Annotated in this window: 48 protein-coding genes and 6 pseudogenes (1 of these 54 cut by a window edge); 18 read left to right on the top strand and 36 right to left on the bottom strand. The window is 60.9% G+C overall.

All coding sequences use genetic code 11. The features are described 5' to 3' along the window. The first annotated feature begins 156 nt into the window (after nucleotides 1-156). The 3 genes from NKJ20_RS21775 (at nucleotide 157) to NKJ20_RS21785 (ending at nucleotide 4060) form a co-directional block, all read left to right on the top strand. Nucleotides 157-1239 (top strand): sensor histidine kinase, encoded by a 1083-nt coding sequence (locus NKJ20_RS21775; RefSeq protein WP_352746819.1) that lies wholly within the window; start codon nucleotides 157-159, stop codon nucleotides 1237-1239. Between the two features lie 449 nt (nucleotides 1240-1688). Beyond that, on the top strand, nucleotides 1689-2798 hold the full coding sequence (locus NKJ20_RS21780; protein WP_352746822.1) for an OmpA family protein: 1110 nt from the start codon (nucleotides 1689-1691) through the stop codon (nucleotides 2796-2798). Between the two features lie 11 nt (nucleotides 2799-2809). Continuing rightward, a complete protein-coding gene (locus NKJ20_RS21785) occupies nucleotides 2810-4060 on the top strand; it encodes a caspase family protein (protein ID WP_352746824.1) in 1251 nt (416 codons plus the stop codon). A gap of 74 nt (nucleotides 4061-4134) precedes the next feature. Here NKJ20_RS21785 and NKJ20_RS21790 read toward each other — a convergent pair whose 3' ends face one another. Further along, nucleotides 4135-4659 (bottom strand): DUF6931 family protein, encoded by a 525-nt coding sequence (locus NKJ20_RS21790; RefSeq protein WP_352746827.1) that lies wholly within the window; start codon nucleotides 4657-4659, stop codon nucleotides 4135-4137. Nucleotides 4660-4915: 256 nt separating this feature from the next. Between NKJ20_RS21790 and NKJ20_RS21795 the strand changes: the two genes are divergently transcribed. Further along, entirely contained in the window at nucleotides 4916-5446 is a 531-nt protein-coding gene (locus tag NKJ20_RS21795; RefSeq protein WP_352453871.1) for an OmpA family protein, read from the top strand. A gap of 215 nt (nucleotides 5447-5661) precedes the next feature. On the opposite strand, the gene NKJ20_RS21800 is transcribed toward NKJ20_RS21795, so the two are convergent. From NKJ20_RS21800 to tssL, 7 genes are all read right to left on the bottom strand, one after another. Next, nucleotides 5662-6027 (bottom strand): peptidoglycan-binding domain-containing protein, encoded by a 366-nt coding sequence (locus NKJ20_RS21800; protein WP_352746830.1) that lies wholly within the window; start codon nucleotides 6025-6027, stop codon nucleotides 5662-5664. Between the two features lie 425 nt (nucleotides 6028-6452). Then, nucleotides 6453-8786, bottom strand: a complete 2334-nt coding sequence (locus tag NKJ20_RS21805; protein ID WP_352746833.1) for a M23 family metallopeptidase — start codon at nucleotides 8784-8786, stop codon at nucleotides 6453-6455. Beyond that, a complete protein-coding gene (locus NKJ20_RS21810) occupies nucleotides 8783-9193 on the bottom strand; it encodes a DUF1036 domain-containing protein (RefSeq protein WP_352452797.1) in 411 nt (136 codons plus the stop codon). Before NKJ20_RS21810 ends, NKJ20_RS21805 begins: the two co-directional genes overlap by 4 nt. Nucleotides 9194-9300: 107 nt before the next feature. Continuing rightward, nucleotides 9301-11991 carry a serine/threonine-protein kinase gene (locus NKJ20_RS21815; RefSeq protein WP_352746835.1) on the bottom strand — a complete coding sequence of 897 codons (2691 nt, stop codon included), beginning with the start codon at nucleotides 11989-11991 and terminating at the stop codon, nucleotides 9301-9303. 5 nt (nucleotides 11992-11996) lie between these two features. Continuing rightward, entirely contained in the window at nucleotides 11997-12770 is a 774-nt protein-coding gene (locus tag NKJ20_RS21820; RefSeq protein ID WP_352692841.1) for a PP2C family protein-serine/threonine phosphatase, read from the bottom strand. A 173-nt stretch (nucleotides 12771-12943) separates the two neighbouring features. Then, the gene (gene tssM, locus NKJ20_RS21825; RefSeq protein ID WP_352746838.1) at nucleotides 12944-16504 is read right to left on the bottom strand and encodes a type VI secretion system membrane subunit TssM; all 3561 of its coding nucleotides are present in this window, start codon (nucleotides 16502-16504) and stop codon (nucleotides 12944-12946) included. A gap of 22 nt (nucleotides 16505-16526) precedes the next feature. Continuing rightward, the gene (tssL, locus tag NKJ20_RS21830; protein ID WP_352746839.1) at nucleotides 16527-18032 is read right to left on the bottom strand and encodes a type VI secretion system protein TssL, long form; all 1506 of its coding nucleotides are present in this window, start codon (nucleotides 18030-18032) and stop codon (nucleotides 16527-16529) included. On the opposite strand from tssL, the gene NKJ20_RS21835 reads away from it, so the two are divergent. Further along, complete coding sequence (locus tag NKJ20_RS21835) at nucleotides 17986-18297, top strand: hypothetical protein (RefSeq protein WP_352746950.1); 312 nt, start codon at nucleotides 17986-17988, stop codon at nucleotides 18295-18297. The genes tssL and NKJ20_RS21835 overlap by 47 nt on opposite strands. 24 nt (nucleotides 18298-18321) lie before the next feature. Here NKJ20_RS21835 and tagH (NKJ20_RS21840) read toward each other — a convergent pair whose 3' ends face one another. Further along, the gene (gene tagH / locus NKJ20_RS21840) at nucleotides 18322-19377 is read right to left on the bottom strand and encodes a type VI secretion system-associated FHA domain protein TagH (protein WP_502902823.1); all 1056 of its coding nucleotides are present in this window, start codon (nucleotides 19375-19377) and stop codon (nucleotides 18322-18324) included. Between the two features lie 242 nt (nucleotides 19378-19619). On the opposite strand from tagH (NKJ20_RS21840), the gene NKJ20_RS21850 reads away from it, so the two are divergent. The 3 genes from NKJ20_RS21850 to NKJ20_RS21860 are packed head-to-tail and all read left to right on the top strand — an operon-like array spanning nucleotide 19620 to nucleotide 22780. Continuing rightward, a complete protein-coding gene (locus tag NKJ20_RS21850; RefSeq protein WP_352746840.1) occupies nucleotides 19620-21950 on the top strand; it encodes a type VI secretion system Vgr family protein in 2331 nt (776 codons plus the stop codon). A 12-nt stretch (nucleotides 21951-21962) separates the two neighbouring features. After that, nucleotides 21963-22388, top strand: coding sequence for a DUF6484 domain-containing protein (locus NKJ20_RS21855; protein ID WP_352692836.1), 426 nt, complete (start codon nucleotides 21963-21965; stop codon nucleotides 22386-22388). Continuing rightward, nucleotides 22388-22780 carry a hypothetical protein gene (locus tag NKJ20_RS21860; RefSeq protein ID WP_352746843.1) on the top strand — a complete coding sequence of 131 codons (393 nt, stop codon included), beginning with the start codon at nucleotides 22388-22390 and terminating at the stop codon, nucleotides 22778-22780. Before NKJ20_RS21855 ends, NKJ20_RS21860 begins: the two co-directional genes overlap by 1 nt. Here the strand turns inward: NKJ20_RS21860 and NKJ20_RS21865 are convergent. The 18 genes from NKJ20_RS21865 to NKJ20_RS21950 are packed head-to-tail and all read right to left on the bottom strand — an operon-like array spanning nucleotide 22750 to nucleotide 43163. Continuing rightward, nucleotides 22750-23589 carry a hypothetical protein gene (locus NKJ20_RS21865; RefSeq protein ID WP_352746846.1) on the bottom strand — a complete coding sequence of 280 codons (840 nt, stop codon included), beginning with the start codon at nucleotides 23587-23589 and terminating at the stop codon, nucleotides 22750-22752. The two genes, NKJ20_RS21860 and NKJ20_RS21865, sit on opposite strands and share 31 nt — an antisense overlap. Continuing rightward, nucleotides 23586-24704, bottom strand: coding sequence for a DUF4150 domain-containing protein (locus NKJ20_RS21870; protein ID WP_352746848.1), 1119 nt, complete (start codon nucleotides 24702-24704; stop codon nucleotides 23586-23588). The genes NKJ20_RS21865 and NKJ20_RS21870 overlap by 4 nt, the downstream gene beginning before the upstream one ends. Continuing rightward, entirely contained in the window at nucleotides 24701-25726 is a 1026-nt protein-coding gene (locus NKJ20_RS21875; protein ID WP_352692828.1) for a beta-ketoacyl synthase N-terminal-like domain-containing protein, read from the bottom strand. The genes NKJ20_RS21870 and NKJ20_RS21875 overlap by 4 nt, the downstream gene beginning before the upstream one ends. Next, nucleotides 25723-26826: a DUF2169 family type VI secretion system accessory protein gene (locus tag NKJ20_RS21880; RefSeq protein WP_352746852.1), complete on the bottom strand. Its 1104-nt coding sequence runs from the start codon at nucleotides 26824-26826 to the stop codon at nucleotides 25723-25725. Before NKJ20_RS21880 ends, NKJ20_RS21875 begins: the two co-directional genes overlap by 4 nt. After that, nucleotides 26826-27353 (bottom strand): type VI secretion system-associated protein TagF, encoded by a 528-nt coding sequence (gene tagF, locus NKJ20_RS21885; protein ID WP_352746853.1) that lies wholly within the window; start codon nucleotides 27351-27353, stop codon nucleotides 26826-26828. The genes NKJ20_RS21880 and tagF overlap by 1 nt, the downstream gene beginning before the upstream one ends. After that, nucleotides 27350-30883, bottom strand: a complete 3534-nt coding sequence (gene tssM / locus NKJ20_RS21890) for a type VI secretion system membrane subunit TssM (protein WP_352746854.1) — start codon at nucleotides 30881-30883, stop codon at nucleotides 27350-27352. The genes tagF and tssM (NKJ20_RS21890) overlap by 4 nt, the downstream gene beginning before the upstream one ends. Nucleotide 30884: 1 nt before the next feature. Continuing rightward, nucleotides 30885-32207 (bottom strand): type IVB secretion system protein IcmH/DotU, encoded by a 1323-nt coding sequence (gene icmH / locus NKJ20_RS21895; RefSeq protein ID WP_352746855.1) that lies wholly within the window; start codon nucleotides 32205-32207, stop codon nucleotides 30885-30887. Nucleotides 32208-32211: 4 nt separating this feature from the next. Continuing rightward, nucleotides 32212-33546 (bottom strand): type VI secretion system baseplate subunit TssK, encoded by a 1335-nt coding sequence (gene tssK / locus NKJ20_RS21900; RefSeq protein ID WP_352746858.1) that lies wholly within the window; start codon nucleotides 33544-33546, stop codon nucleotides 32212-32214. 39 nt (nucleotides 33547-33585) lie between these two features. Beyond that, a complete protein-coding gene (gene tssJ, locus NKJ20_RS21905; RefSeq protein WP_352746861.1) occupies nucleotides 33586-34041 on the bottom strand; it encodes a type VI secretion system lipoprotein TssJ in 456 nt (151 codons plus the stop codon). 3 nt (nucleotides 34042-34044) lie between these two features. Then, nucleotides 34045-35520, bottom strand: coding sequence for a type VI secretion system-associated FHA domain protein TagH (gene tagH, locus NKJ20_RS21910; protein ID WP_352746864.1), 1476 nt, complete (start codon nucleotides 35518-35520; stop codon nucleotides 34045-34047). Further along, the gene (gene tssG / locus NKJ20_RS21915; protein WP_352746868.1) at nucleotides 35517-36578 is read right to left on the bottom strand and encodes a type VI secretion system baseplate subunit TssG; all 1062 of its coding nucleotides are present in this window, start codon (nucleotides 36576-36578) and stop codon (nucleotides 35517-35519) included. The genes tagH (NKJ20_RS21910) and tssG overlap by 4 nt, the downstream gene beginning before the upstream one ends. Next, nucleotides 36542-38416: a type VI secretion system baseplate subunit TssF gene (tssF, locus tag NKJ20_RS21920; protein WP_352746871.1), complete on the bottom strand. Its 1875-nt coding sequence runs from the start codon at nucleotides 38414-38416 to the stop codon at nucleotides 36542-36544. Before tssF ends, tssG begins: the two co-directional genes overlap by 37 nt. A gap of 1 nt (nucleotide 38417) precedes the next feature. Further along, the gene (tssE, locus tag NKJ20_RS21925; RefSeq protein WP_352746939.1) at nucleotides 38418-39173 is read right to left on the bottom strand and encodes a type VI secretion system baseplate subunit TssE; all 756 of its coding nucleotides are present in this window, start codon (nucleotides 39171-39173) and stop codon (nucleotides 38418-38420) included. Further along, nucleotides 39160-39621 carry an Hcp family type VI secretion system effector gene (locus NKJ20_RS21930; protein WP_023678576.1) on the bottom strand — a complete coding sequence of 154 codons (462 nt, stop codon included), beginning with the start codon at nucleotides 39619-39621 and terminating at the stop codon, nucleotides 39160-39162. The genes tssE and NKJ20_RS21930 overlap by 14 nt, the downstream gene beginning before the upstream one ends. A gap of 46 nt (nucleotides 39622-39667) precedes the next feature. Beyond that, the gene (tssC, locus tag NKJ20_RS21935) at nucleotides 39668-41170 is read right to left on the bottom strand and encodes a type VI secretion system contractile sheath large subunit (RefSeq protein ID WP_023720342.1); all 1503 of its coding nucleotides are present in this window, start codon (nucleotides 41168-41170) and stop codon (nucleotides 39668-39670) included. Between the two features lie 2 nt (nucleotides 41171-41172). Next, nucleotides 41173-41709: a type VI secretion system contractile sheath small subunit gene (gene tssB / locus NKJ20_RS21940; protein ID WP_023678574.1), complete on the bottom strand. Its 537-nt coding sequence runs from the start codon at nucleotides 41707-41709 to the stop codon at nucleotides 41173-41175. 6 nt (nucleotides 41710-41715) lie between these two features. Next, nucleotides 41716-42894, bottom strand: coding sequence for a type VI secretion system protein TssA (gene tssA / locus NKJ20_RS21945; protein WP_352746874.1), 1179 nt, complete (start codon nucleotides 42892-42894; stop codon nucleotides 41716-41718). A 47-nt stretch (nucleotides 42895-42941) separates the two neighbouring features. After that, nucleotides 42942-43163, bottom strand: a complete 222-nt coding sequence (locus NKJ20_RS21950) for a hypothetical protein (protein WP_352746876.1) — start codon at nucleotides 43161-43163, stop codon at nucleotides 42942-42944. Nucleotides 43164-43230: 67 nt separating this feature from the next. On the opposite strand from NKJ20_RS21950, the gene tssH reads away from it, so the two are divergent. From tssH to NKJ20_RS21965, 3 genes and pseudogenes are all read left to right on the top strand, one after another. Beyond that, nucleotides 43231-45981, top strand: coding sequence for a type VI secretion system ATPase TssH (gene tssH, locus NKJ20_RS21955; RefSeq protein WP_352746879.1), 2751 nt, complete (start codon nucleotides 43231-43233; stop codon nucleotides 45979-45981). Between the two features lie 303 nt (nucleotides 45982-46284). Then, a pseudogene (locus tag NKJ20_RS21960) lies at nucleotides 46285-46413 on the top strand (GntR family transcriptional regulator); the annotation flags it as partial. A 227-nt stretch (nucleotides 46414-46640) separates the two neighbouring features. Beyond that, nucleotides 46641-46826, top strand: a pseudogene (locus NKJ20_RS21965) (DUF736 domain-containing protein); the annotation flags it as partial. An 81-nt stretch (nucleotides 46827-46907) separates the two neighbouring features. Here the strand turns inward: NKJ20_RS21965 and NKJ20_RS21970 are convergent. After that, nucleotides 46908-47441 (bottom strand): Ros/MucR family transcriptional regulator, encoded by a 534-nt coding sequence (locus NKJ20_RS21970; protein WP_352452820.1) that lies wholly within the window; start codon nucleotides 47439-47441, stop codon nucleotides 46908-46910. 146 nt (nucleotides 47442-47587) lie between these two features. Between NKJ20_RS21970 and NKJ20_RS21975 the strand changes: the two genes are divergently transcribed. Further along, nucleotides 47588-47755 carry a hypothetical protein gene (locus tag NKJ20_RS21975; protein ID WP_352746882.1) on the top strand — a complete coding sequence of 56 codons (168 nt, stop codon included), beginning with the start codon at nucleotides 47588-47590 and terminating at the stop codon, nucleotides 47753-47755. A gap of 111 nt (nucleotides 47756-47866) precedes the next feature. Here NKJ20_RS21975 and NKJ20_RS21980 read toward each other — a convergent pair. From NKJ20_RS21980 to NKJ20_RS21990, 3 genes and pseudogenes are all read right to left on the bottom strand, one after another. Beyond that, nucleotides 47867-48571, bottom strand: a pseudogene (locus tag NKJ20_RS21980) (IS6 family transposase). Nucleotides 48572-48617: 46 nt separating this feature from the next. Further along, nucleotides 48618-48779: pseudogene (locus NKJ20_RS21985) on the bottom strand (plasmid partitioning protein RepA); the annotation flags it as partial. A gap of 170 nt (nucleotides 48780-48949) precedes the next feature. Beyond that, entirely contained in the window at nucleotides 48950-49171 is a 222-nt protein-coding gene (locus tag NKJ20_RS21990) for a hypothetical protein (RefSeq protein ID WP_352452833.1), read from the bottom strand. Between NKJ20_RS21990 and NKJ20_RS21995 the strand changes: the two genes are divergently transcribed. The 4 genes and pseudogenes from NKJ20_RS21995 (at nucleotide 49068) to scpB (ending at nucleotide 50597) form a co-directional block, all read left to right on the top strand. Next, a complete protein-coding gene (locus tag NKJ20_RS21995) occupies nucleotides 49068-49385 on the top strand; it encodes a DUF1403 family protein (protein ID WP_352746942.1) in 318 nt (105 codons plus the stop codon). The genes NKJ20_RS21990 and NKJ20_RS21995 overlap by 104 nt on opposite strands. Continuing rightward, nucleotides 49267-49854: pseudogene (locus NKJ20_RS22000) on the top strand (DUF1403 family protein); the annotation flags it as partial. The gene NKJ20_RS21995 and the pseudogene NKJ20_RS22000, both read left to right, overlap by 119 nt. Then, nucleotides 49760-50110, top strand: coding sequence for a hypothetical protein (locus tag NKJ20_RS22005; RefSeq protein WP_352746885.1), 351 nt, complete (start codon nucleotides 49760-49762; stop codon nucleotides 50108-50110). The pseudogene NKJ20_RS22000 and the gene NKJ20_RS22005, both read left to right, overlap by 95 nt. Then, the gene (gene scpB / locus NKJ20_RS22010) at nucleotides 50019-50597 is read left to right on the top strand and encodes an SMC-Scp complex subunit ScpB (protein ID WP_352746888.1); all 579 of its coding nucleotides are present in this window, start codon (nucleotides 50019-50021) and stop codon (nucleotides 50595-50597) included. Before NKJ20_RS22005 ends, scpB begins: the two co-directional genes overlap by 92 nt. Before the next feature lie 72 nt (nucleotides 50598-50669). On the opposite strand, the gene NKJ20_RS22015 is transcribed toward scpB, so the two are convergent. Both NKJ20_RS22015 and NKJ20_RS22020 read right to left on the bottom strand, forming a co-directional pair. After that, complete coding sequence (locus NKJ20_RS22015; protein ID WP_352746891.1) at nucleotides 50670-51179, bottom strand: RES family NAD+ phosphorylase; 510 nt, start codon at nucleotides 51177-51179, stop codon at nucleotides 50670-50672. An 11-nt stretch (nucleotides 51180-51190) separates the two neighbouring features. Beyond that, a complete protein-coding gene (locus NKJ20_RS22020; RefSeq protein WP_352452825.1) occupies nucleotides 51191-51577 on the bottom strand; it encodes a hypothetical protein in 387 nt (128 codons plus the stop codon). 644 nt (nucleotides 51578-52221) lie between these two features. Between NKJ20_RS22020 and NKJ20_RS22025 the strand changes: the two genes are divergently transcribed. Further along, nucleotides 52222-52584 carry a hypothetical protein gene (locus NKJ20_RS22025; RefSeq protein ID WP_352452834.1) on the top strand — a complete coding sequence of 121 codons (363 nt, stop codon included), beginning with the start codon at nucleotides 52222-52224 and terminating at the stop codon, nucleotides 52582-52584. On the opposite strand, the gene NKJ20_RS22030 is transcribed toward NKJ20_RS22025, so the two are convergent. Next, a complete protein-coding gene (locus NKJ20_RS22030) occupies nucleotides 52566-53213 on the bottom strand; it encodes a helix-turn-helix domain-containing protein (RefSeq protein ID WP_352746893.1) in 648 nt (215 codons plus the stop codon). The two genes, NKJ20_RS22025 and NKJ20_RS22030, sit on opposite strands and share 19 nt — an antisense overlap. Before the next feature lie 346 nt (nucleotides 53214-53559). Between NKJ20_RS22030 and NKJ20_RS22035 the strand changes: the two genes are divergently transcribed. Continuing rightward, the gene (locus NKJ20_RS22035) at nucleotides 53560-54540 is read left to right on the top strand and encodes an alpha/beta fold hydrolase (protein WP_352746895.1); all 981 of its coding nucleotides are present in this window, start codon (nucleotides 53560-53562) and stop codon (nucleotides 54538-54540) included. 640 nt (nucleotides 54541-55180) lie between these two features. On the opposite strand, the gene NKJ20_RS22040 is transcribed toward NKJ20_RS22035, so the two are convergent. Continuing rightward, on the bottom strand, nucleotides 55181-55774 hold the full coding sequence (locus NKJ20_RS22040) for an NAD(P)H-dependent oxidoreductase (RefSeq protein ID WP_352746898.1): 594 nt from the start codon (nucleotides 55772-55774) through the stop codon (nucleotides 55181-55183). A 155-nt stretch (nucleotides 55775-55929) separates the two neighbouring features. Next, nucleotides 55930-57061: pseudogene (locus tag NKJ20_RS22045) on the bottom strand (MgtC/SapB family protein) (it continues 59 nt past the right edge of the window).

Genomic DNA, 57061 nt, shown 5'->3' on the forward strand with positions numbered 1-57061 from the left:
TGCCGCTCTCCTTCGGCCGGTCGCAATCTTAGACGTATGGCCGTTGCGCACGACGCAAGCTTGTTGTCAGGTGCATGACGCGGTGGGTCAAATGCAGCTTTGGCGATGGCGGGCGCGCTGCATTGTTGATATTGTCCGCACGGAACAGGCGCGCAAATGACACCGGATTCAGAAAAGGCCGAGGCGGTCGAGCAGTTGCTTGATACACCTGACCTTGCAACCGCACTGGAAAGCGAACAGTTCAAAAAATTCCTTGACCAGGTGCCGATCGCCATTGCCGTTGCGAACCTGGCCGCTGAGGAGCGCGTAGTCTACGCCAACCCGGAATTCGAGAAACTGTCAGGCCTGACGGCCGCTAGGCTCACACGAAGAAACTGGGCAGTCCTTTTGGGCAAAGGCCTCCACGAGCAGAAGGACCGGCCACTTGCCGAGGCCGTGGTCGAGGAAACCGATTTTGTCGGCACCTACAGGCTGGAACGCAACGAGGATAAGCCGACGATCGTCGACGTTTATTCCAATGTGATCGAGGACGACAACGGCAAGATGTGCTTCCGGCTGGTGGCGCTGGTCGACGTATCGGCCCATGGCGAGGCGGGAGATGAGCGCTCGGTGGAGGAGCTTGTCAGCGAGAAAGACACACTGCTGCGCGAACTGCAGCACCGGGTGAAGAACAACCTACAGATGATCACCGCACTGATCCGGCTGGAAAGCCGCAACGCGACCGAGGCCGACCGGAGACGGTTTGAGCGGCTTGCCGGTCGCGTCGACGCTCTGGCGATCCTCTACCAGACGCTAACGGCCGACGAGCCGAAAGAGGAGGTCGATCTTGGCGTCTATCTCAGCCAGATCGCGTCCGCGGTGATGAGCTCGCATGCAGTCGAGGGGATCCGCCTGGATATGAAGGTGGATACATATCCCGTGTCAATAAACGTCGCCATGCCGGCGGGACTGGTCGTCAACGAATTGCTGACCAATTCACTAAAGCATGCGTTCCGGGGGCGCGACGGCGGCACGATAACACTGCACAGCGTCGTCGATGGCGACGGCTGCCGGGTTATAGTGGCGGACGACGGAATCGGCCTGCCGGAAGGCGAGGTGTGGCCCAAGCCAGGCAAGCTCGGAGCGCTGATCGCGCGATCGCTGACCGAGAACGCCAAGGCGCAGCTAGCTGTCGAGTCCAGCGCCAACAAAGGAACGAAGGTGACCATCGTTTTCAAGCGGACGGCGGCAGCAAGCTAAACGATTGCCGTCGAACATGGCAGGCGGGCGGCTGGCTTCATGTCGCGGCTTTGGGCAGGTGCCTGCAAATAGGCCCGGACGCGCTTCGCGGCCTGCTTCACATGGTCGAAATCTTCAATCGAAGAGCCGCCAGCTGCATTCCGCGGGAGAAGCAGGATGGAGTAAGCCGGGCGTTTCCCTCGCTTGGCTGGTCCAGCGTGATCCGGCTTCAAGACAGCGGCAGGTAGCGCAGCGAATATTCTCCAATCAGCTCCATTGTTCGCCAACAAGACTGCTTGTTCGCGCAACACCATTTTGCCGGAGTTCCGCAGCCCGGGACCTGAGCGGAATTTACACCATTGCGGTCGATTGGCCGATGCTCGCCAAGCCTTGACAATTGTTCTATGCTCTCCTTGGCACGGCATGGTGGTGATTGCGACACGGAAGGCTGTTGTCCTGGTGGGGGTTCAATGTTCGAAGTCGTCGGAGACTGGCGGAAAACGGGCTCGAGAAGCTGGCTAGCCCTAAACACCCTTGGCTTGATCGTCGCGCTATCGGTGCTGTTATTGCCTGGGCTGGAAAGCGCGAATGCACAGACGAATTGGACACTCGACCCGACGGCCTCCGTGCTCACCTACCAGTCGGTCAAGAAGAACACGATCGTCGAAACCAACAAGATCAGGAACATAGCCGGCACCCTTTCTTCGACGGGTGAGGCCAAGATCACCTTCGACCTCAACTCTGTCGACACGGGTGTCGACCTTCGCAATGTCCGCATGCGGTTCCTTTTCTTTGAGACATTCAAGTATCCGTCCGCCGAACTGACCGCAAAAGTTGACCCTGCCGCATTTGCCGACCTGGCGACCAAGCGAAGGGTCAAGGCAGTGCTGCCATTCCGCCTCAATCTGCACGGGGTCGACAAGGATTTCGAGGCCAATATCGTCGTGACCATGATTAGCGACAGCATGGTCTCCGTCGCTTCGGAGACGCCTGTTGCCGTACATGTCGAAGACTTCGGACTGCTGCCGAATGTCGACAAGCTACAGCAGGCCGCCAATGTGACCAACATTGTTCCGACCGCTTCCGTGTCTTTCGATTTCGTTTTCAACGCCGGCGGCAGCAAGCCCGCGGCCGTGCAGACGATCGCTGCAAGTACTGCCGACGTCGGCCCCGTCGCCACCGATGCCGCGAAAGCGAATTTCAGTGATGAGGAGTGCCTCAACCGGTTCGCGGTGCTCTCCCGCACTGGGGCCATCTACTTTCGGTCGGCGAGCGCGCGGCTCGACAACCAAAGCCGTCCGCTGCTGGCAGAGGTGGTTGGCGTGGTCGGCAAGTGCCCCCGCCTGAAGGTAGAGGTTTCCGGCCACACCGATTCCGATGGTTCGCCTGTAACCAACAAGCTGCTGTCGGAGCGCAGGGCCCAGGCCGTTGCCGATGCCATTGTTGCCGCGGGTATTGCACGAACGCAGATCACGGCAACCGGGTATGGCGAGGAGCGGCCCGTTGCGGCCAACGATACGCCGAAGAACAAGGCGCTTAACCGGCGGATCGAGTTTTCCGCCACCAAGCTCGTCAACTGAGGAAGGACCTCTTGTTCCGGTGGGGCTTCGATCTGATTGCCTGTTTTGGCAGTACCCTGCGCGCGATCGGACTGGTGACACTCTCGCTATTGTTGACATTGACGGCGGCCAATGCGGAACGCCGTGTTGCTCTAGTCCTTGGCAACTCCCAGTACCAGCATGCGCCGGCGCTGACCAACCCGGTCCGCGACGCGCAGGCTGTTGCCGATCGCCTTGCGAAGTTGGACTTTGAAGTCGTCTCCGGTTTCGATCTGACCAAATTGCAGACCCAGACGACGATTGCGCAGTTCGCAAAGCAGGTTCGCGGCGCCGACATTGCCCTTTTCTTTTACGCCGGCCACGGTTTGCAGGTTTCAGGCAGCAACTACCTGCTTCCGGTCGATGCCGCATTGGAAGACGAGACCTCGCTTGATTTCGAGGCGGTGCCTGTCGAGTTCGTTTTGCGGCAAATGTCGCGCGAGACCAGTATAAGACTGATTTTCCTCGATGCCTGTCGCGACAATCCCTTGGCCGAAGTGTTGGCAAAGGCCGCCGGCGTCAAGGGAGCGAGAAGCGGGCTTGCCGAAATCCCGATCGAGAATGGCGGTGCGGGTACGCTGGTCGCCTTTTCCACCAGTCCCAATCAGGTCGCCTATGACGGATCGAGCGAACATTCGCCGTTCACGTCCGCGTTGCTTGCCCATATCGGGGCTTCGAACATCTCCATCACCGACGCGATGAACATGGTCACCGCCGATGTTTTCAAAGCAACCGCCGGCAAGCAGCGCCCGTGGATCAATGTCTCGCTGACCACCGAGGTCGTTTTGCACAGAGTCGATCTCAACGCGCCGCTGATCGTCGGCGAAGCGACCGCTCCGCAACAACCGCAAGGCGGCTCGGGGCGCAACGCCACCGCAAATTCGTCAGGCGACGATGAGGCACAGCTTGCGCTTAATGTCCTGCGGCAGAAAATCCCGAAACTGGCTTCGGACGATCCGATTTTTTTCGACCGACCTATCTATTTTGGAGACCCAGCAATCGACGGCAAGAGTATCGCCGAGCTGATCACGGGCAAGCCGCTCTTCACTCCCGTGGAAGGGCTCGACAAGGCGGTGTGGGAGGGCAAGCACTGCAACGGCTGCCATGAGTGGAATGAGGATCGGCTATGCGAACAGGCGAAAAATTTCGCCGCCAACGATGTCTCCGTTCTACGCCTGCAACATCCGCTTGGGACACGCTTCAAGGTGGCGCTGGCCAAATGGGCGCAAGGCGGCTGCAAGTGAGATCTGGGCCCTTCGGTTCGAACACCCCTGGCCAAACAAGACGATGGAGCTGCGTCTATTGGAATGGTTCGGGTCTAATATGCATCCGCCGATTGGCGCTGCGCCTCGATGTCGGCCAACTGGAGGCCCATTTCGACAAAGGCGGAGAGAACGGCAAAGCGGTCCGCCAGTGCGACGCGCGCCAGCCCTGCTAGAACACCGGCATTGACTGCATGGGCGGCAGGATGTCGCTGCAAGGCCGTTGGCGCGGCTGCGCCGACGACAGATCCGGCAACGCCAAAACCATTGTCACTCCATTCCGCAGCCAAGGCAATCCAGGCGCCCGGCGTTGCCGGCGGGGTTGCCGCAGCCTCGCTCACTGCGGCGCGATGGCCGGGACTGTCCGGTTCGCTGACCCAGTCGCGAACAAGCGCGAGCAGCTCTTGATCTGCCTTATCGAGCAGTTCGCTCAGATGCCCCAGGCATTCATGGGCCCACCAGACCGCAGCCCGATCAGGAAGCAGGTAGGCACAAAACGTGATCGCCTCTTCGGGAATGGGCCCGGCGAGGAGATCGCGGCAAAACTCGATCGAACGCTGCTCGGTTGGAAGGGCTCTCATGTCTCTGGCGACAGCGGGACAAGCCACAAAAAGATCCCGTGCCGTTTTGAATCGGAGCCCATTGGCCATGACGCCACGCTTTCATCGAGGACCAGTCGGTACTCAAGCCCCCGGCGTGGCGCCGGTCAAGTCTCAACTCGTGGTGACGGAGATCGGCCGACACAGCCACAGGCTCGTCGTTTATTGACAGACAAGTGCGTGGGAATTCGGTATATTCACGCTTGGTAATATCGGATGCTCAACAGGAGTAACCGCTATGCGGTGGGCCAGTTTACCCTTGGTGTTGGCGGTCGTGGCTTTCTCGACCCATGTTTCCGCCGACCCTATCCAGAAATCAGAAGACATCGTCAAGTTTTTTGCTGGCGCGGCCGACCTCGGCAAGTCTCGGGGGATTTGTGTCGGCACCGAGGAGCAGTGCAAGACCAAGGCAAAAGACGGGCCGGCCGACAAATCCAGTCTCGACATGCTGATCAATTTCGGGCTGGATTCGGCCGAACTCGACGCGACCGCACGCGCTGAACTCGAGGAGTATGCCAAGGCTCTGAAGGACAGCCGGATCAGTACTTTCCACTTCGTCGTCGAAGGCTACACCGACGCTTCCGGTCCGGAGCACTACAATGAGCGGCTGTCGCAGCGACGAGCGCAGTCGGTGACGTCCTTCCTCACATCCAGTGGCATCGAGGCTGACCGCATCAACGCAATCGGGTTGGGCGAAACGCATCCGCGTAGCTCCAATCCATACGACGCCGTCAACCGCCGCGTGGAAATGCGTATAAAGGCCGAGTAGCGTACGCTGGTGCATGCCGCCAGAAACTGTGCAGCAGTGCGTCAGGAACTGCGCGGCAAGCCCAGCGGCAGGCCAGGCGAATAGGCTTGGAACGACCCCGGTCAGTTCTTGAGCACGCGGCCCACCATCACACCGGAGCATGATCCGTCCGCCGCACCATGGTCTTGCGCAACCGCTGTTTCTGAACGACCTGTTGTTGTTGCGACGTTTCTGCGTCACCCGACCGCTGGGTGCGGACGCTCTGCGCAACCTGCTTTTTCGGCTGCGTTGCACGGGCTTGATCGGCGCATATCCGGCACGCACGGCTCCATCATCGGATCTGTCTGAACCTCGAGGAATGCCAATTGCTCGCGCGTCAGATACGTGGTCGGCGGAAGACCATTCTTCCCTTGCCAGATGCCGATTGCCCGGCGGGTCTGCGGACCTATGTTTCCGTCTATGCGGCCCAGTCCGTTGCCCAACCCCTCGATGCGCAGTTGCAGGTCGATGCGGCTCTGGCGGTCAAGACAGATCGTACTTTCTGTCAAGTCGGGGCCCGCTGTTTGCTTCACCTCGTCCGAAACGCCGACCGATGTGCGCACCGCAGAGCCGGAGCTGTCATTCGCCTGGTCCTCATCGCGCGCCGCGATGTCGCAAGCGACATCATCCTGACCAAACGCCGGCAGCCGGTTTCAAGCGCCCGCTTTGCGGGCGATCCTGCTTTTAAGGCCGTCAAGGTTTTGCCACCGACCGTGTGCCAGAGCGTCTCCAACTTGCCGCCTCGAAGGAGGCCCTGTAGCTCACGGAGCCGGGTCCTGCTTTTCCTTCCGCCGTCGCAGCGAACTCTATTTTGCACGTGTTAGGTTTTTTCAGCGACAGGTCGCTTCAACCCGAAAATGGCCGTGGCGTATGTGAACTTGGCCACGGTTCGAAAGTGCGCAGAGGTCGAAGTACAGCACTCGTTGGACGGAAAGCCGGTCGTCTGCGTGCACCGAAGCGGTTACGATTTGCCGCGCCATGCACAGGTTCAAAGCGCATTCTGAACAGAGCTCAGCATCGCCGTGATCGCCTGTTTGTACTTTGCGAACTCGGGCGACGTCTGCCGGACCTCCGTGGTGGTCGTCGTCTGCTGACCCGCCGTGGTTGTGGCTGGGCTCAGCTTGCGACCCATCTTTCTTTCGGCCCAGTCCGCGACATAGCTGGCGGTCTTGCCCGTCAGAAAGGGATTGGCCTGAATGACGGCTGACCCGAGCACGGCGCTCAATTGCGCCGAACCCGATGCCGACAGCACCTGATGCGCGCCCTCCATGCCGAGAAAGTGGCAGAGATAGAGCCGGCCGGCTGTGATCTGGTGGCCGCGCGTCCGAAGATAGGCTTCGCCTTCTCGCGCCAGATTGCGAACCATCTCGCGCGAGATCGTGGCGTCGTATCGCAGGGCGAGCAGGTCGGCAGTCGAGAGTGTGCGTGCAAGTTCGGGGCGGTAAGTGTTCATCATCCGGATCCAGGTCTTTGTGATGAATTGGCCGGCGCCGGTCGCTGAAGAATTTGGGTTCTTGGCACGGGCGCTGCCGCCACTTTCGACATGAACGATACGGTCGGTGAGCGTTTCCACGGCGGAAAGATCCGAAGCGACCGCGGTAACCGTGCCCAGTGGGTCGATCGCCGCGCCATTCTGATAGAGTTCGAAATGCAAATGCGGTCCGGTCGAAAGGCCGGTGGTGCCGATATAGCCAATGATGTCGCCAGCCTTCACCTTGGTGCCGACGCCGCCCTCGATTGCGAATTTCTGCATATGAGCGTAGCGCGTCTCGCGCCCGTTTCCGTGCGAAATCTTGACCAGATTGCCATAGCCGCCCCCATCGCCCTGGAAGCTGATTTCGCCATCGAAGGCGGCTGCGATCGGCGTGCCGACCGGCGCCGCCCAATCGACGCCCTTGTGGATGCGAACGGTGCCTAGAATTGGATGCTTGCGCGGCCCGAAGGTCGAGGTCAAGACCCCGTTGACCGGTGTGACCATGCCGTTGGTGACCGTCAGCGAGCGGACCTGATCGTCGCCTGTCACGCATGCAAACTGGCCATCGCCCTGCTGGAAGACGAAACAGTCGAGACTTTTTGTCGTGCCCTGGACACCCACATATAGCACCCGCCCGGCGCCTTCGTCCTTGCCGCGCGGCGTCTGCGAATAGATCAGTACAAGACGCTGGTCCTCGCTTGCGAAAGCGTCCAGATCCTGTCCTCTCGACAGATACATGATCGCTTCGCCGATCACGCCGGTCGGAACGCTGTTGCGTGCCGCTGTCGAGTAAATCGCGTCGAGCAAACGATACTGCCTTTTGTGTGCGCCTTCTTCCGGCGCACCCGAGTAGTTGAACAAATCTTCGCGTACCCAGGGATCAGCCCCCGAGACGAACACGCCTGCGGCATCACGCGTCAGCGTCCCGACAAAAACGTTCTTGGCGTAGATCGACACCTGCATGAGGGACATTGTTGTCGTCTCGCGGTTGGGTCGGTATCCACGCAGGGCGACGACATAACCCGGTTCCAGGCCGTCCCGGCTAAAGAGCGCCTTCAGGGCCTCGCCTGCCAGCCTGGCGTCGTCGGCGGAGAAATGCGCATCGAGCGCAACGCTGTCCAGACTGCGACTGTTGAGGATCTTCACGAAAGTGTCTTCGGTGGCCTCGAACCGCTGATATTCATTCGTGACAGTTGCGACGCTGGTGTTGTTTTCGATCTGGGTCTTCTGGAATGCGGGAAGGGCTGCGTCGCCTGCATCGATTGTTTCACCCCAGCCGGCTTCGGGATCATCGGTGTCGGCCTGTTGATCCGAAGCCGGCGCGAGCTCACCCGCGCCAGGAGATGGCTCAAGATCGTTCTGCAAATCGCTGGAGGGCGCGGGGGCGGTCTTTCGTTGCGCCTGGAAGAATGCAAAATCCTCCTGCGTCGACGGTATCGTCGTCATGAATTTTTCGCTGGCGCTAAGCATGACGTCGAACAGGAACTCGATCTGTGGCGAAACCCCTGCCGGGTCGAGTTCTGCCGGACGCGGAATCACGCGGCCTTTCGTTGCTGCGCCGTTATCGGGTGCGAGCGTGATCCACATAGGGTCCCCCGCCAGGCCGATAATCGCAGGCACATAGACAGATGCATCGGCCGGCACATCGTCGGCTCCTTCTACCGCGCGCAACTCCTCGTCTTCGTCGCCAAATGACCAATAGTCCGCGGTGAGGTAGAAGCCGACGGCGATCGAACACAGGAAAATCAAGGCCAAGCCTGCAATGAGCCGGCGCCAAAGTGCGCGCCGGCGAAGGGCGGCGCGCGCCTGCTTTTTCGCCTTGAAGCTGGTGTCGATGGCGTGCGTCACGGACTGCTTCCGGTCAGGAAAAACGTCCACCGCACCTGTTCAAGCGTATCGACTTCAACAAATCGCGCCGCGATATGGCCGCGCTGCCAGCACTCGTCGATGCCGCGTATCGAGAACCGTCGACGCTCGATGCACATTTCGGTCGACCCGGTCAGGATCGCGTGGCCAAAAACGTCCGTGGCGTAGATGTAGATGAAGCGGTTCGTCAGTTCGTCTCGAACGACGTTTACGCACTGATTTGCGCCGATCGTCCACCAGCCATCGGTCTGGTCGGCATTGTCGATTGTCTGGCCGACGGCGAGGTTGACGACGTCGAGTGTCTGATTGCAGACCGTGAATTCGGCGCGCGCTTCATTGCATGAGAGCACGGCCAGGAGTGCCGCGCCCGAAACGACCGCAAGCCTCATGCGGCCTGTCAAGATATGCAAGGCTCGAAACCGATCGCTCTGCTTTACGGGCAGGCCGTCAGACGAGCGGGGCAAACGCGAGCGGCAGAGTTCCATTGCACGCCATACTACCCGCCGAGCCGGAAATATTTGGCATTGGCCGAGAACTGAGATCCGTTGGTCTCGATTTCTTCGAGAATTTTGGGCAACAGTTGCGAGGCCGGCGTTGGCGTAGAAAACGCAGCCGCCTGAATGTCCTGGGGGCCGGTGATCACCATAATGATCTGCGGTACGGCCTTGCCTGCAGCCCTGTCGGCGGCGCCGAGGCCGATCGGGATGCTGAAGGTGGCCTTGTCCGACTGTACGACCATGCGGTCGTCGAGGTTGAACATCATGCCTTTGTGGTCGATCAACAGCACGCTGGAAATGAGCCCGCCATGCGTCACCAGCGTGCCGCTGATCGGCGTGCCGTTCGGCACCGATGTTCGATCGAGAACCAGCTGCGGCTTGACGACTGCAGTCTGGCCCAGAAAGCGCAGGAAGTTGGTGACTTCGCACTGGGGCGGCTCGATGAGGCGCACGCTTATGTCCGGTTCAACGTGGAACTTTGCCTGGAAATCAGTCAACATTTGTTCGAATGGATGAACCGCCGTTCCAAATCCTTCGATGGCCGCCGTCTTGTCGGTTATCGACGTGACGGCCGCATAGAAACAGTCGCCGCCGCTGAAGTCGCGAACCCACGAGACCCGTTGCGCTACGTCGTCGATGACCGGAGGAACTTCCAGCTTGGGCACGTTCAAGGCGACCGTGGCCTGGTCTGGCTGTCTGGCGGCCGGCTGGTCGGCCTGCTGCCCCTTTGCGCTCATCGCATCTGCCTGGCCTGCAGCCGGCTCGGGAAAGGGCGCGGCCGATTTCGCCTCCGCCGGCTGGCTTGCCTGTCGTTCAGGCTTTTGGCTCACCGCGACATCGGGTTGGGGGGCTGGCGGCGTTAAAGCTTTTTCGGCTGGTGGAGCGATTGGAGCGATCTTGCCAAGCGGGGGAGGCGTCTTCGGGCTGTCGCCGGCCGCGATGTCGGGCTGAACTGCCGGCGACATTTTTTCGGCCGGCGGCTGTGCCGCGCTTGCTGACGATTTCGGTGTTTCCCTGGCTTGCAGGGGGATCTTGGCGGGCTCTGCCGGCTGCGGCTTTTGGCTTTCGGCGACGTCGGGCCGCGGCGCTTGCGGCGTTGACGTTTTTTCGGCTGGTGTTGGAGCTGGAACGAGCTTGTCAGGCGGCGGAAGCGTTGTCGGGCTGGCGTTGGCAGCGGTATCGGGCTGAATTGCCGGCGCTACGTTTTCGGCCGGCGGCAGCGCTGCGCTAGCTGATGGCTTCGGGGCTTCCCCGGTTTGTGGGAGTATCTTGGGCGACTCTGGCGGTTGCGGCTTTTGAGGCGCAGCCGCCTCTGCCTGATTTTTAGTTGGCGATGCGGTGGTCTGCGTTCGCGGCTGCGCGGGTGGAGCTAGCTCTGGCGGCTTAGGAGCGTTCGCAACATTATCCGTCGCGACCGGCTTTGATGCCTCTGGTGCGGGCTCTGATGGTTCTGGGGCAGATAGCGATGTCGTGCCGGCGCTCGGCGTGGTAGGCGTCATAAAACCGCTGACATAGAGGCCAGCAACCGCGGCGAGAGCCAGCGTCGCGAAGGCAGAAATCGCGATGATTCGGGTCTTTGTGGACTTTCCAGGCCTGCCACGTGCGACCGCGCGTGGCGGGCTGGCGACTGCTGAAGGCCGCCGCGGTTCGGACAGCAGCGCAGGCCGGACATGCGGGACGAAGCGCTGCCCACCTGAACTTGCCGTCGCAGGCGCGTCACGCCCCAAATCATAGGAAGGCTGGGCCTTGGACTCAGGCGCAAGTGTTTGCCCCGCTCGTGGCAAACCCGGCCGATCGCGGGTCGGGACGAACGTTGGTGGCGTTGTCCCTTCGTCCTCGTCACGCGTCATTCTGGCGATTTCCGCCATGCTCACCGGGCGGTCTCGCGGATCCGGCTGCAGCATGGCTTCAAGAATGCCACGAAAATCGTCCTCGATGTCGGACAGGTCGGGCACGGTCCGGCGCTTTTCGATGATCTCGAATTGCGACCCGCTCATGTCGATCGGCTTCCCGCGCAGAGCGGCAACCAGCACCAGCCCCAGGCTGTAGATGTCGGATTGCTCGCTGACGTCGCCGCTGTACAGCCCCAGCTGTTCGGGCGAAACGTAGTTGTACTTTCCCGCGAATTTTCCGCCGATCAGGGTCTCCCCGCCGACGGTCGCCGATCGCGCAATACCGAAATCGATGATCTTGGCGTGGTCGACTCTACCCCCTGGCAAGATGATGTTATCGGGCGAGAGGTCGCGGTGAATTGCTCCCGCTTGATGCACGGCGCTCAGACCCGACGTGAGGCGATGGCAGAGCTTGCGTACCTCTTCAGTCGGCATCGGGCCACGTCGCATGATGTCGTACAGCGACTCGCCGTCGACAAATTCCATGGCAAGGTAGGGACGGCCGATGCCTGGATCGATGGTGAAGACGTGATATCGCACGACCGCATCATGCGACAGGTGATTGAGGATTGACGCTTCCTTGCGGAACAAGGACAAGATCGTCGGGTCGCGGGCAAATTCGGGCAGGACGATCTTGATCGCGACGTGGTCGCCAGTCTGGATGTTGTGGCCACGGTAGACCTCGCCCATGCCACCGAATGCGATCCGCTCGTCAAGTTCGTAGATGCCGCTGAGTTGCGTGCCGACGGCGGTATTGGCCAGCTGCGGCGATATTCGCGTCTTGTCGTCGGCGCTCATCAGCCTCAACCCTCCGCTCTGGACAGATCAGGGTAGGGGGGGTGTCCATTGTGCCCGTTTGCGAACTTCACCAGCACAATGGTGACATTGTCTGTTCCGCCCCGCGCCAGCACCATTTGCAGCAGATTTTCGCAAGCCGCCTGAGGGGTCGCAGACACCACCACGGCCCCGATCTCGGCGTCGGTCAAATGCGCCGTCAGCCCATCTGTGCACAACACGAAGATGTCTCCCGGCATAATTTCGCCTTGCTGGAAATCGATGACGATTTCGTCGCTGACGCCGACGGCATGCGTGATGACATTGCGGCGCGGCCAGGTGAGCGCCTCGGCTGCGCTGATCATGCCGCGATCGAGAAGTTCCTGAACTTCGGTGTGGTCCCTCGAGATCTGCGAGATCGAGGCATCACGGACCAGATAAACCCGGCTGTCGCCCGCCCACAGGCAGGCAAATCGCCCATCCATCGCCAACAGGGCGGCAACGGTGGAGCCGATGGTTATGCCGCGAGATTCGGAGATCCTGCGGATCTCGGCGTTGGCGCGGCTCAGCCTGTCTTCGAAGCGCGCACGAAGATCCGGGGCGGAACTAGCAATGCCGATCGTGGCCAGATGATCGACAATGCTGGCTGAAGCGACCTCTCCGGCTTCATGTCCACCCATTCCGTCGGCCACCACCCACAGGCCGGTTCGTGGCTCGACTAGATAGTTGTCTTCATTGTGCTCACGGACACAGCCATTGTGGCTCACGCCGAAGCTTTCAAAGGAAAGGGCGACATCGCTCACCTTGCCACCAAGCGCTTCTCAAAGCGTCCTCTGCGGCGCACCTTCAGGCGCTCGCTGCTGCCACTTTGCCACAGGCTGGAATATTAAAGTATCGAAATTTAGCTTTGAGCCCGTGACGCGGGATCGCAGCCAGCTTTGGCGCCCTAGTTGCACCAGGTGAGGCTCAAATCCTCTCAAAACGCCTTCGGGCAGCTGAATGCGGAAAGTGCGGGAAGTAAGAAGGGACTGGGTCCGGAACCGGTCTGGATCGTGTAGCTGACGTCGCGTCCGCCGATTACGAAGCGCGCCTCAACAGTGCCGTCTTTGCTGGTGATCGTCGCCTTGTCCAGCAACCTCTTGAGCGACCACGGCCCTTCGAAGCTGATAGCGGATTCGCGGCCCGGCATTTCCGGCATCAGTCTCAGACTGGCGGATGCCGAGGCCGCACCGCTCGGCCAGGACACAGTGCTTGGCGTGTTACCCGCCTGATTGCTCTGGACGATCTGGCCATCGACGTCGAGCACCGCAGTATCTGCATCACCGTTCAGCGAGAACGGGGTAAAGGTCAGGTTGACCGACGGCATTGACCCACCCGACGGGAAAAATGCGCCGCGGATTTCAGCAGCCAGCTGAAAGTTTTTCAGCGTCGACTTCGACAGGTCGCGCCCAAAGCGCGCATCCCGTTTCCAGCTCCAGTCCTGGCCGCTCATGTCGATCAAGGAAGCAAGGTTTTGTGCGAAGAACCGGTCCATCAGGCCGCCTGGAGAGAACAACTTGGCGAAGTCCGCCATCGCAACATCCTGGGTACCATCGCCGGCGAAGGGGTAGCGGCCGTTGACCGCCTCCTCGCAGGGCTGCGTGACGGCCTGGTCGAGCATCTCGTTCAAATTCGTCAAGGAAATTTCAGCCGCGTTGCCCTCAAATTCGTCTGCAGTTGCGTTGACCATTCTGCCGAGTTGCTTGGGCAGACGCGATGCATTGGCGCGAAGAGTGGCTATCTGCAGCTGCAGGTTGGCGTTGACACGTTCCGTCTGCAAGGGGACCTCGGTTGCCAGTTGCAGACTCTGGTGGATGTCGCGAAAATTCTGGGTCAGCGCATCGATGGGTCGGTGTCCAAAAGGACCGCTTACCAGAGCCTGGAAGGACCTGAACTGCGCTTCGATGTTTGCCCCAGGGCTCTGGCGAAATTTCGCGGACCCCGTACCGGCACGGCTTTGCGACTTTGCGGAGCTAATTTGAATGCCGATGCGAGCCAGGCCCTTGGCCATGTCCGCGACATCCTGGTACTGGCGCATGAGGGTGCCGGCTATCACCCCAGTGCCCGAGTCTTCGCCGGAGACAGGGTCGCGCGCCAAGGCTGTTTCCTCGGCAATCGCGGTAAAAAGCTGTTCGATCGGCGAGCTTGGTGGGGCAACGGCGGAAAGCGCGACATAGTTCGGCTTGTCGTTCAGCATGGCTTTGAATTTCAAACCATCGAGAACGCTGTTCCACGCGGCTGCGAACTCCTTGCCGTAGCGATAGAGAAGTTCGGGGCCGAGCTGGAGCAACTCCTGATCGATCCCGCCTTGCTCGCCGCCACCGCCCAGGACCCACTGGTCGTCGACGAGTGTCTGCGCAATGCGCGAAAGCTGTCCGAGATAAAAGTTGTTGAATCCGGCATGGGTGTAGAGACCGGGAATACGGAGCTTCGACAGATCGCCGCCATCGACGCGCTCGAACACAAGCTGCGCTTCCGGCCCGCCTTTTTGCGAAACAGAAAAATCGTCCAGCGCAGCCGCGTACACCGCCGACTTGATCAATGCGGACGCACGATCGGTAAGGCTCATGCGCCCGAGTGAACGTTGGGCGGCTTCCACAAGCGGCTGGTTGAGTTCGAAAACCGGATCATAGGCATCGTCCAACGCAAGCATGGCGCGCAGGTGCTTTTCGAGCTGCGCACGTCCTTCGCGGTTGCTCTCGCCTGGATACCGGTTCTGTTCCCAATCCTGCTTCATCCAGGAGATGATCAATGCGTCATCGACCTTGGGTGCCTTGCCGCCGAGCATCAGGTAGATCTTGAGCGGTTCGTAGAGCGCGGCGGGCTCAGCCATCGTCGCCTGGACGCTCCGCTCCGCCTGAACAAGCAGACGCGACCGCAACATTCGTTCCAGTGCTTGCCGGTAGGCCGTTGTCGATGCCGAAAGAAGCCTTTCCCGCTGGCTAAGGCCGACCGTTTCCTCGATCGGGGTCGGTAAGTCACTGGTTTCAAAACCGGCCGGCATGTTGCGCAACTGGTCGAGCGGCCCGATGACGTTTTCAAGGTCGACATCGGTGACCGTCGTGCTCTTGGGCAGAGCGTCGGCTGTCTCGCGATATTGGCTCGTCGCCTGCGTCGTGGAGGCAATCAGCGAGCGGTTGGCCATGAAGCTCATCCCGAGCGCGCCAAGGGCCGCTGCAGTGATCAAGGCTATGATGCCAAAGCCGCCATATCTGAGGGCCGCTGCCCGCCTCTCGCTCGCTCGGTCATAGGAAACCCATCCGGATTCGGCGAAAATGACATCAGTCAGGAGATCGTGCAAAAAGAAGCTCTTGCCGGTCCCGGACAGGTGGGGGCGGGAATTGTTGCCGAAACTGCGGCCGATTGCGCCCAACACTTGATCGATCGGCGTTCCCTCTTGGGTCCCCGACGAGAAGTAGAGCCCACGCAAGCTGATGTTCACTTGGCTACGGACCGGATCGAACAGGCTGGTCACGAAATTGGCAATTCGGCCCTTGAGCGCGTAAAACTGGGCCGGAAAGCCAAAGATCGATATGCGCGAGACCGGGTCAGGCTCTTCCTGCAGGCGATCAGGCATCTCGTCCGCCAAGCGGATCGCCAGTGCATCGAATTCGGCCGAAGCCTCACCGGCCATGTTCTTGTTGCGGTCCGTGGTCTGGAATGTCGCGCCCCAGACCTTGCGCCTGCGCGGCTCCTCGAAACTGCCGAAATAATCCATGAAGCCGGCAACAAGATCGGCCTTGGTGAACAGCAGGTACACCGGAAACTGGATTTTCAGCGTCTCGTGGATCTCCCTCAGGCGACTGCGTATTTCAACGACATGGGCGTCAAGCTGCTGGTCATCAAGCCTGATGAGATCGGCAAGGCTGATGGCCAGGATAACCCCGTTAATCGGTTGTCTGGTGCGGTGTTTTTTGAGCAGTGACAAAAACGCAAGCCAGCTCTTGCTGTCGCTTCCAGCATTGGAATCCTGCGTGGTGTAGCGTCCCGCCGTGTCGATCAGCACAGCCTTTTCGGTAAACCACCAGTCGCAGGAGCGGGTGCCGCCAACACCGGCCACCGGCTGGGCGTCTCCTGAACCGGCAAGCGGAAAATTCAGACCCGAATTGACCAGTGCCGTCGTCTTGCCGGCGCCCGGCGGGCCAATGACGATGTACCAGGGAATGTCGTAAAGGAAATTGCGCTTGCCGCTCGACCGCTTGAGTGCTGCGATGGCCTCACTCATGCGCGCCTCGAGCACCGGTGAATCGTCATTGCGCCCGTCGTTGCGGGCAATGACCGTCTCGAGCGCTTTTTGCGCCTTTCTCACATGCCAAGCGCGCACTCCGTAAACGAGGGCCGCGGTCGCCATGATCGTGCCGATGATTGTCGCACGCAACCAGACAGGTCCCAGCGGCCGGATATCGGCGAAGCGTATCAAAGGTCCAGCAAACCAGATCGCCGCCGCAAAACCGGCCAACGCGGCCGTGCTGAATATCCGCGGCAGCCAACGCATCATTGGCGTTTCCCACCGGCGGTGTTCACAGCGTTTCCTCCTTGAGGATCATCACGTCGACACGGCGGTTCTTGGCGCGGCCCTCGGACGTCGCATTGTCGGCAATTGGCTCATCTTCGCCCTTGCCCTCGGCGGTTACTCGCGAGGGATCGCTAAGCTTCGCGGCGATCATTGTCTCAACAGCCTTCGCGCGGGCGACCGAAAGGTCAAAATTCGATTTGAACGTGCTTGATTTCCGTGGTTTCACATTATCCGTGTGGCCAACGATCGTGATTGGCCCTGGCTCGTGCTCAAGGGCTGCGGCAATCTGTGTGGCCAGTGGCAGAAACTCGGGCTTCACTTCGGTCTTCCCTGGCTGAAACAATAATTGATTGTTGATCTCCACTACGATGAAGTCGCCTTTTGTGCCGATGGTCATCCCGCCGAGCTCGACTTGCGTGGACAGTGCTGAGCGGATGCGGTCGATCTGGCCGGTCACGGCAGGCGAGGCGGCTGTCACCGGTTTGGCGAGTGGGGGTACCACACTGGCGCGCTCGATCGTCACAGTCGTCGAGGGATTGAGCGCCAGCAATTGTCTGGCTGCAGCATCGCCTTCATCGGTCATGAACGCCCGCAACGTGAAGAACGCGGCCGTCACCAGGGCTGACGCCGCTGCAGCAACTCCCCAGAGCGGCAGGCGGGTCGAAGACGGCACCATCATAGCGGCCATGCCTTGCCAGCGGGGGGAGATGTCCTCTCCGGCGGCCCTGAAGTAGCGAAGCGTCTCGTAGACGTCGCGCCGCACAGGTTCGAGACTGGTATCGTCGCGCGCCAGGCCACGATACTGGCCCTCAAATCCCAGGGATAGGCAGACATGCATCAGCTCGAGCAGGTCTAAGTGTGGCTCAGGATTGGCCAGCACCTTGTTCAGTGCTTCGTAAAAGCCGCCGCCGGTGGGCTCGATGTGAAAGAACCGCGACAGCATACTGTGCTGTGCCCAGGTGTCCTCGCCGGCCCAAGGCAGGTTGCCGACAAGATCGTCGGCCGTTTCGCAAAGGGCAAACTTCGCGATCCGCGCATCCTCTTCGGCAACCCCTGACTTCTCCAGCGTCCAGTCGAACCTCTCGATCGCCTCGGCGATATGTTCGGCCAATGGCGCCGCCTGTCTTTCGACCGGCACGAGCCTGAGATGCCCGAACAGGACGAGCAACGGTGCTGACCCAGCGAGGATCGGATTTGCCGTCGAATATTTTACCGTGTCTGCGGCGCCGAGCAGCACCTCCTGCTGAATGCTCGGCCTTGACCCGGCCGCCTCGGCTCTGGCCGCTGTACCGGACGATGCTCCCTGATAAAGAATGGTTCCGGATGTCCAGTCCGGCGGCATATGCCGACCTATGTCAGGATCGAAAACTGTCGATTCCTTGACATGCGGGGGCGCGACGGTCTTCGCAATCGGTTCGTTTGCGGCTGGTTTCGCATTCTGCCCGCGTGGTGGATTGGTGCGGATGACGGTCTTGCGGACCGGGCCGAAAGGATCGTCCTTCGAGCTCATCGCCGATATGCCGCTGCCGTGCAGTGTCCGCGCTCGCGTGCGAGAGGCGCCAGATCTTTCCTGGCTGGATAGGGCAGGCAATGGTCCTTCCGGCAAGGCGGTCCGGAGCTACAAGAAACAATGGCGCCACAATGTGACATTTGCCGCAGACCCCCGGGTCAATCAGGCTTACCCGCTTGGCGAACTGTCGTATGTGATCGTAGTCCCAGATGTTGTCGATTGGAACATGATGCGGCGCGCCGATGCGTTTTTCTTCGTCTGCTAAAGCGCCGCAGTCTGTTGGGCCGGTCTATTTTTGCTTGTCAGCTTTTGCATAGGCTTCGCCAAAATAGGCCAAGAATATATCAAGCATGCCGTTTTCGTGTGGTTCCTCCATGCTCCTCCACGTCCCGACAAACGCGTCCCATGCTTGGGCCTTCTTCGAGGTAAACGATGTCGGCGGGAGCTTTTTACCGATCGCCTCCGGCGAAAGGTCATCAAGCAGTCGCGAGAGCGCTGCTTGCATGGCGGCATAGGTGGCAAATTCGTGCGCCTTGAGATCGCGGAATGCGTCCTCGACGCTGTGCCTGGCATCGAGATAGCCGGCCCTGCGCCGCGCGAACATGATTTCGAGTATGTCGTCGGTGCCTGGGACAAATTTGAGAGGATTGTTTTCAGCGGAGCTTATCATCGTCCGGTGTGGGCTCTTGGCCAATGTCTTTGCAGCCGCACGTGCCTTCAGCAGCATGGCCAGTTGCTCGACCACCGTGCGCAGCACCGCGCCGATTTCGGCAGCGACTTCATGCGGATCACGCAACTGCAACAATTCCGGCGAAATGCCTGCGGCGATTGCAATTTCCCGCAGCACCTCGTCTATCGTCGAAGGCAAGGTCGCAGGCGGCGACGATGTCGATGGCGGGGCTTGCCCGAGCCATCGCTCTGCCGAACTGAAAAAAGGCTCGCCTCCGGAATCGGGCAGCCGATCGGCCGCGACCAGCATGTGTCGTTGCGTCGAACCTCGGTCAGCCTCCGGATGACCTGGCGTTGCGTGCTCGTCGTCAATCGATACAAAGATGACATAGCGGCCGACCAGGAGCCTGTCGCCGTGGTCTAGCCGGCGCGGACCGGTGATGCGTTGGCTCGATCCATTGATGAAAGTGCCATTGCGCGAAATGTCGTGCAGCCAAAACGCGCCTGCCTCGTATCGGATCTGGCAATGCCGGCCGGAGATGAACTTGTCAGGGTCGGGCAAGATCCAGTCGCAATGTTCGCGCCCGATTTTGAAGCTGCGATTACGCGATCTGTAGCCGGGCGACACGCCAGCGGGCAGGGCATCAACGTTGCTGATCTGCAGACTGATTAACATGCGAAATCGCCTGTGTGATCGCTGGCGGCCTTGCCGACAGGATACTCCATGTCTTTAGCGTGGCTAATCCCAATATTCGCATCCCAGTCGGTCCTATTCGTGGTCAGCTTTGGCCTGCACAACAAACATGTGGTACGCTCGAAATGGACTGGCAACCATCAGGGTCTGATGTGATTTCGAGTTCCTGACTAGGATCTTCAGATCCACTGGGCTGGCCGCCAGGCCGAGGAGGGGCACGACCCATGCCAAGTGAACAACGTGCCACGGTTGTGCAAACGCCAGTTGGCGCTGAACTGTTGACCTTTACACATCTCGTCGGGCGCGATGAGATCAGTCGTTGTCTGGCCTATACGGTCGGCTTCGTGAGCCCCAGCCACGATATCGATCCGCTGGAGATGCTGGGTGGCCCCGTCTCGATCGAAGGTGAAGCCGACCCCCAGCGCTGGTTCAGCGGCATCGTGTCGGAGTTTCGCCTCACCCGGATCGAGGATCGACTGGCCTATTACGAAGCAGTCGTCAGGCCATGGCTCTGGTTTCTCGGCAATACGACCGACTGCCGTATTTTCCAGAACATGAGCGTCATCGAAATCGTCGAAGAGGTTTTCTCGAAATACAGCACGGCAAAATTCGAGAAACGCCTGCAAGGGTCCTATCCGCCGCGCGAATACTGCGTGCAATATGACGAGACGGATCTCGATTTCGTGCAGCGGCTGCTCGAGCACGAGGGCATCTTGTATTTCTTCGAGCATGGCGAGGGCAAGCACACGCTTGTGCTTGCTGATGCGATGAGCAAGCTGAAGCCGGCGCCGGGCTATGAAAAAGTGCCTTACCACTTCGAGGGGCAGGGCTCCCGGCGCGATGTCGAATATATCACCGAATGGATTCCAGGCAGTTCGGTGCGGCCGGGCGCCTATGTCCATACCGACTATGATTTCAAGAAGCCGGGCGCTGACCTGATGGCCAAATCCGCCCAGCCGTTCAATCACAAGCTGGCCGCAGGCGAGAATTACCGTCAGCCCGGCGCCCACCTGGAAGTCGGCCGCGGTGATAGCCTGGCGGCGATCCGGCGCGAGGAAATCCAGGCGGTGCACCAGCGCATTGCTGCAGTCGGCACCGTGCGCGGCCTGTATTCAGGCTGCACTTTCAAGCTGGACGGCTTTCCGCGCGAGGACCAGAACCAGGAGTATCTGGTGGTGAGCGCCGAATACAGGCTGTTCGACCCCGGCTACAGAGCCCATGCGGATGTCGAGAGCGAGAACTTCAAGGTGATCCTCGGCGTGGCACCCACGGCATTGCCCTATCGTCCGCCACGGGTCACGACACGGCCGATCATGCGCGGCCCTCAGACGGCGACGGTGGTCGGTCCGTCCGGCGAGGAAATATTCACCGACAAATATGCACGGGTGAAGGTCCAGTTCCACTGGGACCGTCTCGGCAAGAAGGACCAGAACAGTTCGTGCTTCGTGCGGGTTTCGCAGACCTGGGCCGGCAGCGGCTGGGGATTTATCCAGATTCCGCGTATCGGCCAGGAGGTCATCGTCGACTTCATCGAAGGCGATCCTGACCTGCCGATCATAACCGGCAGGGTCTACAACGCCGCGCAGATGCCGCCTTATGGACTGCCCGGCAACGCCACGCAATCCGGCTGGAAATCCGATTCGTCGAAAGGTGGCGGCGGCTACAACGAGCTGATGTTCGAGGACAAGGCTGGCTCCGAACTGGTCAACTTCCAGGCGCAGAAGGACCACCACCTTCTGATCAAGCACGACCGCAACAAGTTGGTACAGCATGATCAGTCCGACCGCATCGACCACGACGCCAAGCACTCCGTCGGCCACAACCTCGACGAGGACGTCGGCAACAACAAGACGGTCAAGGTCGGCGTCGACCAGACGACCAATATTGGCTCGAACGACACCGAGACGGTGGGTGTGGATAGGTCGCTGACCGTCGGATCGAATGAGACGATTCACGTTGTGGCGAATTCGACCGAGAATATCGATGCCAACCATTCGCAGACCGTAGGATTAGTTCAAACAATCACTGTTGGCGCGGCTCGTATCGATTCGGTCGGCGCCGCCGAGACCCGAACCGTCGGGGCGGTGCAGATGAACACTATCGGGGCGACACGGTCGGTCAGCGTGGGTCTCGGCCAAAGTCACGACATCGGCGCTTCCGACAGTTGGAAGATCGGAGCCAACCAGGGCATCGACATAACTGGCAACCAGAGCGTCAACATCGGCGGTGGGCAATCAACAGAGATCGGCAAGGCTCGGACAGCCAAGGTAGCCGCGGATGATATCACAGATATCGGCGGAGCCCACGCGCTCAAGATAGCAAAGGGCAGCGGGATTACCATTGCCGAAGACGGCTCGATTGGTGTCGGGAAGAAGCTGGTCATAGACGCCGGAGACGAGATCACGATCAAATGCGGCGACGCCTCCATTATAATGAAGAAGGATGGAACGATCGGCATCAAAGGAAAGGACATAACAATAACCGGCAGCGGCAAGATATTCGCCAAAGCGTCCGGTGACATTGTCATGAAGGGTTCGGAAATCAAACAAAACTGAGGAAACCGTCAGGTGGCAAAGATCATCGAACGAATCGAAGGCGTCGTAATCGGGATTTTTCTCGGTTTCGGCGAAGGTGGCCCGCTCGTTGTGTTTCCGGGCAATCCGAAGGATACGGCCCTTCCGGCTCGTAGTCTCGCTGAACTGAATTCCGATATGATTGGCTCCGAGGTCGCATTGTTGTTTGAGGACGGCGACCTAGGCCGGCCACTAATTGTCGGGCGTATCGTTGAACCAAAGGGAAAATCTGTAGCTCCTCATGTCGTCCGCGACGGCGAACGGGTGAGAATCACAGGCGAGGAACGCATCGAGCTGCGCTGTGGCAAGGCCGTGATCATCATGGAAAAGGATGGCCGCATCACCATTCGCGGCACCTATGTGACGAGTCATGCCAGTGCCGCGAATCGTATCCGGGGCGGTTCCGTGAATCTGAACTGATGCCGGCGCCCATCCTACGCGAAATCGTCCGCCAGCACGCCGAAATGGCGGCATTTCTATGGACTGTCTACGACTACAATCTGCTGCATCCCGGCGAAAATCCCGAGATGGACGATGAGCGGATAGCTAGATTGGTCGAGAGACTAGAAGCACATCTGGATGGGCTGCGGGTGGCCGGAGATGCGGGAAAGGAAATCGTCAAGGAGCGCTACGACGAGTTTCCTGAGGCTGGAGAGCTTTTCGTCCTTCGAATGCTGACGACCAGATCGACTGTTCGCATCGTCGATCTCAATCTTGAGAAGGTTCGAAAATATCTCACCAATGCGGGCACATCGGTTGCGGCTAGCGTACGTGCTCCTGGTCAGTCTGGTATTTCCCTCCCAAAGAAATAGCGAACTCCCGGTCTGAATTCGAACAGGTCGACTTCGTCGAAGAGTTGCTCAAGGGCAGCGGCCGCAGGTTTTCGGTTCAGCTGAATATTCTTGTAAAATTGCGAAAGGTCGAATCCGGTGAATGCCTCTATTAGGTTTCTGGCGGTAACGACGTCTTCGTTGTCATAGGTCTCCCCAAGGGTATTCAACAAATTGAGCGCCAGATCCTCAATGTTTACGGGCTTGCCGTAGAGAAAGGACTGGCGCGAAGAATTAGGAAAATTTGCACGGATCTCATCGATTTTTAGCTCAACGGCTTTCGCGTATTCAACTACGTCATATTGGCGACGCCCAGGTTCATACTCATCGATCGAATCCGGCACAACTTGCGGTCCATCGAAGATATCTCCGACCGAAGCCTCCAAGGTGATCGACAAATGGTATGGAAGGTCGGTATCGCTGTCGACGGTGACTTCATCTCTGTAGAACCAGACCGCCTTCTGCGTCGCATCCAAAATGCCGCTCCTTGAGAGAGCGATGCAGAGCCATTCAATGGATTGGCTATCTTGCTGCAGCGATTGGCGGATTGGGTCCGCCACATCCAGGAGCAAGGTCCTTGGTGTGACGTACGGCAACAGCGCAAACGCGTCGATAACTACTTCCACCGAGGGGGAGGCTTCGAAGACTGTTGGAAACATTGCAGATGATGCGAAGTTTCCCTTCTTGCACTCTTCAAATATCTGCAGCAGCCGCGCTCCGGCTGGCGTCGAACGGCTGCGAAACTCGTTCGTCCCGAAGTGGAAAAGTTTGCCGCGCGTCGAGAATGTCATGGATAAGGGTTTATTCCTTGAAGCGTGCCTTGCGCCTCATTGATTTTGTCGCATTCGCCGGAAAGGGCGCCTTGGCCTATCAAGTTCTTGGGGGAATTGGGACATCCACCGGCATCTATGGGGGTCATGTGGTGCACTTTGCCCGTGTTTGTTCCGGTGCCTTTGCCGTCCCGTTTTATTATCGCTTTTTTCACAGAATCGGTAATTCCAAGTATTTTTGTACGGACATGATGCAGTATGTCGACGTGAATAAGGTCTTTTTCGTTCTTTCTTCCAGCGTGCTTGGTTTCTAATTCTCTCTTCTTTTCCGGGTCTGCTTGCTCAAGAATTTCGGAATAGCTACGCGTTCCCTTGAAGTGGACACCGCAATCTTTATCCTCCTCATGCAGGTTTGGGCATTTTTCTCCCGTTGCTCGTGCATTTGCTACGGTCTTAGACGCCTCCTTGCGTTTTTCGTACTGATCCCACGCTTTCATGCGAGGCACCAAGCCTAACGTACCGGCTTTGGCTGTTTCCTCAATATTGACGATCTTAGCGTTCGCCCGCTGCATGCGCTCCTTGTAGTATTCGGCCTCGGGGACAGTATCACACATCTCGCCGTTGGCTTTCACCTGATTGGCGTGGGCGGGTTCTGTCCCGCAGCACGGGCACTTGGTCTTTGGCGCCGACCCGCCACCAGGTCCCGGTCTCCCCACCTTAGCCTGCGGAGGTGTGTTTCCAACCTGATCGCTTGTATGATTGTTTGTCGAGATATCTGAGAACCGGCTGACAGGGAGGCTGTCCGCCTTTACATTGCTTGACCACGCTCGCGCGTATTCCTTACTGGTGTTAGTGGACGAGATGACTCCTTTCTTGGCTGCGCTGCCGGCTTCCGTGCCAGTGGTCTTGCTGTAGTCCGATTTGTCCTTTTGGGTGATGTTCTCTCCGCCGATTTTGACGGTACCGGTGCCCTTCTCAGTATCCGAGTCCATTCCAAATGACGGATACGGGATCGGTACCCCTGGCGGTGTCGCTGGATTTTCGGGCGGAGTGAAACAGACATCTGGAAAGGCCGCGATGACCTTGTTGCCCTGGGCCTTTGCGGCCACCTCCAGTCCGTTGGCGAAGACAGTCACCAGGCGGCCCTCGCAGCCAGCACGGCAGCTCCACAAGCGCCTGCATCGTTGGAGGACTCGACAAGCACCGGGTTCCCCGTCGCGTAGTTCTTTCTTGCCGCCATTAGTGCCATTCCGAGCATCAGAGGCGTGACCGCCGCACCAACATTGCCGAGGGTTTCCGCAGGCGACCACAGATCCTGGGACGGACACGGATTGCGCACCAGCCGTATCGATGCCAGCGCCGTCTGCTTAAACCAATACTGTTCGCCGATGAGATCTGAAATTCGATAGCCGAGGCGGTTCATCTCTATTCCAGTCTCACCCAACGCATGGCGATAAGCGGACGTCATACCGTCCGCCCTGAGCGGCAAGTCTTGCTTGTTGTAAATAGAGGCCGCCTCGCGCGAAAGGCCTAGTCCCGCTAGCCGAAATCCCCCCCGCCTCGGTGGCCCGCACAGGACTGCCGCCGCCGCTTCCCCAGGAATAAACCCGTTTGGATTGTCGGACGTTAGGAGTCGACGCTCCTTAAGGTAATACGTCGTGGCCAAGGTCGTCAAATAGCTATCAACGCCGGCAACCATCACGTATGGTATTTCGCCCGATACAATCATCCGACGCGCATGATCAAGCGCCACGTGTCCGGACGGTCGCCCATGGGCAACCACCCGTGACCGCGAATGCTTTTCGACTTCGGTGATCTCGGCGATACGGTCGAGCAGACGCAGCGTGCTTCTTACCGGCCGTCCTGGGCGGTCTTCCTCTGCCAAGCAAAGGATCAGCGCGGCTTGCCCACGCGCTTCCGGAACTTCTTCGAATGCCTCGACAATTGCGCCTGCGGCGAGATGCGCCATTCGTTTCTCGCCGATCCAATTGCGTGGCAGAGGTACCGGCGCGCCGATCAGCCACTCGTCATTTTCATCCTTGAAACGCGTTTCCTGAAAGCCATCAATCCCAGCCCGGATCGCTGCGCAAGCCGATGGTGCGTCAAGGCCAACCGCCGTAACCATGCCGACCGAAAGAATGTCGAGTGCCGGCCTCACGTGTTCTCCGCCTTCTGCGCCGCAGTCGTTTCATCGAAGCGAGAATAAGCACGAGCCGCAGCTCGTATCCGCACCATTGCCTCGGTCGGCGGGCCGATCCAGCATTCGCTGAAATCGAGAATAGTACGGTGAATGCGCTGCGATACGCGCCAGACCAACGAGAAGCGTCTGTTCTCCGGGTCGAAGAGGACAGTGTCTGGAAAGGTGACGCGCTCGGGGGCCTTCTGCCTACCCTCGAACAGCGTCAACGGCAATGCTGTCGATGGCAGCCGAAAACTCACCCGCCCGTCAGGTGTCAGATTCACCAGTTGCACTTCTTCGCCACCTCTTGGCAGGTCGATCTGCTGGTCCGGCGGTGCCATCTGGAAGTAGCGCTCGTCGAAATCCTGGGGCAGGAAGGGGAAGACATTGTCGATCCAGTTCTGGTCATAGGTGCCGCCAAATTCGATGCGTCCCGGCCAGCCGCGGCCCATCGGACCGAAACTCATCGGCTTATAGTCGCCGAATGGCGAGCGGATTTCTTCACCGACAGCTTGCGTATTCGGTAGCCGCAGGCCGGGAATGAGGCGCTGGTTCTTGGTTCGCGACCAGCCGGTGCCGACCGGGTTGTATTTGTAGCTCGCTGGCAGTTTGTCCTCTGGATCGAGCCGGTCGGTGCCACCCCAGGCGACATCGTAGGAAATCGGCAGGCGCAGGAAGGGCTGCGGCGCGGTGGAGCTGAACACTGGCCCGACGGAGCGCCACTCGCGGTGGCCCACGACCTCGAAGAGCTTCGACCAATTGCCCACCTTGATGCCGACCGGCACGCGTTCGGCCGGACGTCCTCCCGGCGCATAGGCAAAGGCATTGGCAATCACGTCACAACGCGGCTTGCGGAAGGCGAAATCGGTTTCCCATAACGTGGCCGAATAACCAGGCACGCCGGTGTGCGTGTCGGCCATGACCAGCGGAATCTGTTCCACCGATTTTTGTACCGGTCCGCCGGGCGTGGCGGGAAAGTCGAACGTGCCTTTGACCACCACGACGATCCACTCATGGCCGGCCTTGTCCAAGGCCACGGTGAATTGGTGCGGATAACCCATCTGATCCCAGATTTGCATCAGCTGGTCTCCCAACTGGCGGCCAAGATTTGCTCCAGCGTCTCTTCAGGCGATTGCGGATCGATATCGAAAATGTCCGAACGAGCTATCCACATCACCATATCGCTGATGACCTCTTCGCCCGGCTCAACCTGCGGCACTCGTAGCGCAGCCAGCGCGCTATCCAATTCATCCGGCGTCAGCTCGCCGCCTTGGGCGGCGACGGCCGCTTCTTCGATCCCGGAAAACCACGCATCGGCGCGAGCCAGCTGAACGGAAGCCTCAGAAAGCTGCGCGACGACGCTCAACGGAAACTGCCTGCCAACCCTATCGACGCTCTGCAAGATAATGCCCGCCGACGCGTCGACAAAGCCCGGACCCGTTAGGAACCGTAGCGCCGTGCCGCGCGGCCAGGTTTCCGAGCCCATCAGCGGCACGATGTGCTGCGCCAGCCAGCGGTCCCAGGCGCGAACAAAATCTCCCGGCAGCCGCCGCGTCACAAAATCGCCGGTCGCGGGCATCTTGCCGTAAAAGCCGGGCAGAATCATATCTGCGGCGGACATGAGAATTTCTTGAACATTTGCAGGTTGTAAGGGTTTTCGACGCTGGCGGCCTTGAGTTGGAAATCGGCGTACATGCCTTGGGTGCCAAGGCGCAGGCTGTAGACGTCCGTCAGCGAGGTTCCGGTGAAGCGACCGCTGCGCAACATTCTCAGCCACGCCCAGCTGCCGGTCTCGTTGAGCAAGATTTCGGGCGAGCCATCGATCGGCTGGAAGGCAAGCGAGATGACGCCCGTGCCGTCCTTGCCGGGCCACGTCATCGGCTGCGGCCTCGTCGCGTTGTTATAATAGACGAGGTTCTGGCCATCGAGGTTGAGCGTCACGCGCGCGACATTGGGCGACAGATCCTTGGGTTCGAGCGTGAAGCTCATCAGCGGGCCAGTACCGCCAGGAAAGAGATCATCGCGGATCCGCCTTGCCTGTTCGAACGCGGCCAGTGCCGAAGGATCCAGGCCGAAATCGGCGCGCCATTTCCATGGCTGCGCCGACGTGTCGACATAGCTGATCAGGTGGTCGTTGATGAAGGTGTCGATCAGTCCTGCCGGTCCGAACAGGCGGGCGAAGTCGCGGACATTGACGTCCACGGCGCTGTCCGGGCTGAAAGGATAGCGGTTGTTGAGTGCTGCCTGGCAGAACGGCAGGATGTCGGCGCGCCAGATGGCGTTGAGCTCCGAGGTGACCGCCTTCTGCGTCAGCCCGCTGGTATCGCCAGCAATGCCGCCCAACCAGTCGTCGACCGGGTCGGGCAGGATCTGCGCCTGCCTGGCAACCGCTCCAGTCAGTTCGGCGAGGCCGCCCTGCTTCTTGATGGCGTCCTGAGGATCGGGATTGGCCGTCACCGTCTGCAGCACGTTGGACAGTGCGGTGAGCGCGACAATGGCGGCATCGAGCGCCGGCGGCTGGCCGTCGACCTCGGCAACGGCACCCTTGAGCGGTTTGAAATGCTCGGCCACCAGACTACCGGTAAGATCCACTTCGTCGGCGGAGCCCGCACGCGGCAAAAGCTTTGCTCCGGTTTTTACGATCTTGCCAAGCTTGCCCAGCTTGCCCAGCAGTTTCGAGCCACCTGCCGCCGCCTTGTCGTTTGTCGGCGCTTCATCGGATCGCGTAAGCTCGGTCTCCTGGACCACCGCGGTGACCAGGCGCTTCAGCGCGGAGTCGGCGCTTGAAAGATCCTTGAGGTTCTCACTGGCGACATTGAGGTCGGTCAATGGCGCCAGCCTCATGTCGCGCAGGAAGCTGTCCCATTGCGCGATATAGTCGTCGTAATAAAGCTTCAGAATATCCTCTGACAGCGCCGACACCGAGGTTTCGGAATTTTCCGAGCAACCGCCGGCGAACACCGCCCGGTCGAGTGCTGCCTGGGCGGCGACATCCTCGACCCGGTCGAGAATGGCGTCATGGAAGCCGGCATAGGTGAATGCTCCCGAAATGCCGACCCGAAGCGTCTTGTCGGAACGCCGCGCAAAGACCTTGGCGCCGTTGGGGCCGGCGAAGTTGGCAGGAATCCATTCCTTGAGCGCAGCGACCGCCGGGTCGGCCAGCAGCTGCTTGTAGGCACGCGCCGGCAAGGAAATCGTGCAGACGGTTTTCAGTGCCTCCGCAACCAGCGCCTGGTCCGGGGCGATATAACTGGCGTCAACCGCCATGCGACGGATCGCGGCAAGCTGGTGCTCTTCGGCGTCAGCTGTCGGAAAGGGGGCAGCCGCGGCGAATTCAGGCAGACTGTTGACCCACCAGCTCTGGGCGAAGTCTGGATCCATCTGAGAAAGGCCGGTCATCATGCGATAGGTCTTCAGCGCGCCAAGCATGAAGTCCGGATCGCGGATCTGCCGCCACATCGTCGCCTCGAGCAGCGCCACCATGTGCGGCTCGAGAACGTTGCGCAAAGCATGGTCGTAAGTGTCGGTCTGTGCCCGCACCAATTCCGCCGAGGCTGATGGCCCCAGCAAATCCTGTGCCGCGCCAGGCGGCGGGGTGCGGGCATTTGCGACCTCATCCATCGCACCGAGGGCGACATCGATGGCAGGCTGTTCTACGGATGCCGGGTTTGCCGCGGCCGAGGTCAGTGGCGTTTGCAGCGCCTCGAACTGGCTTGCCTGGGCCGTGATCGCGTTGCGGTTGTCGTAATAGGACCAGGTGAATAAACCGCTGACCAGCAGGGCGGCTGCGGCACATGCGGCGGCCGCGCCACGCCAGATCCAGGCGCGGCGGCGTTGCGCCAGCGGATCGAAGGTGCCTAGGCCGGCTTCCTTGAAGATGACTTCTGTGAGCAGGTTCTTTAGGAAGAAGCTGCGTTTTTCGACACGCGGCGCGGCCAACGCCCGGCGCGGCGGAAGGCCGAAGGAGGCAGACAGCACTGCGGTCAGCCGATCGATGGGCGCCCCTTCCTGGGTCGCCGACGTCAGATAAAGGCCACGCAGCCAGGCGGCCTCCTCATACCGGCTTTCGCCGAACATCGCCTCGATCAGTACCTGGATCGGCTCGGATAGGCTGGCGAGTTGGGCGGGAAACCTGAAGATTTCGGCGCGGGCAGCAAGCTTGTCTTCGTCCTCCAGCCGGGGCACCAGCCGCCGCTCGAGCTCGGTTGCTAACGTCGCGATTTCCCGCTCGATGGTCTTTGCATCGACATGCGCGTCGAGTGCGAACGTAGTCCCCCAGACCTGCTCGCGCGCAGCCGTCGACAAACCGCCGAAGAAAGGCTCGAACCCCTTGATCAGGTCGGCTTTTGTCAGCATCAGATAGACCGGAAGGCGGATTTCGAGGCGGTCGTTGAGCTCGGCCAGCCGACGGCGGATCTTGCGGCCATGCGCCTTGATGGCGTCGTCGCCCTCCGAAAGCACATCGATCGAAAGCGCGACGATCACCCCGTTGAGCGCCCGACGGCCCCGGTGCTTCTTCAAAAGGTCGAGGAAGCCCAGCCACTCCACTGCGTCGACGTCGGGTTGGCTCTCCTGTTGGACATAGCGGCCTGCAGTGTCGATCAGAACCGCACTCTCCGAAAAGAACCAGTCGCAATTGCGCGTGCCGCCGACCCCTTGCAGGTCGTCGGTCAGGTCGATCGGAAAATTCAACCCCGACTGGCGCAAGGCCGTGGTCTTGCCGGTGGCCGGCGGTCCGACGATCACGTACCAGGGCATCTCGCGCAGGAACTTGCGACCACCCAGTTTGCGGCGCTTCAACTCGGCCATGACCTCGCCGAACTTGGCTCCGACGGCAGCGACATTCTCTTCGCCGGGGCTGAGTGGCTTGTCTACCGCCGGCGCGGCGATTTCGGCGACGAACATACGGTTGGCACGGATCGCCCGACGCTGGGCGGCGATCAGCCAGATCAGCCAGAAGATGACCAGCAGTGCGATGATGACGATGCGCACATTGTCGGAGGCGAAAGGGTCGTAGGGCCCGACCCTGACGATCGGCCCGAATACCCAGATAACCAACGAAAGCAGCGTGATGCCAATCAGTGTCCACAGCCAGCGCGATGTCAGGACCGCCCAGAGGAAGCGCAGGATGAACATCTCACAGCCTCTTTTCGACCAGCACCTCAACGCGCCGGTTCAGGGCCCGGCCCTCGCGCGTGCCGTCGTCGGCCACTGGATCCGTGGCTGCCCGGCCCTCGGAATGGACGCGTTCCTGCGGCACTCCGTTTTGTACGAGCATGTCGGCAATGGTCTGGGCGCGAGCCTCTGACAGTCGCTGGTTGGTCGACAGCGGATTGGTTCTTTGCAGAGGGACGCCGTCCGTATGTCCGACCACAGTGATGTTGCCGATCAGGTTCTGATTGGCCAGGATCACCTTGGCGATCGAGCCGATCAGCGGCTCGAATCCTTCCGTCAACGTTGGCCGCGACGACTGGAACAGTTCGGGATTGGAGGCCTGGATGACCAGCTTGGCCAGCGAAACGCTCTCCGTGCCGCTGAGAGCCGATCTGAGATTGCCCGGCGCGCCGGCCTCAAATTCGGGCAGCAGCGCGAAATCCACAGTCTCCGGCGGCGGGACATCGACGGTTGGCGATACACGGCTGATGTCGCCACGGGTCGGCGGCGGCAAGGCGCGGACCAGAGCTGAAAGCTCAACCGCCTGGCTGCTTAGTCCCATCGAGAGCCCGACATAGGACGCGGTGGCGATGACCGCCGCGGCCAGGGCCATCACCCAGATCGGAACGATGAAGCGCTGCGGCTCGTCGGATGCGATGACGCCTTTCCAGTTCGGCGACAGTGGTCCATTCTCGGCGTCGGCATCGCGCAGGAAACGTGCCGCGGCCACACGAACGGCATTGAGCGAGCGATCGCCCGACCGGCCGGGCACGCGATACTTGCCGCGAAAACCGAGTGCCAGGCAGTCATACTGAAGTTCCAGCAATTCGCGATCGCGGTTCGGATGGCGTTCCAGTTCGTCGAGCCGTGTGAAGAACTGCGTGCCGGCGTCGACGTCGCCGCGCAACATGACCACAAGCGGCTGACGCGGCCATGCGCTGGCCCCGCCCCAGGGCGTGTTCAGGGCCAGATCGTCGAGCAAGGCCGCCACCACCCATGCTGCCTGATCGGCCCGTTCCATCGACGACCCCGCCGCCATTGCCGTGTCGCGTGCCCGAACCAGTTCTTCGAGCAGCCGAGTGCGTAACACTTCCGGATTCTCCGGTGGCAGCGCGCTTTCAAGCTCAGGCGCAAACTCGAGCAGGGGCGCGAAGGCGTTAACAAGGCCGTTCGGGTGGGTGCGCGAGCGTTTTACCGGCCCGCCGGGCAAGGATGCCGCCATCGGTCGCGGCATCGGCGTGCCGGTCAGCCTGATGCGAGTGCGTTCGCGATCCTCCGACAGTCCGAAAGGATCATCCCGGCTCATGGTTTCACCTGTTCACCGAATAGCAGTCCACCTGCGGTTCGCTCGGCAGTACACCCGAAACGCCAATGACGAAGCCTGGGGCACCGAGCAGCGATGCCCAGTGCTCGCTTTTCTGGTCGAGCTCAAGGCACAGCCGATCGCCGTCGTAAGGAATCTCGCGCGGTTGCGAATGAAGCGGTTTCAGCGGGATGCCGGGCAGGCGGGACTTCCACAGGCCCTCGAACTCATCCGCCGAGCCCACGGTCGCCTGGTTGACGAATATCTTGCGTAGCGCGTCCTCCGACAGTTCCGAACCGACCCGGATGACGATCCGGCTGGCCACCAGCAGCTTCGGATTGTCGATGCGGATTTTCCAAACATTGGTCGAATGGCGCATGACGGGCAGCGCGCGCGATTTCGGCTCGATGTAGCGCAGGCTCAGGATCAGTGAGCGCAATGCATCCGCCAGCGCCGAAAACGGTGGGCCGGGCGCCATGTGATCGTAAGCCGGCAGCTCGCCCAGTCGCCGCGCGCTCGAGCCGTAGGTCGCCATCGAGCCGGCAAGCCCGGCCAGTTCCAAGTAAAGTTCGGCCGGATGGAAGACATCCTGCGCCAGCATATGGGCCAGTCGCGGACGCGCCGCGTTGGCGAGGTTGAGCATCAACAGGTCTTCGACGCTGCGCCCTGGCCCGCCCATGACCATCTTGCCATGCGCCTCGGCGATCTGGTCGAGGCCTGTGACGACTTCCAGAAGCAGTTGCCGGTACCAGGCCACTGCACCGGTAACCAATGCCGGTGGCAGGAACGTCTCGTCCAGCGAAACGCCGCCATCGGCACGAACCCCCTTGATGCCGGCTATCGGCAGGGCGGTATAGCCGCCGACCGATTTGCCGGGTGCAAGCAACAGCGATTGCGGTCGGGCGATTTCGATTTCTTCGGGATCTGAACCGCCCTGGACGGCATCGCGCACCGAAACGATCCCTCCATGATAGCGCGCACCGCTGGGTGGCGCATGCGCCGGATCGAAGCCAACGCCGCCGGCCGGCTCGAGCGGCAAGGCGACCAGCACCGGGCCGGCGCCTGTATCCGGGGTGACCGGCAGCGGACGCGGCGCGTCCATAAGATCCGGAATGGAGAAGGGGGTTCCGTCCGGGAAAATGCCTCGTGCAGACAGGATCGAGATCTGGCCGGCATCGAGCAATGCCTTATCCAGGGTCAATTGCTGAAAGCCGAACGTATGCAGCTGGCCGGCCTGCAACGCGCCGCGCACAGTCGCCTCGAAGAAACGATCCTGCTGCTGGAAATGCTGGGTCCGCAGAAAAAGGCCCTCGGACCACAGCACCCTGTTTGCATCGCTCATCCGGCTACTCTCTGCATCGAGCTCCCCTTGCCTTGGCCGTCAGGCGGAAATGCCGCCGCTGCCGAGTGTGACATTGGTCGTAAAGTTTGATCCGGGCGAAACCGATTTGGTCGTCCGCCAGTTTCGCCCGCCAGGCTCACGGATGAGTGCCACGAATCCCAGGGCGGTCGCATCCGGTTCGACCGTAATGGTCTTGGTCGCAGTTTTTCCAGGCGCGACGGCAATCTGGTCGGATCCGATGAGATCACCTGCCAGTGCCGAGCCGGCATCCCCCTGCAAGGCAAAGTAGTCGGCAGAGTTGAACTTACCGGTGCTGCGTAGCCGCATGACCAGCACCGTCACTGGCCGGTCGCCGCCGCCTAGTCCAGGGTTCATGCCGGCCGCTCCTGTCAGCTTGACCGTGATGACCGACGGTTTTGGCGGCCCGGCGCTTTGACAGGCCGTAAGCAGCCCGGTCGCGCCCAAGGCAACGATAAATTCGCGTCGATCGATCATGTCTTACTCCTCCTCATATGCATCCCGAAAATCGGCGCCGATTTCGCCGAGAAAGCTCTTTTCCGCGCTCTCGGCGATTTCACGATGGCGTTTCTGGTAGAGCTCCCACAGCTTGGCGCCGCGCCCGCCCGACAACAGCGTGCCGATCGCGGAACTCGATTTCAGCTCTTCTTCGATGGCTGCCGGCTCAAAACGGTCGACCATCCGCCGCAAGGCGGCCTGCACGCCGCGCCAGGCGCGCACGTGATGCTGTGCCAGATCGCGAACCGCATCCGCGATAGCCGCTTCGCCGGCGAGAAATCCGGGGCTGCGTTCGGCGATAAGCGTCACGATTGCGTCGTCGACCGTCGGCAGAAACTTGAGTGGATTGACCTCGGAGGCTCCGACCATTGTCTGGGCAACGCGGGCATTTCCCTTTTCTTCGGCACGCTTGCGCAGCAGCTGCATCAATCCTTCCATCATAAGGCGGTATTCGCGGCCGAACTTTTCCATCTCGGCGACGGCGTCGCGCCCGGGAAAATCGGCTTGCGCGACACCCATACCGCGCAGGAATGCGGTGCGAAGCGCCATGTCGGCGTGCTGCCTCGCAGGCGGCTGGCGGGCGGGGCTGGCGGCTGCGCCTGCCCGTATTGGGGGAGGGGCATCTGCCCCTCGCACGGGCACGTCCCAGGGATTGGCCGCTTGCTGTGGCTGGGCGTCGCGCTCGCGCTGCCCGGTTGAGCTGGCGCCGCTTCCCGGGTTGGGCGGTGCGGCTGGACCAAAACCGAAGTCGTCGTTGAATTCCGGCAGCTTTGCCGTCGCAGGCTCCGTAGCGCCGTTGGGGAACGACACCGACTCGAGGCCGAATGGGTCTGTCTGCTTGGGTTCGCTGGCTGGTTCTGGATAGTTTGCGGTGCCTTTGGATACTGGTGTTGCGATCGGATCGAGGCTGAACGGGTCGTCGAAAGCAGGCGAGCTGCGCTTTCTGGAATTGGCGCGTTCGAACGCACCCGGGATCGGCTGCTCGAAAGGGTTCGGCAGCTCGGCTGGACGTGGCCGCTGCGGCTCTTCTTCCACGGCGGCTGAAAAGAAATCGTCACGGCCGATGCTGACCGGCGCCCGAGACGCCAGCGGTGAGCGCTCCGGAACCGGCGCTGCGGCTGCTGCTGCGGCTTGGGCACTCGACGTCTGCAGATCGACATGCACGATGTAATCGCCCAGTCTCAGCCGCATGCCATTGCGAAGACGCGTCGACTTGCCTGCGCCGAGCGGGCTGTCGGAGTCGTCTATGAACAATCCGCTGCTCGACGTATCGGTGACGAAATATCCGTCGCGCCCACCAGTGATCCTGCAATGGGCGCGTGAAACGAACATGTCGGGATCGTCGATCTGCCAGCCGGCGTCCGCGCTGCGGCCGATCACCAGTTCCCCCTCGTCAAGCCGGGTCTGCCGTACCGCCTGGGTGCGTGGCCCTTGCTCCAGCGTCAGCAGCAGACTCATGCCGCGACCTCCGCCCCTTCCTGCCGCCAGCCGACTAGTGTCCGCAGCCGCATGTCGTCAGCATCGCCCCTTTCAGCGGGCCGCGCAAGCCACGCGGTCCGGGCGAGTTGCACGGTTCCAATACGCGGCGGCGGAACGGCATCGCGCGCCAGCACGATGCGCAGATCGACGTCGAGCGATGCGCCGACCATGTCCCTAACGGCTTGCTTGAACAATTTGAGGCGTTGACCGCCCGGCAGGAACGCCTTGAACTCCTCATAGCCCAGCGGGCCGACGCGGAGCTCGATCCTGCTTTGACGGTTGAAGACGCGCGGACCGATCGTCGCTCCCCGACCGAGCCCTGCGTAGGCTTTGCCAACGCGGGTCTGGAGCGTGGCTGGTATGGTCATCCAGGCAGCGATGAACTCCCTGATCTGGACCGGCACCTTGAACGCCTCAGCCAGGAACAGCGTCAGCCGCTCGGGGCCGTCGACCTGATTGGCAAGCGAAGCGGCCTGACGCAGCTTCACTGCGTCCAGTTCGGGGTTGTGGGTGCCGGGAAGCCCTATTCCCGCCATGGCTTCAAGCATGGCGCGAACGCGCCCACCTACCGGGCGCTCGACCTGAACCGCCGGATGCGCATCCGCCCACGCCCTGTAATACAGCGCAATCATGCGGTTCTGAAGAATGTTGACGAAGTCCATGAACGTCGTGTCGCTGGTCTGCTGCGCATCGGCGCCGGTGAACCAGCGTTGCGACAGGCGATCGAGTACCCAGCGCGTCAAATGCAGGGGCATCGGACCTTCAGGCCCCATCAGACCAATGTTTGCGACCGTGACCCGAGCGGGCGCTTTGTCAGTCGCTTCGCGGAATTCTGCCAAGTCCTTGGCGAAAAAGCTGAGACGGACATGCTGCCCGAGCCGCGACGGCTCGCGCTGCGGCGGGCCGGAATAGCCGAACAGCCCGCCTCTTCGTTCGAGTCGCCGCAACAACTCGAAGAAGTCGAATGCATCCGACAGCTCTTCGGACCGGCCAGGCTTGTCTAGATCAGGTAGCGATTGCCGGGCGTCATGGGCCATGGCACATCCTCCTGCTTCTGCAGCAGCCATGTGCGGGTTCGCACAAAGCCGTTTATTCCGGCATGACGGGCAAACAGCCGTGCCAGCAAGGCCGAAAGCAGCAAGGTGCTCTGCCCCGCCAGAACCGATTGATCGACATGCAATGTCACCTCCGTGCCTCGTCCGAAGCACATCGGCCCATCGATCTGCAGCCGTTCGATGACCGACCGGGAGTCGATGCGCACGATCGAGTGCACATTGCGGGCGAGGCTCGGGTCTCCCCTGTCGGCGTAAAGCTCAAGCAGCGCATGCAGCGGATCGACGCCGCGACCTTCTTTTGCAAGGCTTAGAAAGTTGAGCGCGAGCTGCGCTACAAGCCGCCAGGCGAGATTGTCGGCTCGCGATTCACCCGCCGCGCCCGCCGGCAGCGCTGCGGGGATGGCTGGGCGAGGCGGGCGCAATGCGCCGAGAAGCCGGATCGTCTCGACCGGATCGCCGGCTTCCAGAGTCAAGGTAGGGTTGTCGTCAAGAATCGGCAGATCGCGGTTGGTGCAGAGCGCCACGACGTCGACGCGCTTCAGCGGCCGGTTCGCAGGACTTTCCGCGGGACGCGAAATCGCCAGGAAAACGTCGTCGCCCGTGTATGAAGTACGGGTGAGGCCGTCGCGCCGTTCCTCCTCCGTCGGGCGGCGTGGGCGCCGTTCGGTGGAATAAACCCAACCGCTGCCGCGGTTCTGTCCCAGGCTGAAGAGCTCCGGGATTGCGGCGTCGCTCCCCTCGCTGTCGGCGTCCTCGACGCGGATAACCCGATAGATTTCGAAGTCCCGCGCTCGCGTGCGGTCGGCATGCAGCACCTGCCGCGTCTTGCGTGGATCGAGTTCGACGACGTTGCACTCGCGTTCGAACAGATTGATGATCGGCGTTGCGAAAAGTTCAAAATCGGCCGCCGTCACATCGGCAACTTCAGGCACCGGACGCCTGAAGATGAAGATTATCTCGAGTTCGGCTGTGCATGTGCGCACGATGGGCTGCAATCCCGAAACCCGAGCATAATGAAAGCGCTCCGGCATCATGAAATATTCGCGCAGAAGACGGTACCCTTCGAAGGTCGGACGTGTACGAGGCATCAGCGCCTCGTCATCGTTGATGCCGACCATTTCAGGTACCGGCAACGGCGATATCGGGTTGGCCTTGCCTTCCGGCCGTGCACCAACGGCCGCGCAGGCGCCGAAAATCGCGTCGAAAAGCAGTGGTGCCTTGGTGCGCGCGGAAAAGTAGAGATCAAGCCGGTCGAGCGACAGTTCGTCGAGCTTGCCTTTTCCGGTACGAGCCAGCGTGATGCGAAGCGCCGCCTCGCCATCCACACCGCCGATCCGCGCGATGCCGGCTGCAGCCAAGGCGCTGCGATCCTGAAAATAGCCGACCGAGGTGATGGCAATCGGCCACAGCGTGATGTCCTGGGCGGTGGTGAACGTGCAACGCGTCGACAGGCCTGGCTGGAGGCTGGAAACCAGACGCGTATTGCGTTTGACGACATGGCCCCCAATCATTGTCTGGACCTGCTGGCCGGGTTTGAACACCACCACGGCCGTTGCCGGCGCCGGCGTGACAAGATCGGGATAGAGAACATCAAGGACGGCGCGCGAGAAACGCGAGCGTTCCGCATCGACCTTGAGTCGGGTCCGCGCGGCCAAAAAAGCAACGCCGTCAAGCAGCCGCTCGACGTAAGGGTCCGGACAGGGGACCGTATCGAGTGAAAGGTTGCGCGCCACCGCGGGATGCATGTCGGCAAATTCTGCCGCGAGCGCGCGGATATGGGTCAGTTCCTCCTCGTAATATTCTACGAAGACCCGGTCCATCTCAGGCTTCCCTAAATTCGGTCCGAGCCAAGCCGTTATCGAGATTGATCGTGGTGCGCAGGCGCATGCGTTCGGGCGTGGGCGTCATGATCAACACCGCATCTATCTCGATCCTCAGGCCCACGGTTTTGTCGCCAAGGGTTACGGTAACCTTTGTTGCACTGTCCTTGAGACGCGGCTCGAAGGTGGCAAGCACCGAGCGGATCTCGCGCGCAAGGGCCTCGCGATCAAAGTCGCGGGAAGAACGGCCCGAGAAGGAAGGCACTCCGTAATTGACGACGCTGCGACGCACCTCCGGAAAATCGGCGAGCGACGGTGGGTTGTCCGTGGCCTGTTCGCTTTCAAGGTCGGAAAGCAGCGGAACGGCCTCGAAGCGCTCGGTATTGAACAAAGCCTCGACATCGCGCCGCACGGCTTCCTTGAGCACACGCGCCGACACCACCACGCCGCGGCTTTCGATTTCAGCGCGGTGCTGGCTCTGAAAGGCCAGGCGATGCAGACGCCGCTTCTGGTCGGCTGTCAACTCCGCGTCGGCGTCGATGAGCCGCGCGCTGGCCGCAACAAGATTGTCCAGCCGCTCCGCGCCAAGCTCGTCCTGCAGTGCCTGGCGCAGCCCGTCTATCTCGGAGGTCATACCCGGCAGATCGTTTACGAGGCGGTCCCATAGAGAGGGCTGGACGGCTTCGCGCTTTGCTCGCGAGCTGCCGCTACCCTGCGACTTGTCCGCGCCGGGCCGCCGGGCCTCACTTGCCGACATAGACATCCATTTCGATTTCGTCGTTGTCGTCGTAGACGAACTTTATTTTCTTGTAGGCAAAGCTGACCTCTTCCTCGATCAGGTCCTCCTCATCCTCGGCCTGCGACATGTCGTATTCCATAATCGAGGCGTCGGTGAGTGTGACGACCAGGTAATCCTTGGTCTCGCCATCAATGGTCCGCCGTGCCGAAAACACGACTTCGTCCAGGGCCTTGTTTTCGAACAGCGCCTTTTTCAGGTAGGGCGAGGACTTGTCATAATGCTTGGTGAACTTGATCATACCCAAGGACACACGACCGCGGCGCGAGAGCGAGTTTGGATCATAGGGTGCGATCATCTTGTAATCGACGCCATGGATTTCGATTTCGTCCTCATGGCCATCACGAGTGCTTGGACCTTTGATATCCGGAACCTTTAGAAAGCCATCAATCTTCGTATTTGTGGGCATTGTCTTTCTCCACCGCTTTCAAAAACCAAGATGTTGTTGCTGCAAATCAAGTCTTTACGGACGGAAGTTCCGAAACCAGCCGGAGCGAGGCATTGATACCCTCCAGCTGATAATGCGGGCGCAGATAGAAGCGGGCATTGTAGTAGCCTGGGCGTCCCTCCACGCTGTCCACCTGAACCTCGGCGGCGGCGAGCGGGCGCTTGGCGCGCGCCTTGTCATCGGCAAAGGCCGGGTTGGCCAACACATACCGGTTGATCCATTCGGTCAGCCAGATCTGCATGTCGGAGCGCTCCTTGAACGAACCGACCTTGTCGCGCGCGATCGCCTTGAGGTAGTGGGCAAAGCGCGAGACCGGGAAAAGGTAGGGCAGGTTGGCGCTCAGCCGCTCGTTGGCTTGCGCATCGGGGTCGACCAGCCGTCCCGCCCTTGTCTCGTCGTCCTGCAGCGAATGGGCGCCAATGAAGGCGGCGAGATCGGTGTTCTTTCGATGCAGGATGGGCATCAGGCCGAGCTTGGCCAGCTCCGCCTCGCGCCGGTCGTCGATGGCGACCTCCGTCGGACATTTCATCGCTATCGAGCCATCATCGGTCGGGAAGCTGTGAACTGGCAGGTTGAGGACCGTGCCGCCATTTTCGACGCCGCGGATCTGCGTACCCCAGCCATAGAGCTTGTGGCTGCGGTTTATGTTCACGCCCATCGGGAAGGCAGCGTTCATCCAGACATATTTGTTGTGGTCGCCATGCACCTCCTCCTCGAAGGTGAAGCCCTTCACCGGAACGGTATCGGTGCCATACGGCAGCCGCGCCAGAACGCGAGGCATGGTCAGGCCGATGTAGCGTGCATCCTCGCTCTCGCGCAGCGACTGCCAGGAGGCATAGGCGGGGTTAGAGACGATCTGCTGCAGGTCCTGCGGATTCGGCAATTCCTGCCAGCTATCCATGCGGAACAGGCGAGGCGAGGCAGCTGCGATAAAAGGCGTGTGCGCTGAGGCGCAGATGCCGGAGATGTTGCGCAGCAGACCGACGTCGCGCGGGTGGTTGGAGAATTCGTACGCACCGATCACACAGCCGATCGGCTCGCCGCCAAGCATCGAATACTCGTCCGTGTAGACTTTCTTGAAGATCGGGCTCTGATCCCACATCTGGCCCTCATAATCCTCAAGCGTGTCGGCCAGCTGCTCCTTGGAGATGTTCATCACCCGGATCTTCAGCTTCTGATCCGTCTCGGTATTGTTGACGAGATACCACAGGCCACGCCATGTGCCCTCCATTTCGCGCACTTCCGGCGCGTGCAGGATCTCGTTGACCTGTTCGGAAAGCATCTTGTCGATTCCGGCAATCAGCGACTTGATCGACTTGATCGCATTCGACGAGATGGTCGTGGTATCGGAACGTGTCTGCGCTGCAAGTGCGAGATTGCGCACCAATTGCTGCAGCTTTTCGCTGTCGTCCTTCTTGACCTTGAAATCCTTCTCGAGGAGCCCGCTGAATTCTCCAAGATCGATGGTTTCCGCCTCGGCGACGGCGGCGGTTTTTTGCTGTTCGGCCATGGTCATTCCCCTGCCTTGTCGTCCGCCAGTGCCTGGCTGGCGATCTGGCCAAGAAGCGGTTCATTGTTCAGCAGTTGCGCAATGCGCTTTTCGGCGTCGACGCGCCCGTCCATGAAGCCGAGAAGTTCCTCGAGTTGGCGGCGCATCTTGAGGATTTCGGCCAATTGGGGCACCTGCTCGGCAATCTTGTCCGGCGCAAAATCGCCCATCTTGGTGAAGGTAAGGTCGAGCGCCAGCTCCTCGTCCCGCTCGGCGCCTTCAGCCTGTGGCAGCGTATTCTTCACGCGGGCTTTCACGCGTGGTCCAAGTGCCTCCATGAAACGCGGAAACCGGTTCGCATCGGTCTCGACCAAGGAGCGGTCCAGCACCGACTTGGCCGCTTCCTTCGTCTGCGAAGCCCCCGAAAGATCGGCCATGACGGCCATGACAAACGGCAGCTCGATTGTCGTTGGACTGCCATAGGTTTCCACGTCATAGGCGATCTGCACCCGCGGCGCGCGATTTCGTTCGATGACCTTGGCTTTGCTTTCGGCTGGCATTGCTTGCTACCTTTCATCCTTCTGAGCCGTCTTCTTGGCATCGGGAACGCCGGCAAGAAGCCGGAACTCCTTCAATCCCGACGGGGCGAGATCTTCCATCAGTTCTACAAAATCCATATGCACCATCCGGCGCACACGGCGGGCGAGGTGGGGAATCGGGCTCGACGGTTCGGTGCGGTCATAAAAGGCGACTACGAGGTCCAGGCATTTTACCACGTCGTCGCGCGAAGAAATCCTGTCAGGGAGTCCGGTGCTCGAGTCCGCGCAGCCAGCCACACTTGCCATTGCATCGGCTCCATGACCGTTTCGGGCAGGCATTATCGGTTCTGCAAGCGAAGGGGACGGCTTTGCCGAGCCATTCGCCATCGCGCCGGCAGCCGAGTTGCGCTCGAGGGTTGTCAACAAACGCTGCAGGAACCGTTTTAATTCCGGAATGGTGGTCCCGCCGCTGCCTTCAAGGCGAGCGTTGAGGGCTGTCTCGACGGCTTCCAGTGCCGCGACCGCCGCGCGCGCATTGGCGATGAGCGACTGCATTTCCTCATTGGCTTGATCCGCCTGTGCCGCGCACCCGGCACGGACCCGATTCAACAGTTGTCCGTGCGCACTGACAAGCGCTGCCTTTTCGGCCGCATTCAATCCTGACGCTGCTTCTTGCAGCATGACGCGGTCGTCGAGCGCAGCGTGTTCCAGGTCGCGTCCGCTGATCGGCCCGATCGAGCGTGGCGCAAAGAAAGTCATTTGCCGTAGGTTGGCCAGCAGCCCGTCCTGACCATTTTGAAGGTCGAGCAGCGCGTTGATGCGGCGCAAGGCGGCCTCGCGAGGCGACGTGTTGGGGCGCAGCGCCGGGTGCATGGTTTCCCAATGCAGGTCGAACGTCCGCCCAATAAGCGTCAGACCCTGCGCCAACCCGGCCAGTCCCTGCTCGTTGGCCAGTGCGCGTGTGACAATTACAATCAGGCGCAAGTCGCGGCCACGCGCGCGCAATTCCTCAGCCTTGGTGAGCACTGCTGGCCAGTCAACGGGAATGGTGCTTTGCGAGACCGGCCTGTTGTTGCCGTCATGGACAACCTTGACCTGGGGCTCCGTCAGGCGCTCCAGTTCGTGAAACGCCGGATCGTTACGCAAATCCTCTCCCGACGGATTTTCACCGTCGAGCGGAGCAAGCCAGAGTGCGACGTCGATCACACCGATCCCCCAGTCGCCGGCCCTGAGGCCGACCTGCCCCTACGTTATCACACGGTTGCGCTTTTCCACAATTCAGCGAGTGCGGAAAAATTAACAAAACCTAATGCAGCCTTGTCTTGATTGTGGAATCCGAAAGGCGTGATTGCCGAGCCCTGGACCGGAAATGTCGTGCCTGGGATCTCAGGCTCGTGGTTGTTTGCAGCCGGCGATGCAGGATCTTCCACCAATGATGGGAGCCCGCATAATCGGGGATCGAAACCTTTGTTCATCCCGCACTTTGTCAAGCGGCTGCTTATGTGGCAGGTTATCGACTTGCAGAGTGCAGGAGCACGTTCGATGGAACAGCGCCGGTCATCGCAGAGTTTCAAACGCAAGGAACTGGTCGGCAAGCTCAATCCTCTAGGGTTGCGCGCCTTCAAGGCGGCGGCCGACAGTGCCAAGCTGCGCGGCAATCCTTACGTCGAACTCGTCCACTTCATTGAGCAGCTCGTGCTCTCCGACCGCTCGGATGTGCAAATGATGATCGCCGATGCGGGACTGGATGCGAGCCGACTTACGGCCGATATGACGCGCGCGGTGGACAAACTGCCTTATGGCGCAACCTCGATCGAAGAGTTTTCGGACCATATCTTCCACGCCATCCAGGAGGCATGGAATCTGGCAACACTGGAATTCGGCGTGGAGGAGGTTCGCAGCGCACATGTTCTGCTTGCTTGCCTGAAGACACCGGTACTGGAAGGCCTGCTGTCGAAGATCAGCGGCGAGTTCGACAAGATCGACGCCGACGCCGTCGTGGCGCGCTTCGCCGATGTCACGGAGGGCTCACTCGAAGCCGGCGCTTCGCCAACGGTCACCGCGACAGAGGCGCCGCGGCGGGCTTCGGGCGGGGATTCGGCACTGGCCCAATATGCCACCGACCTGACCCAGCGCGCCCGCGACGGAAAGATCGACCCGGTCGTCGGCCGCGATCCGGAGATCAGGCAGATTGTCGACATATTGATGCGGCGCCGCCAGAACAATCCGATCCTGACCGGGGAGGCGGGCGTCGGCAAGACTGCAGTCGTGGAGGGTTTTGCTCTGCGCATCGCCAAAGGCGATGTGCCGCCCCCACTGCAGGGAGTGAGCGTGCGCATGCTTGACGTCGGATTGATGCAGGCAGGCGCAAGCGTAAAAGGTGAATTCGAAAAGCGGCTGAAGGCTGTAATCGACGAGGTTCAATCGTCCGAGGCGCCGGTCATCCTCTTCATCGACGAAGCCCATACCCTGATAGGCGCCGGTGGTGCTGCCGGAACCGGCGACGCTGCCAATCTGCTCAAGCCGGCGCTGGCGCGGGGCGAACTTCGCACGATAGCGGCAACGACCTGGTCGGAATACAAGCAGCACATCGAGAAAGACCCGGCACTGACCCGCCGCTTCCAGGTGATAAAGATCGACGAGCCTTCGGAATCGGTTGCCATCCTCATGTTGCGCGGCGTAGCCGGCGTTCTCGAACAGCACCACGAAGTGCAGATATTGGACGAGGCGATCGACGCGGCGGTCGCCCTGTCGCATCGCTACATCCCGGCGCGCCAGTTGCCGGACAAGGCGGTCAGCCTTCTCGACACCGCCTGCGCGCGTGTCGCCGTATCGCAGCACGCCACGCCGGCCGAGGTCGAGGACATCATGCGCCGTCGTCAGGCGCTGGAGGTCGAGCGCGGCATTATCGGCCGCGAGGCTGCAATCGGCATCGAGGTGGCTGAGCGGCAGGCACGGGTCGAGGCTGGGCTTGCCGAGACCGAACGCACGCTCGCAGCCGCGCAACAGCGCTGGGAGCGCGAAAAGGCGCTGGTGGCCGAGATACTCGAACTGCGCGCCAGGCTGCGCGGTGACGGCGTGCCGCTCGATGCCGTGGAAGGGCAGGAGGCCGCCACTGAGACAGAGAGCGTGGAGCTGCCGGAGACCGAACAGTCCAATGCCGGGACGAAGATTCCGGCGGCAGGCGGTATCTCTCCTCCCGATCCGGCTGCCGATCTCGCTCGGCTGCGCGAACTGATGAGCGAACTGGCCGAGGCGCAAGGCGAAACACCGCTGATCCTGCCATCGGTCGACCGCAACGCCGTGGCGGCCGTGGTTCAGGACTGGACGGGCATCCCGACGGGGCGGATGCTGTCGAGTCAGACCGAGAAGGCGCTGCGGCTCGCGGCCACTCTGTCCGAGCGCGTTGTCGGACAGGATCACGCCATGGAGATGATCGCCAAGCGCGTGCAGACCAGCCGCGCCGGTCTCGGCGCTCCGGAAAAGCCGGTGGGTGTATTCCTGCTTTGCGGCCCCTCGGGCGTCGGCAAAACCGAAACCGCCTTGGCACTGGCCGAAACGCTTTACGGCGGAGAGCAGAACCTGATCTCGATCAACATGTCTGAATTCCAGGAGGCGCATACGGTCTCTACCTTGAAGGGCGCGCCGCCCGGCTATGTCGGCTACGGCAAGGGAGGAATTCTCACCGAGGCGGTGCGACGCAAACCCTATTCGGTGATCCTGCTCGACGAGGTCGAGAAGGCGCATCCAGACGTGCACGAAATCTTCTTCCAGGTCTTTGACAAAGGGATGATGGACGACAGTGAAGGTAGACGCATCGATTTCAAGAACACGCTGATCCTTCTCACGTCGAATGTCGGCTCAGAAGTGATCATGGACCGGACACGGAATGGTGCGGTCCGGGCAGGGCTCGACGAACTGGACACCGCATTACGCAGCCCATTGCTGAAAGTCTTCCCTGCGGCCTTTCTCGGCCGGGTGGTGACCATCCCCTACTTTCCGCTTTCGGATTCGATGATCGAAGCGATCACCCGTCATCAGTTCGCCAAGATTGCTCGCCGGCTGCGCGCGACCAACGATGCGGAATTGGTAATCGGCGACGGTGTAATGGATCTGGTCAAGACCCGCTGCACGGAGATCGAATCCGGCGGCAGAATGATTGACGCCATCCTAACCAACACGCTTCTTCCGGAACTGAGCCGCGGCGTGCTGAACCGGTCGCTCACGGGCGAAAAGATGACGAAGGTCACGGTTGGCACCTCAGGCCAAGGGTTTACCTATTCCTTCGAATAGGCCAGGCGAATTATGGCGGCCCCTTTCGGCCGACTACTGCATTGAGCTGATGTCCGCTAATTGATACCTGCGGCTTGCACGCGCTCAGCTCGCTATCCGAGGACAATTATCGCCGCCATCGCCTGCAGTTCTGCCTGCTGGAAAAGCGCGCAGCCGACCGGCGAGCGAGATGCGGTGCATAGCAGAGGGCATATGATGACTTTAGCAATCTCGCCCTCGGAAGCTGAATTTTCGTATGATGACTTCGATTTTATCTTGCGCCGGGAGTATGCGACGTCATGGCCCGCAAAAGTTGGAGGACCCATGCAGCAGGTCGAACATCGAACGTCCCGCAGGTCGTTCGTTTCGGAGGTCGCAGATGCGCTGCGTGACCAGATCGAAGCAGGCTTCTACGCGCCTGGTGACAAATTGCCGACAGAACCCGCGCTTATGTAGCACGCGTTCACATCCTCGGCGGACAGGTTGGGAGCCTCAAGGCGCTCGGGCCTTGTCTTGACCGCCTGGTACCGATCACCAACGGCACGGAGCGATGAGCGTCAGCCGGCGCTCCAAAGCCGCCACCAACAACTGGCGCGAGGCGCCAGCGTCACTTCGGATCGCCGCCACCTCGGCGTGAAGGACGGTGACGTTCACCCCGGTCGAAGGCGAATGAGAAATACTTCCGCATCTTCGCCGGCGCTACCGAGTTCGGCGCCGCATGGAAGAAGACCTCGCGCGCGGGCCGCGACTATCACTCGGTCAAGCTCGACGATCCGAGCTTCCCCGCTCCGATCTATGCGAGCCTAGTCGAGACCGACACCGAGGGCGAGTTCTCGCTCATCTGGTCCCGCCGCACCGGCGAGTGATCCGAGCTAACACGAAGCCCCGCGCAAGGCGGGCTTCGCCATGTTCAGGTTCGCCACTGCACCTCTATCTGGTGCAGCACGCTATGCTTTGACGGGCGCCTTGCGCGCCTTCTTCACCGGCGACTTGACTGCCGATGGTATTGTTGTCGCTGCCGCCGCGCGAGCAGCTCGTTTTGGTTTTTCTGCCGCAGCTGTTGCTGGCGCTGCCGTCTTGCGGCCCAAGCCTATCGATTTTGCCAGGGCCGAGCGGGTGGCCGCGTAGTTCGGCGCCACCATCGGATAGTCGGAGGGCAGGTTCCATTTCTGCCGGTATTGGTCAGGGCTCAGATTGTAATGCGTCCCAATATGACGCTTCAAGGATTTGAACTTCTTCCCGTCTTCCAGGCAGATGATGAAATCCGGTGTCACCGATTTCTTAATCGACACCACGGGCTCCAGTTTGACTGCGGCCGGAGCCACGGGCTTGCCGACCCCTTGCAAAGCGGCATGAGTGTCCCCGATCAGCTTCGACAACTCGCCGACCGGCAGAGGATTGTTCGAAACATAGGCGGAAACGATGTCGGCGGTAATTGCTACGAGATCAGCCTGGTCGTTTTGGTCTGGAGAAACGGTCATCGAGTTTTCCTCTTGTCTAATGGCGCGCGTTGAAATTGATGAGCTGTTTATTGCCAATCAGGCAAATAATTCGTTATTCCGCAACAAACCCTATTCCCCGCAAATATCAAGCCGGCAAGCTTCGCTTTCATCGCCTCCAAACAAGCTTGGACACGCTCGATGTCGACCCTGAAAGCGAGCAGCGGCTTCGGACAGCGCTGCCCTATTCCCATGCGTACGGCACGCCGAGCATGGCCGGGGCGCTGGCCCGCGAGCGACGGATCATCAGCGCGACGATCGCCGCAACATGGGGCATCATCAACATATATTGGTAGGGAATGGCTATGCCGATGCCTTGGATTTGCAATTGCAGCGCGTCGAGGAAGGAAAACAGGTGATGTCACATAAACAGAGATGGGCTGTCGTTGTGACTTTTGGGAATGATTTCAGGCGATCACGCCGGCAGCAGCTTTCCATTGCGCCATGGCATTCAGGCGGTGAAGATGGATCTGAAAGGCGGAGCGTTTTGAACGGGGCGGGACGAAGAGATTGCGGACTGCAGAAAAGGTCGAGACGAAACGCTGGAAGCTCCCCGGCGATCGAAAGCCTTGCATCATACGCTCTCGTTTTCGCAGTGGCACATGCGAATTCTCCGCTCTGTTGTTCAAGCCCTTGTGCGACTGGTGCTCGACGTCCGGCATGACCTGACGCCGCGCTGCTCCCTAGGAGCCGAGCTTGTCGGTGATCATGCGCTTCGGCACCTGGCCCTGCTTCTTCAACAGCCGTGTCAGCAAGCGCTTGGCGGCCTTGGTGTTGCGCCGGGTCTGGACGATCTCGTCGAACACATAGCCGTCCTGGTTGACTGCCCGCCATAACCAATGCTTCTTGCCGGCGATCGTGATGGCGACTTCGTCGAGGTGCCAGATATCATTTCAACTGGGCTGCTTGCGGCGCAGGCGCCGAGCGTAGTCCAGCCCGAACTTCTTTCCCCACCGACGGATCGTCTCATAGGAAACGATCATGCCGCGCTCCAGCCGCATTTCTTCGACATGACGCAGGCTCAGCGGAAATCGATAATACAGCCATACCGCGTGGGCGATGATCTCGGGTGGGAACCGATGCCGTTTGTAGCTGATCTGCGAAGTGTTCATTCCCCGCATCTATCGCAGCGATCCCTGACAAGGGTTACCGTGACAACGCCGCTTCTGCAGGTGTGAAATGCCGGATTGTTTTTTGGGAGGCTGGGGGAAAGATCTTTTGTTGGTGCAACTGAAGCTGCCGTGACAATTCGATAGAATCCGCGGACAACATCGACGGCAGGTGTTCCTGCCCGCTAGTTTGCATATATGTTTGTAGCATTGCTCGCCTCGAACTACGCAGTTGATGCAGATTTCATTCAAACTGCGCAGTTACAGTATGGTCCGATTCGTAAACATTTTACAAACGTTTAACCATGAGTGGAGTTGACCCGGGAGTTGACCCTCTGACACTGGCAGTTGTCCGCGGACAACCCGCGCGCGCTGCTTCCCTTAGATGTTGGGGTAGCCCAAGAGGCCGGTTATTTGGCGCATGCTGAGCCGCTTGACGGCCGCCCAGAAGTCCTTTGGCAGGTGGTATTGCGCACCGGAGACGCCGACGCCGCCTTCTGTGCCGGCGCCCGCCTTGAGCACGCTCGAGACGCTCGCGCGCACGCAAGCCGGCTGGGCCGGCGCCTGGCGCCAGCGGCTGGCGCTGAAATGCGCCGCCAGCATGCGGCTGGCCGGGCGCTCGGAGGACGAGGCCGCCTTGCGCGACGCATGGCATCTGCGCCAGGCCGGAGCCGATCCGGGCCCCGCCGGCGCCACCTTTGGCGCCTGGCGGCAGTTGGCCCGGGCAGCCGCCCCCCGCCAGCGCCGATCAGCTCGAAAAGATCGTCGACCAGCTGGGTCTCCATTGGGACGTCGAGGCGCTGACCGCGGTTTGTGAACACATCGACGACCTGGCGCGCTCGGGGCGGCCGGCGCCGTTCGCCGCGGCGGCAATCGCCGCTCACGTCGTCGCCATGCAGTCCGACGCCGAGCTTTTTGCCTGGCGGCTCGCCGACCTGGTGCTAGCGCAAAACCTGCGCTGGCCGCGCCCGCTGCCGCTGCTGATGGCACACGTTTTTGGCCCGGCGTTTCGGTCCAAGCCTGGCGGCGGCAAGCGGATCCGGCCAGGCGAAAAAGGGTTCGAGCGGGCAGTGTGCCTGGCGCTGGCGCAGGCGGCGGCGGACGCCTGCCGGTTGGCCGCCGAGCTGTCGCGGCGCGCGAAGCGGCTCATCGCCGTCGCACCGAAGCTCAGGGCAAAGGGGGGCGGGCGATGTGATCCAAAGACTGCTCGACGACGGCGCCCTCTCCGGATCGCTGACGACCAAAAGACTGTCGCGGTTTGCGGCGCGGCGCCTGTTCGAGCGGCTGCAAAGCTCGAGGCGCTGCGCGAGCTCACCGGCCGCGCCTCGTTCCGACTGTTTGGACTCTAGCGATGGGCGAAGCCTCCGCCCGCCGCAAGCCGAACGAACAGCCGGCCTTGCTCGACACCGAGCTCGAACATTTACCGGCCGAACTGCGCTGGCGCGAGTGGATGGGCCGCGTCGAAGCGGTTGTCTTTGCGGCAAGCGAACCAGTGCCGCGCGAGGTGCTGGCGCGGGTCGTCGGCAAGAACTGCAATCTTGAGCTGATCATCGACGACATCCGCGCCGAGCTCGCCGGTCGCCCCTATGAGCTGGTCTCGGTCGCCGGCGGCTGGCAGCACCGGACCAGAAAGGTTTTTGGCGATGCCATTCACGCAGCCTTCGGCACGGCAGCGGGCGAGGGGGCAAAAGAACTGCCGCAGGCGGAGGCGCTTGTCTTGATGTGCATTGCCTACTTCCAGCCGATCACCCGTGGCGAGCTCTCCAGCTTTTTCGGCAAGGAGGTGTCGCGCGACCTGATCGGCATGCTGCGCGCGCAGGATCTTATCGCTTCGGGTCCGCACTCGCCGCAACCTGGCGCGCCCTATACTTATGTGACGACGAAAACTTTTCTGTCGCAGTTCGGGCTCGACACGCTGCGCCAGCTACCGGATTTCGAGGCGCTCGAGGACGCAGGGCTGCTGTCGAAGGAGAAGCTGCTGGCCGGCGATATTCCAGCCGGGCTGGCGCGCGGGGAGGGCGACGGCTAGGACGGTGTCGTTGGGGACCAAGCGCCGTGACGGGGGCGTCGTCGCGTTGCGATCCCAGAGATAGTCGATAACTCAGGACCAGGACGACTGGTCGTGCGGCAGCCGTTGATCGGGATCGTGAACCGCGACATGGTCGCCGTCGACAAGATTGGCCGGAAAGATAACCAGATTGGTACCGCCGGCGTGACGCAGCGACGGAAAAAGGATGCCCCGAAGCCCGGCGGTGATGACCAGATCCGCGAGCTTCCACGACGGCGGGATCTTCTTGTCGATGCGAGCGACCTGGCGCCAGGCACAATCCCACTCCTTCCACGGCCCATCCCAGATGTCCGGATCGAACCCCTGCGAAAGGTCGGCCACCTCGGCGAGCGTGATCTTGTAAGCGGCAAGGGTGGCGGGCGGGGTGATGCTGGCACCCTGCTTGTATTCATCAAGCGCCGTCTGGGTCGCACGCGACAGATAAAGTGCTTCGATGCCCGGCCGGTTGAAACGACCGCCGTCCATCGCCGCGCCTGCACCGCTGGTGGGCAGGAAAGCCCATTTGGGAGTCAGATAGCGATGGAAGATTTCGTCTGGACCCATGCGGGTGATCCTCACCCGCGCGCCCCATTCTCGAGATCCCGGATAAAGGCCAGAACCGCCTCGACCTGGCCGTCGGCGACGAGCTCGGCTGCGGTACGATGGCCATAGTCGGCGATCGGTTCATTGCGGTACCAAAAGATCGCCTTGTTGACATCGCCGGTGAGTTCCGTCGCCGCCGAGATCACCTTCACCATCTCGCGCATCCGGCCCTGCAGGCGCTCCGATGAGGGGTTGCGGAGCGTGTTGCGGTGGACACCGGTCAACTGGGCCAAGTTGGCCACCTTCACGCCAAGCGCCTGCGACAGGCGCTTCGGCGAGATATAAGGCGTGCGCGGCTCCTGCAGGCTATCGACAAAGCCTGAAATCACCGTGGAATGTGCGAGCTGTGCGTGGGCCATGACAAATCTCCGACCTCTCATATGCACAATATATGCACATTTCGACGCATAGCAAGTGGACGGAGGCCCTACTCCTTCCACCACACTGCTTGCCCTTCTTCATCCCCGTCGCGGTTGTTAGATAGCGGCGGCAATGCCCCCAATGTCAGCCGTAAGATCAGCTTTGCTGCTTCCCAACAGCAGACCTTGCAGGCAACGACGCTGTAGGTCGAAGTTGCGCCGCATGTCGGCCGTTGAAGTCAGACCTGCCATCCCATACAGCTCGGCGACCGAGGTCGCGGCCGCGCCATATGCCGGCCTTGAAATCGGGATGGACTTGGAGCGCCGGAGCGCCAGAGGTTCATCCATGGTGACCAACAGCGGGGGCTGACCACTCTCGCGGCTCTAGCACGGACCGGTGGGCTTCGACGCCGCGGGCCATCCGAAAAACACGCCTGGAGGATTGGGGGGCAAGGGGCGAGAGATGGGTAAGAGCAGAAATTGCCGCGAGACTCAGACGGCCCCTCGACATCGCTTTAGATATGTCTAATGTTAGGAGCGAGACGCCGGAAGTCTCCGCGCCGCTTTGGGAAGCGTCACCGACACTGCCGCGTAAGACCGAGTGAGGCGCGCAGTGTGATGCTGCCAAGTGTGGGGGCGCGGTCATGGACCGAAAGCTTGCTGCAATTCTTGCTTTGGACGTCGTCGGCTACTCCGCACTGATGGAGCACGACGAACAGGGCACGTTCGAGCGAGTCAAGCCGGTCGCAAGGAATTGTTCGAACCCGAGATCGCGCGCCACCATGGCCACATCTTCAAGCGTCACAAAAATAAGGGCAAACGTGACCAGCGCGCCAGAGACGTACAAGATCGTCCTGACACTACTACCGGAAGATGATGCATACCGGCTCCGTACCGACCGCTCCGACAACCGTCGACGAACGTTTGGAAACAGTCCCGTCACGGTCTCAGACATGCCTAACAAACGGTTATTCGATGTCGACGCAGCTCATTCGCTCATCGCATGAAGCGCGTCGTGCCTGACGATCTCGATGCTGCGCAGATTGAGCAGGCGGATGACGCCCTTGTCCTTCAGCCGGGTGAAAACCCGTGATACGGTCTCGATGGTGAGGCCGAGATAATCGCCGATATCCATGCGCGACATCGGCAGTTCGACCTGTCGCAACCCGCCCTGCCGCTCCGCCATGTCGACCAGGAACGCGGCGACGCGTTCGATGGCATTCTGGCGACCGAGGACCAAAAGATGTTCCTGCGCTCTCGTCAGGCCCTTGAGAGCCAACGGCAGCAGCTGACGGGAGATATCCGCACCATTGGTAAAGCGGAAGACGCGGACACTCGTAGCATTGATGGCTTCGGCGAAGAAATGATGGGTGGTGTCGGCTTCGAAGCCGAATGTCTCTCCAGCCAGATGGAAGGCGCTTATCTGCCTGCGACCGTCCGCAAGCAGGCGGTAAACACGGACGGCGCCAAACTCGACCCTGTAGAAGGCTCCGGCCTTTTCACCTTGGGCATAGATTTCCGAACCGGAGGGAAAGAAGCTGACCGGCTGTAGCGGTGTCAGATCGAATGCCGCAGGCAGGCTCGACTGCACGGAGTGTGACGGCAGTGAAATTCTGGAGGTCGATTGGGCGTGCATGGCTGTTTTCCCGGTTGATCCGCGACGCAGCAATCGCGCGAATCCGCGGGTCGCGAAATTCGGTTATGTCCCTACGGGAAACTACCTAGCGCAGAGGCGCTAGCGGTCTGGCCCAGTGCTGCACAGGGCCTGGATCGTCAGGCCGTTGGGAGCAGAGCCGAACGGTTTTCGGGATGTACGATGCACAACCCGGGAGAGGAGGGGGCGCCGGACCGGCTGCGTATCCCACAATTGACAGCATCCAAATACAGCGACCGATGCTGTCACTCAGGGATATTGAGGTAAATCAACCTGCTTCCAAGCGAGACAGGCCAATATTCGTCCGTCCTTTTGTGGAGCTTTTGCAATGAGTCGAATTGGCGGTTTGCTGCTGGCCATGGTCATCGCCATACCAACGGCCGGAGTCGTTTTCTTGCTTTACAAGAACGAGCTTGGCCGCCTGCGCGACGCCGCCAGCCGAGGCGGCGTGGTCGCCAACCTCGACATAGGCCCGATCGAATACGCCGACATTGGTGTGGGTACTGCGCTCCTATCGATCCACGGCGCCGGCGGCGGCTTTGACCAAGGGCTTGCCAATGCAGCAGATCTTGTGGGTGAGGGCTTTCGGATCATCGCGCCGTCGCGCTTTGGCTATCTGCGCACCCCCGTTCCGCAGGATACCTCTCCAGCCGCGCAGGCCGATGCGCATGCGGCGTTGCTATCCAAACTGGACGTACCCAAAGCGATGGTCGTCGGTGTTTCGGCAGGCGCGCGTTCTGCGGTCGAGCTCGCACTCCGGCACCCGGACAAGGTCACCGCTCTCATTCTGATCGTCCCAGGTCTTTATTCGCCCACCAATCCGGTCTCGATTGAAGCGAGCCGCGGCAACAAGTTCGCTTTCTGGGTCGTCAATGCGGGCGGCGATTTCGCATGGTGGGCCACGGAGAAGATCGCACCGTCAGTGCTCGTTCGCTTCCTCGGCGTTCCGCCAGCGCTGGTTGCGGCTGCGCCTCGGGCCGAACGGGACCGCGTCATGAGCATCGTCAAGAGCGTTGAGCCGTTGTCGCTGCGCTTCCCTGGAATCAACATCGACAGCACCCCTGCGTTGCATGAACTGCCCTTGGAAGTAATTACTGCGCCGACGCTCATTATTTCTGCGCGCGACGACCTGTTTGACACGCTACCGGCAGCTGAGTTCGCCGCAGCCAAGATCCCGGGTGCCAAACTGGTCGTCTACGACACTGGCGGACATCTTCTGGTTGGACAGCAGCAGGATGTTCGCATGGCAGTTCGCACGTTCCTGGCTGGCGCCGGCCTCATCCCGTCATCCGACGTACCAAGACAGTGATACCACATCCGCTTGGGGCGGTACCGCCTCACAGATCGTTCGTTGCTGTCGCCGATCGAAAGAACAATCGCAGGGGGAGAGGGCAGCGCATGGTGCCGGCGCTCGCCTTCGTAGCCGCTTGCGAACTAAAAGATTGATAATGATCCCAGGACTAACCGTTTCGTAGCCTACGCGCGGCTCCGATTTGTCTTTTGAATTGTCTTTCGGGATCACGCTGGATGTCTACGCGCGTTGGTGTACTCGCCGGATGGCGAAAGACGCAGCCGGTCATTTCGGAAAGACCGGTGGCAGGCCACGGCCTGAGCCTCGGCCCGTCTCCCTGGCCAGATCAGGCCGAAGCGCTGGTTTGGAATGCTTTTGGCACCTTGGGTGACATTGGGTAAAAACAGCTAGGATAGCTCAGTCTCCTGGCGGCACCGGCTCTCACCAGTCGGCGCAGGCGCGCATGGCTGTTTCCCGATTGATCCGTGGCACAACAACCGCACGAAAATCCGCGGGTCGCGAAACTCGGCTTTCCCCATGAAAAACTACTTAGAGCTGTCGCGCCGGACAAAGCCCGGTGGAGTCGCGCGGCTTGAGCGATCAAATATTCGGTGGCTGGACAACCACGGCCGACCTTATCTTACCTGATTGATCGTGGCTAAAGCGCCAAGCCACCGAGCTTGCGCATTTGTTCGATCCACTTCGCCCGTGTCGAATCCCTGGCACCCGCGACCATGCCGAACAACGTCTCGCGTACCGGACTGATGCCGACAAAATGAAGGATGCTGCGCCGCATGCCGGCAATGCCGTGGCCGAGGAACCAGAGCCGGTAAAGAACGGAAGGCATGCCCATGGTCACCACGACGCGAGAGGAGCGGCCGCGAAGCAGCGTCTTGGTGAAGCCTCCGCCCTTGTCCGGATAGGCAAACGCCGTTCCCGGCCGAATAACCTGTTCCAGAAACGCCTTAAGCATGGCCGGCATGGTTCCGAGCCACAGCGGAAACACAAACACGATGTGCTCCGCCCAGACGATCGCTTCGGCGGCGTCCTTCAGGCTGTCGGGGATCGCGCCGTGCTCGAACTCCTGCATCGTCCGAAGCATGGGAAAATCGAGCGCCGCGAGATCGATCCGGCGGACGACATGCCCCGCCTGTTCCGCGCCTTCGGCATAGGCCTTGGCGAGACCACGGCAGAGCCGGTCCGGGGACGGGTCAGGATGGCCGACAACAATCAAGATGCGTCGTCGCGGCATGAGTTACCTCTGAGGCGTCTTGGCAGCAACCGGACGTGTCGGAATTTCGGGGTAAGATCCTTCAAGCTGATCATGGCGCACTCCTTCGCGGAGTTTCATAGAGCGGCTGTACGGCTTGGCCCTTGATCGGCATCAAAAGAGGCCGGTTCTCGGCGCTATCGGAAGGTCAGTGGCAGCAACACCGCACCGTAACCGGCTATTGCGGCGATCAGGGTTGCACCTGCCAGCGGCAACCAGAAACCTCATCGGACCGGCAAATACTGCCAGCGACAGGCGGCCGATCGCGTTTGCTGCCAGTGCCGCGAGCACCGCCTGCCCACCGGTCTCGACAGGGACCGAATGCTTGACCAGGCGCAAAGCATTGAGCACCGAGACATCGACATCGAATGTGCCCGCAAGCGCCGAACTCGCCAGCAAGCCGCGTCCGCCGAATTGAGCAGCCAATGCAGCGCTCGCGGTCGCGACAATCGCAAAGAGCAGGGCGAAGAGCAGCAACGGCCCTAGTTCGAACGGATTGCGCGCGATCGCGCCGCCTTCGTGATCCCCGCTGTCTCGAGTCAGCAGCAATGCTCCGAGAGCCGCGAAGGAGAGCGCCGCGGCAATCGCCGGAATGCCCATCACGACCAAAACGCTTGGCTCGACGATCAGCACCACGGCGCAAACGCGCAGCACCGAAACCATTGCCGCCAGCGAGTGCCATGGTCACGGCGGTGGAAGAGACGATGGCGCCGGCGAGCGAGCTGACGAGCAGCCCGCGCGTGGTTCCCAGAACGCGAACGGCGACATAGCCAGCGAACGATATCGACGCCATCAGCACCGTGAGGAACCAGACTTCCCACGGGTTGAAGCCAACCCACGGGTCCATCGTCCGGTTTGGCAGCAATGGCAAAACGATCGCGGTCATCACGGCCAGGATCAGCGCAGAACGAAGCTCGACCCAGGTCAGCCGATCAAGAGGCCGTGCAGGATCTCGCGACTGGCAAGGACCGCCGCCAATGCCGCCCCCCGGCTGCGGCGACGCGGTAGTCACCGGCGACCGAAAGCGCACCGAGCGCGAACACGATCACCGCAGTAACGCTGAAGTCCTCGTCATGGGCGGCCTCACGCGCCTTGTCCCAGGCGAAGATTGCCGCAAAGGCGACGAAGCCGCCGACTAGGACGGAAACTGCGTCGAGCGCATCGGCCAGAGCTGCGAGAATACCGCCGAGCAGACCGGATATGCCGAAAGTTCGAATTCCGGCCGTCCGGCTGCGATCAGGCGCGTCCCGTTCCCGCCAGCCGCGCTGC

Origin of the sequence: Mesorhizobium sp. M0185, assembly GCF_040322175.1 — a bacterium.
Lineage (GTDB): Bacteria > Pseudomonadota > Alphaproteobacteria > Rhizobiales > Rhizobiaceae > Mesorhizobium.

Excerpts from the sequence above, each read along its gene's own strand:
- NKJ20_RS21815 (WP_352746835.1), bottom strand. The coding sequence starts at position 11,991 with ATGAGCGCCGACGACAAGACGCGAATATCGCCGCAGCTGGCCAATACC.
- tssG (WP_352746868.1), bottom strand. The coding sequence starts at position 36,578 with ATGGCCCATGACGCCCGGCAATCGCTACCTGATCTAGACAAGCCTGGC.
- NKJ20_RS21880 (WP_352746852.1), bottom strand. The coding sequence starts at position 26,826 with ATGCAAATCTGGGATCAGATGGGTTATCCGCACCAATTCACCGTGGCC.
- tssM (WP_352746838.1), bottom strand. The coding sequence starts at position 16,504 with ATGATGCGTTGGCTGCCGCGGATATTCAGCACGGCCGCGTTGGCCGGT.
- NKJ20_RS22015 (WP_352746891.1), bottom strand. The coding sequence starts at position 51,179 with ATGGGTCCAGACGAAATCTTCCATCGCTATCTGACTCCCAAATGGGCT.
- tagH (WP_352746864.1), bottom strand. The coding sequence starts at position 35,520 with ATGAGTCTGCTGCTGACGCTGGAGCAAGGGCCACGCACCCAGGCGGTA.
- NKJ20_RS21810 (WP_352452797.1), bottom strand. The coding sequence starts at position 9,193 with ATGAGGCTTGCGGTCGTTTCGGGCGCGGCACTCCTGGCCGTGCTCTCA.
- tssB (WP_023678574.1), bottom strand. The coding sequence starts at position 41,709 with ATGCCAGCCGAAAGCAAAGCCAAGGTCATCGAACGAAATCGCGCGCCG.
- NKJ20_RS22040 (WP_352746898.1), bottom strand. The coding sequence starts at position 55,774 with ATGCCGCGACGACGCATCTTGATTGTTGTCGGCCATCCTGACCCGTCC.
- icmH (WP_352746855.1), bottom strand. The coding sequence starts at position 32,207 with ATGAGCCGGGATGATCCTTTCGGACTGTCGGAGGATCGCGAACGCACT.
- NKJ20_RS21970 (WP_352452820.1), bottom strand. The coding sequence starts at position 47,441 with ATGACCGTTTCTCCAGACCAAAACGACCAGGCTGATCTCGTAGCAATT.
- tssK (WP_352746858.1), bottom strand. The coding sequence starts at position 33,546 with ATGAGCGATGCAAACAGGGTGCTGTGGTCCGAGGGCCTTTTTCTGCGG.
- NKJ20_RS21780 (WP_352746822.1), top strand. The coding sequence starts at position 1,689 with ATGTTCGAAGTCGTCGGAGACTGGCGGAAAACGGGCTCGAGAAGCTGG.
- NKJ20_RS22020 (WP_352452825.1), bottom strand. The coding sequence starts at position 51,577 with ATGGCCCACGCACAGCTCGCACATTCCACGGTGATTTCAGGCTTTGTC.
- NKJ20_RS21775 (WP_352746819.1), top strand. The coding sequence starts at position 157 with ATGACACCGGATTCAGAAAAGGCCGAGGCGGTCGAGCAGTTGCTTGAT.
- scpB (WP_352746888.1), top strand. The coding sequence starts at position 50,019 with ATGGGCCGCGTCGAAGCGGTTGTCTTTGCGGCAAGCGAACCAGTGCCG.
- NKJ20_RS22035 (WP_352746895.1), top strand. The coding sequence starts at position 53,560 with ATGAGTCGAATTGGCGGTTTGCTGCTGGCCATGGTCATCGCCATACCA.
- NKJ20_RS21835 (WP_352746950.1), top strand. The coding sequence starts at position 17,986 with ATGACGGTCTTGCGGACCGGGCCGAAAGGATCGTCCTTCGAGCTCATC.
- NKJ20_RS21930 (WP_023678576.1), bottom strand. The coding sequence starts at position 39,621 with ATGCCCACAAATACGAAGATTGATGGCTTTCTAAAGGTTCCGGATATC.
- NKJ20_RS21790 (WP_352746827.1), bottom strand. The coding sequence starts at position 4,659 with ATGAGAGCCCTTCCAACCGAGCAGCGTTCGATCGAGTTTTGCCGCGAT.
- tssE (WP_352746939.1), bottom strand. The coding sequence starts at position 39,173 with ATGTCGGCAAGTGAGGCCCGGCGGCCCGGCGCGGACAAGTCGCAGGGT.
- NKJ20_RS21950 (WP_352746876.1), bottom strand. The coding sequence starts at position 43,163 with ATGAACAAAGGTTTCGATCCCCGATTATGCGGGCTCCCATCATTGGTG.
- NKJ20_RS22030 (WP_352746893.1), bottom strand. The coding sequence starts at position 53,213 with ATGCACGCCCAATCGACCTCCAGAATTTCACTGCCGTCACACTCCGTG.
- tagH (WP_502902823.1), bottom strand. The coding sequence starts at position 19,377 with ATGTTAATCAGTCTGCAGATCAGCAACGTTGATGCCCTGCCCGCTGGC.
- NKJ20_RS22025 (WP_352452834.1), top strand. The coding sequence starts at position 52,222 with ATGGACCGAAAGCTTGCTGCAATTCTTGCTTTGGACGTCGTCGGCTAC.
- tagF (WP_352746853.1), bottom strand. The coding sequence starts at position 27,353 with ATGATTCTGCCCGGCTTTTACGGCAAGATGCCCGCGACCGGCGATTTT.
- tssL (WP_352746839.1), bottom strand. The coding sequence starts at position 18,032 with ATGAGCTCGAAGGACGATCCTTTCGGCCCGGTCCGCAAGACCGTCATC.
- tssC (WP_023720342.1), bottom strand. The coding sequence starts at position 41,170 with ATGGCCGAACAGCAAAAAACCGCCGCCGTCGCCGAGGCGGAAACCATC.
- NKJ20_RS21860 (WP_352746843.1), top strand. The coding sequence starts at position 22,388 with ATGCCGGCGCCCATCCTACGCGAAATCGTCCGCCAGCACGCCGAAATG.
- NKJ20_RS21865 (WP_352746846.1), bottom strand. The coding sequence starts at position 23,589 with ATGACATTCTCGACGCGCGGCAAACTTTTCCACTTCGGGACGAACGAG.
- tssF (WP_352746871.1), bottom strand. The coding sequence starts at position 38,416 with ATGGACCGGGTCTTCGTAGAATATTACGAGGAGGAACTGACCCATATC.
- tssM (WP_352746854.1), bottom strand. The coding sequence starts at position 30,883 with ATGTTCATCCTGCGCTTCCTCTGGGCGGTCCTGACATCGCGCTGGCTG.
- tssH (WP_352746879.1), top strand. The coding sequence starts at position 43,231 with ATGGAACAGCGCCGGTCATCGCAGAGTTTCAAACGCAAGGAACTGGTC.
- NKJ20_RS21795 (WP_352453871.1), top strand. The coding sequence starts at position 4,916 with ATGCGGTGGGCCAGTTTACCCTTGGTGTTGGCGGTCGTGGCTTTCTCG.
- NKJ20_RS21850 (WP_352746840.1), top strand. The coding sequence starts at position 19,620 with ATGCCAAGTGAACAACGTGCCACGGTTGTGCAAACGCCAGTTGGCGCT.
- NKJ20_RS21990 (WP_352452833.1), bottom strand. The coding sequence starts at position 49,171 with ATGCTGGCGGCGCATTTCAGCGCCAGCCGCTGGCGCCAGGCGCCGGCC.
- tssJ (WP_352746861.1), bottom strand. The coding sequence starts at position 34,041 with ATGATCGATCGACGCGAATTTATCGTTGCCTTGGGCGCGACCGGGCTG.